Source organism: Pleionea mediterranea (assembly GCF_003148745.1).
Lineage (GTDB): Bacteria > Pseudomonadota > Gammaproteobacteria > Enterobacterales > Kangiellaceae > Pleionea > Pleionea mediterranea.
Genome location: NZ_QGGU01000017.1, coordinates 1 through 46,584, shown reverse-complemented (window position 1 = coordinate 46,584; position 46,584 = coordinate 1). Strand labels below are relative to the sequence as shown.

35 protein-coding genes are annotated in these 46,584 nt (G+C 41.1%); 29 read left to right on the top strand and 6 right to left on the bottom strand.

Annotation, left to right across the window (positions count from 1 at the left end; genetic code table 11):
- Positions 1-199: 199 nt before the first annotated feature.
- A complete protein-coding gene (locus C8D97_RS17470; RefSeq protein ID WP_170115293.1) occupies positions 200-511 on the top strand; it encodes a hypothetical protein in 312 nt (103 codons plus the stop codon).
- A 225-nt stretch (positions 512-736) separates the two neighbouring features.
- Here C8D97_RS17470 and C8D97_RS17465 read toward each other — a convergent pair whose 3' ends face one another.
- Positions 737-2,332: a protein adenylyltransferase SelO gene (locus C8D97_RS17465; RefSeq protein WP_109765101.1), complete on the bottom strand. Its 1,596-nt coding sequence runs from the start codon at positions 2,330-2,332 to the stop codon at positions 737-739.
- A 472-nt stretch (positions 2,333-2,804) separates the two neighbouring features.
- Here C8D97_RS17465 and C8D97_RS17455 point away from each other — a divergent pair, with 472 nt between their 5' ends.
- The 4 genes from C8D97_RS17455 to C8D97_RS17440 all read left to right on the top strand — a co-directional run bounded on the left by C8D97_RS17455 (position 2,805) and on the right by C8D97_RS17440 (position 8,476).
- On the top strand, positions 2,805-4,832 hold the full coding sequence (locus C8D97_RS17455; RefSeq protein WP_109765098.1) for an N-acetylmuramoyl-L-alanine amidase: 2,028 nt from the start codon (positions 2,805-2,807) through the stop codon (positions 4,830-4,832).
- A gap of 460 nt (positions 4,833-5,292) precedes the next feature.
- Complete coding sequence (locus C8D97_RS17450; protein ID WP_109765097.1) at positions 5,293-5,493, top strand: hypothetical protein; 201 nt, start codon at positions 5,293-5,295, stop codon at positions 5,491-5,493.
- A gap of 440 nt (positions 5,494-5,933) precedes the next feature.
- Complete coding sequence (locus C8D97_RS17445; protein ID WP_109765096.1) at positions 5,934-7,793, top strand: serine/threonine protein kinase; 1,860 nt, start codon at positions 5,934-5,936, stop codon at positions 7,791-7,793.
- Positions 7,794-7,825: 32 nt separating this feature from the next.
- The gene (locus tag C8D97_RS17440) at positions 7,826-8,476 is read left to right on the top strand and encodes a hypothetical protein (protein WP_109765095.1); all 651 of its coding nucleotides are present in this window, start codon (positions 7,826-7,828) and stop codon (positions 8,474-8,476) included.
- Between the two features lie 524 nt (positions 8,477-9,000).
- Here C8D97_RS17440 and rph read toward each other — a convergent pair.
- On the bottom strand, positions 9,001-9,717 hold the full coding sequence (gene rph / locus C8D97_RS17430) for a ribonuclease PH (RefSeq protein ID WP_109765093.1): 717 nt from the start codon (positions 9,715-9,717) through the stop codon (positions 9,001-9,003).
- A 264-nt stretch (positions 9,718-9,981) separates the two neighbouring features.
- Here rph and C8D97_RS17425 point away from each other — a divergent pair, with 264 nt between their 5' ends.
- The 3 genes from C8D97_RS17425 to C8D97_RS17415 all read left to right on the top strand — a co-directional run bounded on the left by C8D97_RS17425 (position 9,982) and on the right by C8D97_RS17415 (position 11,623).
- The gene (locus C8D97_RS17425; RefSeq protein ID WP_109765092.1) at positions 9,982-10,848 is read left to right on the top strand and encodes a YicC/YloC family endoribonuclease; all 867 of its coding nucleotides are present in this window, start codon (positions 9,982-9,984) and stop codon (positions 10,846-10,848) included.
- A gap of 176 nt (positions 10,849-11,024) precedes the next feature.
- On the top strand, positions 11,025-11,366 hold the full coding sequence (locus tag C8D97_RS17420; protein WP_109765091.1) for a helix-turn-helix transcriptional regulator: 342 nt from the start codon (positions 11,025-11,027) through the stop codon (positions 11,364-11,366).
- A 38-nt stretch (positions 11,367-11,404) separates the two neighbouring features.
- Positions 11,405-11,623, top strand: a complete 219-nt coding sequence (locus tag C8D97_RS17415; protein ID WP_109765090.1) for an amphi-Trp domain-containing protein — start codon at positions 11,405-11,407, stop codon at positions 11,621-11,623.
- Between the two features lie 90 nt (positions 11,624-11,713).
- On the opposite strand, the gene C8D97_RS17410 is transcribed toward C8D97_RS17415, so the two are convergent.
- On the bottom strand, positions 11,714-13,282 hold the full coding sequence (locus C8D97_RS17410; protein WP_109765089.1) for a Fic family protein: 1,569 nt from the start codon (positions 13,280-13,282) through the stop codon (positions 11,714-11,716).
- A 379-nt stretch (positions 13,283-13,661) separates the two neighbouring features.
- Between C8D97_RS17410 and C8D97_RS17405 the strand changes: the two genes are divergently transcribed.
- The 12 genes from C8D97_RS17405 (at position 13,662) to C8D97_RS17350 (ending at position 26,012) form a co-directional block, all read left to right on the top strand.
- Positions 13,662-14,801, top strand: coding sequence for an S-(hydroxymethyl)glutathione dehydrogenase/class III alcohol dehydrogenase (locus C8D97_RS17405; RefSeq protein ID WP_109765088.1), 1,140 nt, complete (start codon positions 13,662-13,664; stop codon positions 14,799-14,801).
- Positions 14,802-14,832: 31 nt separating this feature from the next.
- Complete coding sequence (gene fghA / locus C8D97_RS17400; RefSeq protein ID WP_109765087.1) at positions 14,833-15,672, top strand: S-formylglutathione hydrolase; 840 nt, start codon at positions 14,833-14,835, stop codon at positions 15,670-15,672.
- Positions 15,673-15,750: 78 nt separating this feature from the next.
- On the top strand, positions 15,751-16,368 hold the full coding sequence (gene gmk, locus C8D97_RS17395; protein ID WP_109765086.1) for a guanylate kinase: 618 nt from the start codon (positions 15,751-15,753) through the stop codon (positions 16,366-16,368).
- Between the two features lie 227 nt (positions 16,369-16,595).
- Positions 16,596-16,844, top strand: coding sequence for a DNA-directed RNA polymerase subunit omega (gene rpoZ, locus C8D97_RS17390; RefSeq protein ID WP_109765085.1), 249 nt, complete (start codon positions 16,596-16,598; stop codon positions 16,842-16,844).
- A gap of 238 nt (positions 16,845-17,082) precedes the next feature.
- Complete coding sequence (gene spoT / locus C8D97_RS17385; RefSeq protein WP_109765084.1) at positions 17,083-19,185, top strand: bifunctional GTP diphosphokinase/guanosine-3',5'-bis pyrophosphate 3'-pyrophosphohydrolase; 2,103 nt, start codon at positions 17,083-17,085, stop codon at positions 19,183-19,185.
- Between the two features lie 49 nt (positions 19,186-19,234).
- Positions 19,235-19,630, top strand: coding sequence for a RidA family protein (locus C8D97_RS17380; protein ID WP_109765083.1), 396 nt, complete (start codon positions 19,235-19,237; stop codon positions 19,628-19,630).
- Positions 19,631-19,767: 137 nt separating this feature from the next.
- Positions 19,768-20,454 (top strand): tRNA (guanosine(18)-2'-O)-methyltransferase TrmH, encoded by a 687-nt coding sequence (gene trmH / locus C8D97_RS17375; protein WP_109765082.1) that lies wholly within the window; start codon positions 19,768-19,770, stop codon positions 20,452-20,454.
- A 194-nt stretch (positions 20,455-20,648) separates the two neighbouring features.
- Positions 20,649-21,890: a DUF418 domain-containing protein gene (locus tag C8D97_RS17370; protein WP_109765081.1), complete on the top strand. Its 1,242-nt coding sequence runs from the start codon at positions 20,649-20,651 to the stop codon at positions 21,888-21,890.
- 2 nt (positions 21,891-21,892) lie between these two features.
- Positions 21,893-22,756, top strand: a complete 864-nt coding sequence (locus tag C8D97_RS17365; protein ID WP_170115292.1) for a methyltransferase domain-containing protein — start codon at positions 21,893-21,895, stop codon at positions 22,754-22,756.
- A gap of 17 nt (positions 22,757-22,773) precedes the next feature.
- Entirely contained in the window at positions 22,774-24,681 is a 1,908-nt protein-coding gene (locus tag C8D97_RS17360) for a serine hydrolase domain-containing protein (RefSeq protein WP_109765079.1), read from the top strand.
- A 49-nt stretch (positions 24,682-24,730) separates the two neighbouring features.
- The gene (locus C8D97_RS17355) at positions 24,731-25,444 is read left to right on the top strand and encodes an RluA family pseudouridine synthase (RefSeq protein ID WP_109765100.1); all 714 of its coding nucleotides are present in this window, start codon (positions 24,731-24,733) and stop codon (positions 25,442-25,444) included.
- Positions 25,445-25,487: 43 nt separating this feature from the next.
- Entirely contained in the window at positions 25,488-26,012 is a 525-nt protein-coding gene (locus C8D97_RS17350) for a DsrE family protein (RefSeq protein ID WP_109765078.1), read from the top strand.
- Between the two features lie 34 nt (positions 26,013-26,046).
- Here C8D97_RS17350 and C8D97_RS17345 read toward each other — a convergent pair whose 3' ends face one another.
- The gene (locus C8D97_RS17345; RefSeq protein WP_109765077.1) at positions 26,047-26,982 is read right to left on the bottom strand and encodes a DUF1835 domain-containing protein; all 936 of its coding nucleotides are present in this window, start codon (positions 26,980-26,982) and stop codon (positions 26,047-26,049) included.
- Positions 26,975-28,495 carry a LytR/AlgR family response regulator transcription factor gene (locus C8D97_RS17340; RefSeq protein WP_109765076.1) on the bottom strand — a complete coding sequence of 507 codons (1,521 nt, stop codon included), beginning with the start codon at positions 28,493-28,495 and terminating at the stop codon, positions 26,975-26,977. Before C8D97_RS17340 ends, C8D97_RS17345 begins: the two co-directional genes overlap by 8 nt.
- A 153-nt stretch (positions 28,496-28,648) precedes the next feature.
- On the opposite strand from C8D97_RS17340, the gene C8D97_RS17335 reads away from it, so the two are divergent.
- Positions 28,649-30,154: an alpha/beta hydrolase gene (locus C8D97_RS17335; protein ID WP_109765075.1), complete on the top strand. Its 1,506-nt coding sequence runs from the start codon at positions 28,649-28,651 to the stop codon at positions 30,152-30,154.
- Positions 30,155-30,203: 49 nt separating this feature from the next.
- On the opposite strand, the gene C8D97_RS17330 is transcribed toward C8D97_RS17335, so the two are convergent.
- The gene (locus C8D97_RS17330; RefSeq protein ID WP_109765074.1) at positions 30,204-31,514 is read right to left on the bottom strand and encodes a pepsin-like aspartic protease; all 1,311 of its coding nucleotides are present in this window, start codon (positions 31,512-31,514) and stop codon (positions 30,204-30,206) included.
- A 122-nt stretch (positions 31,515-31,636) separates the two neighbouring features.
- On the opposite strand from C8D97_RS17330, the gene C8D97_RS17325 reads away from it, so the two are divergent.
- From C8D97_RS17325 to C8D97_RS17290, 8 genes are all read left to right on the top strand, one after another.
- The gene (locus C8D97_RS17325; protein WP_109765073.1) at positions 31,637-32,158 is read left to right on the top strand and encodes a BsuPI-related putative proteinase inhibitor; all 522 of its coding nucleotides are present in this window, start codon (positions 31,637-31,639) and stop codon (positions 32,156-32,158) included.
- Positions 32,159-32,291: 133 nt separating this feature from the next.
- Entirely contained in the window at positions 32,292-32,774 is a 483-nt protein-coding gene (locus C8D97_RS17320; protein ID WP_109765072.1) for a DUF6265 family protein, read from the top strand.
- A 174-nt stretch (positions 32,775-32,948) separates the two neighbouring features.
- Positions 32,949-35,072 carry a type I secretion system permease/ATPase gene (locus C8D97_RS17315; protein ID WP_109765071.1) on the top strand — a complete coding sequence of 708 codons (2,124 nt, stop codon included), beginning with the start codon at positions 32,949-32,951 and terminating at the stop codon, positions 35,070-35,072.
- The gene (locus C8D97_RS17310; RefSeq protein ID WP_109765070.1) at positions 35,069-35,650 is read left to right on the top strand and encodes a beta-barrel domain-containing protein; all 582 of its coding nucleotides are present in this window, start codon (positions 35,069-35,071) and stop codon (positions 35,648-35,650) included. Before C8D97_RS17315 ends, C8D97_RS17310 begins: the two co-directional genes overlap by 4 nt.
- Before the next feature lie 169 nt (positions 35,651-35,819).
- The gene (locus tag C8D97_RS17305; RefSeq protein ID WP_109765069.1) at positions 35,820-36,524 is read left to right on the top strand and encodes a hypothetical protein; all 705 of its coding nucleotides are present in this window, start codon (positions 35,820-35,822) and stop codon (positions 36,522-36,524) included.
- A 12-nt stretch (positions 36,525-36,536) separates the two neighbouring features.
- Positions 36,537-44,612 (top strand): calcium-binding protein, encoded by an 8,076-nt coding sequence (locus C8D97_RS18475; RefSeq protein ID WP_109765068.1) that lies wholly within the window; start codon positions 36,537-36,539, stop codon positions 44,610-44,612.
- A gap of 237 nt (positions 44,613-44,849) precedes the next feature.
- On the top strand, positions 44,850-45,395 hold the full coding sequence (locus C8D97_RS17295; RefSeq protein ID WP_109765067.1) for a hypothetical protein: 546 nt from the start codon (positions 44,850-44,852) through the stop codon (positions 45,393-45,395).
- 214 nt (positions 45,396-45,609) lie between these two features.
- A complete protein-coding gene (locus tag C8D97_RS17290) occupies positions 45,610-46,314 on the top strand; it encodes a hypothetical protein (RefSeq protein ID WP_109765066.1) in 705 nt (234 codons plus the stop codon).
- Positions 46,315-46,584: the final 270 nt, after the last annotated feature.

Here is a 46,584-nt window from a genome sequence, read left to right as displayed (position 1 = left end):
TTGTTGTAAAAGTTCATTGAGCTTCTCCTTTGGGTTTAGTCGCCTTTAAGTTTAGCTAAATGCTAAAACTAGGGAGAAGGCTCAATGATTATCAAAGCCATCTTGCGGAACTCCGTGAGCTGTCACCTTTTGTGCAAAGACACGCACAAAAGCCGCCATCACACTCCGTCCGTAAATGGCGGCGTTAAATTCTTCTGTTATGAATGAAATTATCCTTAAAGATGCGAAAGATAACGACTTTCTCGAGCTCGCGGGTAAAGCTATCGGGAAAATATCAACTGATGGAAGTAACGCAGGCATAACTGATGCAGCCCTTGCAGTAGTTTCACAAATTGTTGGATTACAAGAATTGGATCTAGAGTGGGCTGACAGAATTACTGATACTGGATTAGGTTATTTGTCTGATGCGCGATCTCTTCGATATCTTGATATTTCCTTTTGTAAGGGATTAACGAGTGCAGGGATTGATAAGCTCAAATCAAAAAGACCGGATCTTGAAATTGAGAGCTAAATTTAACAAGCAAATGCATAGGACACCATCACAGCTGCGCGGCGGGCCTATGATTTGGGCGTTAGCTGTAGGGTTAGGATAAATTTATCTTTAAAAGAATATTTTCTTTAAACCATAAAGTCAGCGCTAAACGGTCATAACCTAACCTTATTACTTGGCACTCATAATTTACAAACACATTTATATTTATTAAAACGATGCGAGTTCGATGAAAGTTAAATTAAATCAAGAACTGCACGACAACATCGAACACCCGACTTTATGTTTTGCCCAGTCGGGTCTTTTGCTTAAATAGTCTGCATCGTCTTTACTTATATCATAGGGCGTTCTTAACAGTTCCATAAGCTTATCAACTTCTGAAAAGTCACCTTTTTCCGCTTTATCGATGGCTTGTTGCGATAAGTAATTACGCAGTATAAATTGCGGATTGGCTTGCTTCATGGTGCCTTGCCTTTGATCAGCGGGGAGGCCTTGTTGCTTGACCAGTTTTACATAACTTTTAAGCCAGTCTTTAAACTCTTGTTCGAAGTTTACTTTTAGAGACTCGTCGTAAAACACATCATCAAACTGGGTGGTGGAGAGGTTATTAACATCAATATCGAGTTCGGTCAGTCGTGTAAAGAATAAGGTATAGTCCATTTCGGATTGCTGCATGATGGGATAGATGGCGTTGATAACTTCAGCATTTTGTTCGGCGTTTTCAGCCAAATTATCCAGACCAAACTTATTGCACTGCATGGCCAGCATGCCGTCATTTAATTCGTTATCAAACAGGGCGATACCCATTTTAAAAATATCCAAATCATCGATTACGGTGGCCAGTGCATTGGCAAGGCAAATTAAATTCCACCGGCAGATGGCGGGCTGGTTACCAAACCGATAACGTTTGCCTTGGGCGTCGGTAGTATTGGGTGTCCAGTTACTGTCAAAATTGTCGAGCCAGCCGTAAGGGCCGTAATCAATGGTGAGTCCGAGTATCGACAGGTTGTCGGTGTTCATTACACCATGAACAAATCCTACACGCTGCCATTCAATCACCATTTTGGCTGTCGATTTGCAAACCTCACTGAACCAGAGTGCTATTTTTTGTTCGCGTGATTTATCGACCATTGATTCAATGTGGGGAAAGTCCCGTTTAATGCAAAAATCGATCAACTGATTTAAAACGTCTGATTCCTGACGCGCAGCAAAAATTTCGAAACTGCCAAAGCGTAAAAACGACGGTGCAACGCGGCAGACAACTGCGCCGGGTTCAGGTGCTGCGTGACCATCGTACATCACATCTCGAACCACTTGTTCGCCCGTGGTTACCAGACTCAATGCCCGGGTGGTGGGTATGCCTAAATGGTGCATGGCTTCGCTGCATAAAAACTCACGGATGGACGAGCGTAATACCGCCCGGCCATCGGCGGTACGGGAGTAGGGCGTTAATCCGGCGCCTTTAAGTTGCAAATCGAAGCGCTGGTTATTATTAACTATCTCGGCAATGGTAATGGCTCTTCCATCGCCCAGTTGCCCGGCCCAATGACCAAATTGATGACCACCGTAGCAGGCCGAATAAGGTGTAGCGCCTTGCAGGTTTTGGTTGCCGCCAAGCCATTGTGCCATTTCTGGTGTTTGCATATCGGCAGCGTCGATCCCGAGATCATCAGCCACTTCGGAAAAATAGGCGCGAATTTCCGGTGACGCGACCGCCGTAGGTGTGCAATGACTCCAGCAGACACCAGGCGTTTGCCGTGGCGAGTGGCTGTCTTCCGTAATACCCGGCAGCTGTTCGATAAATTGCTGCGACAATTGTTGGGAAAGCTTGTTTAACGTCATATGGGTCATAGGTTCAAGAGTAACTTTTAATAAGCGATGAGCTCAGGCTGCTGTTTGTAGAGTAACGCCTGCTCAGGAATAAACAGTGTAACGCGAATCAGGTTGTGACTAAACAAGGAGAGACTAAACAAGGAGAGACTAAACAAGGAGAGACTAAACAAGGAGAGACTAAACAAGTTGAGCCTGAACAGAGGTATGTGTATTAACACCAACTCGAATTATTAGCCTGATGAATAATAAAATTGATGACTATACAAGTGAGTGATTTTGTAAACTATTTACGTCTATGTTGTGTAATAGTTATCTTCCTTATCTCACCTTAGAATAAAATCTCTTACAATTCTGCGGATTGTTTGACTCACCACAGCGGCTTGTTTTTAATCGAAGGCATAATAATTATACAACCTTGTATTTGAAGGTCGCTGTAGGGGCGTTGCATCAGTCGTTTAAACTCAATAATGAGGAGCTTTAAATGCTGATTACAAAAAAACAAGTGAACGGCCGGGCAATCGCTTGCGCCGTGATTATGGGGTGTGTGTCGAATCTGGCTTTTGCCAAATCGACCTCTGCATCACAGCAACATACAAATGAATTGAAACAGGAGCAGAAGTTAGTCAATGCACCAGATGCTTATGTGTCGGAGCAAAAATTTCAGCAACAACTGAGTGAAAAGCTTAATCAAAAAACGCTTAAACGGCAGGCATACAAACAACATTTTTATGATGCATACGCTGCGTTTCCGCAATTACCTGCAGGCTTACTTGAAGCAATAGCCTTTAGTGCCAGTCGTTGGAGTCAGGATAATGCAAGTCTGGAGCCGTCTAAATCTGGTAAACGCGCTTCAGATATTTCTTATGGGCATACAGAGCGACCCGTTGCTCACGGCATCATGGGGCTTTATCACAAAAACCATGTGTTTCGTGATGTGGCTTCGGAGGCTGCCAAAGCCTATCGTGTTCCGGTTGAAGATGTGCTGTTTGATGCTCGCACTAATATTATTGCAACCGCGGCGTTATTGGATCAATGGCGTCAGGCCTCTGGACTTCATCAGCCCGATCTGGAACAGATGCGCCCGTTACTGGAAAAGTTGTCCGGTCTTGAAGAAACAGGCGCGGCGAAAAGCAGCGTCAAACAGTACGCCTTAGACAGTTATGTATTTGATGTATTGTCGGCGCTCGATCGTGGTGTGGATGATCAGGGCATCGACGTAAAACAGCACAGTATTCAGTGGCAAAAGGTGTTTGATCAACAGACCTTATTGAAACTTCGTGCACCCATGTTAAAAATGGACATGTCAAAAGATCAGATTGAAATTCCCGGGTACGACTATGATGTGCAAAGTGAAACCTATCAACCAAAACAGAAAGACGCATCGAAAAATCAATCGTCATTAAATGCCGGGCAAACAAAAGGTCAATTGCAGCCGCCATCGATATTAAGCACCGACTATGGCCCGGCGCGTTATGTGCAATCGCCTTATCATGGTTCTCGGGGCAGCAGTGGAACATCCGCTGTGACGGTTCATACCACTCAGGGCAGCTACGCAGGAACAATATCCTGGTTTCGAAACAATCCTTATTCGGTCAGTGCTCATTATGTGATCCGTAGTTCAGACGGACAAATTACTCAAATGGTTCGTGAGTATCGAAAAGCGCATCATGTTGGTGTACATAACCCTTACACTTTGGGTATTGAGCACGAAGGGTATGTAAATAATCCATCCTACTACACCAACGCCATGTACAACGCTTCGGCTAATCTGGTTAAGCACTTTTGTTCTCGTCACAGCATTAATTGCTCAACAGCTTATCGAGGCAGTCCTTCATCTGGCATCAAGGTGTTACCAAGCAGTGTAAAAATAAAAGGGCATCAGCATTTTAGCAATCAAACCCATACCGATCCGGGTATTTACTGGAACTGGTCCGGTTATTATCAGCGTATAAATGGTAGCGGTAGCCCTAATGATAAAATGCTCGACAACTTTGAAAACAGTGAAGGCCATTTTATCCATACGCCTGCGTATTCGGGATCCACAAAAGGGATTTCCAGCGCTTCCACCGCGAGTCGAACCAGTGCCTTATCCCGAAACGGACAATACTCTGAGCAAATTAAGCTGGTGGATAACAAGTATTCCAATGCTAACTGGTCGGTGCGATTTTTATCCGGTGGTGGCAGTCCTTCGAATAATCAACAGTTATCAAAAGCCGGTGGTCGGATCGGGTTCTGGGTCTATTCTGGTGGCAGTGGCTTATCGGCGGCAATGAGTGCCGATGATTCCGACGGTACAGAACGAACCATTGCTCGTTCAATTCCTGCCAATCGATGGACTTATCTTGAATGGAAACTGGATGACTCAAAACAGTGGCGCAGTTGGGTTGGGGGCAACGGTATTATTTCTGCCTCAAGTGTTACTCTTGACGCCATCTGGTTTTATCGAAATCAGACAAGTTATAACGTCTACCTGTACATTGATGATGTACAATATCGTTTTGAAGGCTGATTGAACTGATTGAAAAGTCGATACATCTTAAAGTGGCTAGAGCGTGTTTATCTTTCGTTCTTTGAGATGTTGAGAGTTAAAACTAAGCCAGTCGCGGCGTGAATTTTGAGGTTTAGTTATTCTAAATAAGAAATTCTCAACAAAGAATGGCTTAGTTTTAGCCTCAACCCTTCGGGCAGGGATTATTTTATGGCACAACTGCGTTATCGGTCATTCAAATACGACTACAGGACGTAGGGGGTAGAACAACTCAGGAGACAAAGTCGAGAATAACTATTCATCACTCCCTCTGTCTTGTTGTGCCATAAAATAAACGCCTGCATCTCAAAGAACGAAAGATAAACACGCTCTAGTCGGTGAGCCACTTTATATTTAACATGTGGTATAAGAAAATCAGTTTTGTTGAGGGGATCCACAAGCGTTAATTAGGCTTAATGATTAACTCAGGCATATTTCTGTTATGAATGATAACGTAGTTCCATTAACCAATGCGCGTCGGAAGAACAAACGCCAACAGCGGCAGAAGCATTCCACTATGTGTGGCAGTGGTTTTCATAAATGGAAGCCCTGTAAAGAGAAGCAGTTTGATGTGAAGCAAGGAAAGCTGGTGACCCTTTTGCGCTGTGAGCGTTGTGGCGAGACAAAAGTTAAAGCCACCTGATAACAGCTTTAATAGCTGATGAGCCCAAGCTCGGAGTATTCACACGAGTAAAGGACCTTTTAGATAAAACCATATACAGAAGATCACATAGAAAAATCCATATACAAATACCCGTCTAGAACAGAGCAATGCAGAAAGCCGATCCAAAGCAAAGTTCAACAAGACAGCCTTGTTTTTACTTTTCGGGCTGATCATTATTGCCAGAGCTCAGTATCTAAAGTTAATAGCAGACGCTAAAGCAGGAATTAATACCGGGAATAAGCGCTTGTCGGCCATAGACGGATCTGAGAGTATATTTGCCAGGTGTTCTCATATACTATCGTTAGAACGAAATTAGAACGAAAGATAAACACGCTCTAGTGGGGAGTATTCAGGCGCGTAGGCTCAAACGCTAATCGCGAAATCATTACTAAAACCGACTTATAACGATATCTGCTTTAATGACTAAAAATCATAATAATACAAATAAGGATTCTGGCGTCGAAAACGACCGCCCTGTTGATGATGCAACCGTTTTATCAAACGCAGCTGATCATGATGAATCCAATGTGCCTGATGAAGCCGGTTCAGATGGCGAGCAGAGTTCAAACGCTATAAAAGAATCGCAGCCACAGGCCCGCTTGACCCAAATTGGACGCCATCTTAAATCACAGGAGTCTCAGGCCGGGTTTGAGCAGGCGAAACGTGATGCCGATAACGCATTGGCCGAGAAAAAAATCATTCTGAATAACCGCTTTGTTCTGGAGTCCACCATTGGTGCCGGGGGAATGGGTGCGGTTTATCGGGCGCAAGACCTGCGCCGTGTTGAAGCCAGAGACACGGATCCCTACGTGGCCATCAAAGTATTAAAGGGTGATTTTAAACAACATCCAGATGCCTTTATTGCGCTCCAGCGGGAAGCCAGTCGCTCGTCAAAACTGGCTCATCCGAATATTGTTACCGTGCATGACTTTGACCGCGATGGTGAAACGGTTTTTATGACCATGCAACTGTTGCAAGGTGATGATCTGGATAATCTGATTAAAACGCACAGTAAAGGACTGCCAAAACAACAAGCCTTTAAAATTATTGATGATGTTTGCCGCGGTCTTGAATTTGCACACGAAAAAGGCATCATCCACTGTGATCTTAAGCCGGCCAATTTATTTTTGGCGGAAGATGGCGCTAAAGTTTTGGACTTTGGCATCGCACGGCTGGCATTACGCACTCAGGACCATTTTGACGCCGGAAAAATAGGCGCCTTTACACCGGGCTACGCCAGTCTTGAAATGTTTAATGGTGACGATCCGGATCAAAGCGATGATGTATTCGCCACCGCTATTATTGTTTATGAACTGCTGAGTGGTAAGCATCCTTATAATGGTCAGTCAGCGCCAGTGGCATTGGCGACGAATATGCAACCTGCGCCAATCGATGGATTATCTAAAAAAGAATGGCGTGCACTCAGTAATGCCTTGCAGATTGAAAAGTCGCGTCGCACAAAAACCATTAAAGAATTTCGTCAGGCATTTATGGGGCGCTCAAAACGGCCACTGGTTTATTCGGTTGTTGGATTATCGGTGGCGGTACTGGCCTCACTGGCGTATATCTTTTTATTTGGCAATCAACAACTCGAGCGCAAAATTGAAGAAAATATTGCATCCGCTGAAACGTGTTTAAAGGATCAAAATTTCAGCTGTGTGATCAATAACGCAAATGTTATTTTAAATATCGATCCACAACATCAACAGGCGAATGCATTATTAAAAAATGCCAGGCAATTGCAATTCGAAAAGAAATCCCGCGAGACGATTAATGAATTGATGAATCAAGCCAATCAATGTTTTGATAGCAGCAACTTTAATTGTGTAACCGAACATACAAAAGCCGTCCTGGCCATTGATGCAAATCATCAAGCCGCAAACGATTTGGCGCAGCTTGCTACACAACAGCAACAAACCATAAGCTTGAACTATACTAAAGCAATGCAACAGGCAACGACGTGTTTTGATCGCAATGATTTCAGTTGTGCCATAGAACAGGCCGAGCGCGCATTAGCGTTAAAGCAGGGTGACGAACAAGCCCTGTCACTTAAACAGTCGGCTAACTACTCCATTGCTCAACAAAAGAGTGCGTTGGAAAAAGCCAGTGGTATCGTTGAAGATGGTCGGTTTTGCCTTAAAAAGTTTGATTACAGTTGTGCCATTGCCAAGGCAGAATCGGCTCTGGAATTTGTTGCTGAATACCCACCCGCGGTTAAATTAAAAAATGAAGCTCAAAAGGCCATGGATAACGCTAAAAAATCGATATCCATCGAATAGCATGACCATCGAATAAATTACGGAGAGACACCATGATACTGAGATCACCAAGCGCAATTGCTTCACCGAAAACGACACCTTCAAAAGCAGTAACTTTATTGGTTCTTTGTGCTTTCTTGTTAAGCGCCACAGGTTGTAAAAAGAAACACCTTAAAACTATAGGTGCGCTTATTGTGGTTGGGGTTGCGGCCAAGTTAATTTATGACATGATCATTGAACATCGCAGCGAGCAAACCCAAAATGACAGGCAGGTGGTGAATAAATACAAAGATACTCATAACGAACTGCCCGATGAACCCGAGCTTTTAAATTATCAAACTCATGTTAAACCGGGTGGTGTGATCAATCCGGGGAATAAAATTTCGATTGTCTCGAATCTTGAAGTGGTTCGCAGCAAACACAAAGAAACGTTTCAGATAGAAGAGAAAATCACCATTTACGACAATGAAGATAACAGCAAACCGTTAAAGAGTCTGGTAAAAGTGGTGAATCAGGACACCAAAAAATGTGGCGCGTTTGAAAATGAATTTACCTTTACTTTGCCCAAAGGAATGCCACAAGGTGTTTACCCGATAAAAACATCGGTCATTGTTGATGGCAAAGAATATCAGGTGGTAGAAAATAAAATGCAACTGGTGTTTCAATCACAGCCGTCTTCAACTCGTCTGGTAATGGCAGACTGATTTGACGTATGTTTTTGGCAAGGTCTTAACTGTGAAGTGTCATTTGTCAATAAGAAAAGCCTCGCCTAAAAAGTCTTTATGAAGTATGGAGGGGTTAGTGATCTGGCTGTATTCTATTATCTTTTGGTTGATCTTTTTGTATTTGAGTTACATCTTGATAAAAAATGTGACATACATTGCTGCCAGAAAAAATAACGGTTTCAAAAAGTTTTCGGTTATTACTTTATACTGTTTGTTTTGGTTAGTTGGAAATGTGGTTTTATTTTATGTGTCTTTTATAGTTGCATATTGCGAGAATTGCCAATATGAATCGCCACTTTCTTTTCGAAATTTACTGCCTGCTTTATTAAGCTATTCTACGTCAGTTTTATTAATTAGCATTAGTTACTGGCACAAAAATAGACTTGATGATTAAGAGTGTTTTAAAATTACAGAAAACTTTTTGATTGTTACTCCTCGAATAAAAAAAGGCCACATTTAACAATGTGGCCTTTTTTGTTTCTTAAATGAGCTTGATGAATTAACTATTGATTTAACGCCTGTTTTTGCTCATCAATTAATTCCCGAATGCCATTTTTTCCATGCTCCAGCATGGCCTGTAAGTCATCATACGAGAAGGTATCGCCTTCAGCGGTGCCCTGAATTTCAACAAAGCCGCCATTTTCATCCATTATAATATTCATATCAGTTTCAGCTTTGCTGTCTTCCAGATAATCCAGATCCAGTACCGGTGTGCCTTTGTAAACACCAACCGATACGGCAGCAATCATATGCTTTAAAGGGTTCACCTTTACTTTTTTGTTTTTGACCATCCAGTTAATGGCGTCTACCAGCGCAATGCATGCGCCCGTAATGGATGCGCAGCGAGTACCGCCATCGGCCTGTAATACGTCACAATCGATATTAATGGTGTGTTCGCCAAGCAGTTTCATATCAACCGCTGCGCGTAATGAGCGACCAATCAAACGTTGAATTTCTTGTGTGCGGCCAGATTGCTTACCACGAGCCGCCTCACGATCACTTCGGGTATGGGTGGCGCGAGGCAACATGCCGTACTCGGCGGTTAACCAGCCCTGATCTTTACCTTTTAAAAATCGCGGAACGCCGTCCACTACCGAGGCATTACACAATACTCGGGTTTCTCCCATTTCAATGAGAACCGAACCTTCGGCATGGCGCGTGAAGTCACGAGTAATGGTTACCGGACGTAGTTGATTTGGGGTTCTACCGCTGGGACGCATTGCGATCTCCTGGTTGACTGTTGGTTTCTGACAGAGCAGAAAGCCGACTAAAGTGAGTGAAAAGTGTTGTTATGGGCGACATTATAAATCATTGGGCAGGCAGTTTGCAGAGTCGTGAGCAGAATTAGCCGATATTGCTTGAGATACATGAAGCGGAGCGGCTTGCTACAGGCAAAGAAGGATGAAGCCGGATGGTAAGTTGGTTACAATGCCTTTCATTCGTATCGATACCCATGCATTTGCGCATAAGCACAGGACAACACCATGATATACAGCATGACGGCGTTTGCACGCCAGCCGATAAAAGCCGATTGGGGCAACGCTCACTGGGAAATTCGCTCGGTCAATCAGCGTTATTTAGAAACCAACTTTCGCTTGCCAGAGGCGTTTCGAAAAATGGAATTTGCGCTGCGCGATAAACTGCGTAAAAAGCTACAACGTGGCAAGCTCGATATCAGCTTACGAATTGATTATTCACCCACCGAAGCGGATGCTATTTCCATTAATCAAAAACTGGCGCAGCAATTAATGCAGGCTCATAAAGAACTGCAATCGGCGGCAGACGTTGAGCAACCACTGCAAATTACCGATTTAATGCGCTGGCCGGGGCTTATCCAGACCACCGAGCTGGATACCTCCAAAGTTGAGAAAGAATTGCTGGCCGCGTTTGATGAAGCCGTCGATGCCTTAATCAATATGCGTCAACGAGAAGGTGCTTCTATGGTAGAGATGATCCAGTCACGCCTCGACGGCATTGCCGAGCAAGTGGTAAAGGTGAAAGCCTGTCTGCCTGACATCATCAAATGGCAACGCGAGCGTATCTTAAGCCGCTTTGAAGACGCCAAAGTGGAACTTGATCCTGAACGACTGGAACAGGAAATGGTGCTGCTGGCACAAAAGGTTGATGTGGATGAAGAGCTGGACCGGCTGGAAACCCACATTAAAGAAGTGAGTCGATTGGTGAAAAAAGGCGGAACCGTTGGTCGACGGCTCGACTTTTTAATGCAGGAGTTAAATCGCGAAGCCAATACTCTGGGATCAAAGTCCATCAGCAGTGAAACCACCGCCGCCTCCGTGGAGGTTAAAGTGTTGATTGAACAGATGCGCGAGCAGATCCAGAATATTGAGTGATAATTGAGTCGTGTAGGTCTTAGCATATTGTCGATCAGAGAACCGCTGATGGCGCATTAATACCACATGGCTGACGCACATTTGACGCAATAATGTCAGTTAATGTCACATAAATAACGTATTCAATCAGGGACTTTCTCCGAATAATGGTGTGAACTTATTTGGAGGAAGTCAGTATGGAAATGAAGTTAGACGTCGACACACTTAAACAACTCAGAGACTCCAGAGCATGGAGTCAGTCACATCTTGCTGAAGTCGCTGATATCAGTTTAAGAACCATTCAGCGAATCGAGAAGACCGGTGTGGCATCACAAGAATCGGTTAAGTCAATTTGTGCGGCTTACGATATAACGGTTGCCGATATTATTGATAATAGCGGTGAAAGCAGTAGCGGCATGAGTCAGCAATCGTCATCTCTTTTTAAAATGAATGGGTTTAAACTAAGTTCTGCAACCATAAAACTAACGTTGCTGTCATTCAGTGTGGCTTTTGTTATTGCATTTGCGTTAAATATGTAGTGTTTATTATAGGTACTAGACTGAGCAGGAGAAATTAAATGAAAAAAGAACGGGATATCGAAAAGGTTTATTCAACCAAAGAGTTTGTTGCAAAGCTTCGACGCCTCGCTGACTCATTAGAGTCTGGCGAAAAGTTTGAGATACAAATTGCCGGTGAGCGAATTTATGTGCCAGTAAGAGCCGAGTACAATATTGAGCATGAGCGCGAAGACGGTAACGAAGAAATTGAGTTTCAAATTAAATGGTCGTATGATTGAGGCGTTTAAACCTTAATATTTTAATAGCTCTACAATTGTGTAGAGCTATTAAAATAGATGTTGTGTTATAAATCAAATTTAAAGTATTTACTACGGCAGTTTTCTCATTAAAGACTTAATATCAATGTTAAATCTATCTTTAATCTCTTTCAGTAGCTGAGTCGATTTAGCTTCTACTTCAGGCAAACAATCATGCTCAATGTGTTTCTCAATAAAAGCACGCTTTTGTTTAGAAGCTTTGCCTCCAGCATTAATAATAATAGACGTTATTTTATCCAGTTTATTGTTTGGTATGTCTGCGATATCGTTGATATACCGCTTAATCCTATCAAATGCGATTAGTAAGCAGATTTCAGATATTAATTCATCTGATATTGCACTATTCATCATCTCATAGGTGAATTTTACATGCTCAGTATAGTCAGGATACCTATACATATAATCAATATCGTTATGTATGATAAGGCGATTGTTATTTTCTGTATCAAGCTCCCATTCAAGCATTGCCATTACAGGTTTTGAGATAGATTCTAAGACAGCGTCATATTTAGCTGTATTTTTAAGTATCGCTGCTGATATAGGGATTATAAATTTATGTTCAGGCTCTCGCTGCTTCATAACATCGTGAATTAAATACCGATGTATCCGACCATTTCCATCATCCATTGGATGAATATAGACTTCTCCAAAAGATATGATAGCCGCATGTATCAATGGTGGGACTCTCCCATCTAGCATTAAATTATCGTGTGTCGACAATAAGCCTTCCATCATCTCAGGGACGTACTTAGCTAATACGCCAACATAGTGCACATCCTCATCTATAAAGTTAAGCCGTTGGATTGTACTTCCTACATAAATTTCTGAAGTACGATAATCTGTTACTCTAGCTTTATCCTCGACAATTTGGTTTTGTAAATCAATTATTTTCTCTTTGGTTAGCTCGAAAAGCCCAGCATTTTTTATTGCGTTTAAAAATCGCTGCATCTTTTTTTTATCTGGCTTTTCGTGCTCAATTTCAGTTGAAGACTTTGTTTCTTTTGTATAGAGGTAATTGATAGATCTCCCTATTACATCTGAGGATAAAAAATCTCCAAGAGTTTGCATCTTTGCCCAAGCGGTATCGTATACGTCAATTTTAGCAAGATTTTTAACTTCTAAAGTCTTGCGTACAGTAGGGCAAAATGCTTGCGTACCTATCGCGTTATTAATCACTCGTGTTCTTTTGTTTTTATTGCCATTTTTTAATGTGTAATAATATTTTTCTTCAAAAAGTTGGATATAATTACCAGACTTAAGATCTGGGAGATCCAGCTTTGAATTAGTTAACCATTCATATAAAAACCAGAGGACCCGATTATATTTAGAATTAGGTTTTTTTGCTAAAAAAGCGCTAAAGTCAGCTTTCTTTAAAAGTGAATTATTAAATATTGCTGAAAAATAATGTAAACGAATACCTTGGTATTTGATCGCTGAAATCATTTGTTCATAAGGGCAGTCTATAAATTTTCGAGATCGTGGAAGGAGTTTTCTTTTAAAGCTACCGTAATTTCGTATGCATTCTGTATCTACCGTATTATCGATGTATACTTCTAAACCCAATTTTGGAAGGAGAAGTTTATAGTATCGATTTAAATAACTATATCCTATTGGCTGCATGTTACTCTTTACATTGTAGGTTTTGAATATATACTGCGCTTTTACTAGTATTACTTGAAGACTTTACTAGATAAACACAAAAACACTTACAAATCCACAAAAACACTTACAAATCCACAAAAACACTTACAAATCCACAAAAACACTTATAATCTGCCCAATAAGTAATATTAACTTATTATTAAAGCTTCCACTTGCTTGGTTATTAAATATTCTTAATATAAGCAAAGCTATAAGTTTATAGCTAACTTAACCGTGTGTATCATTTTAGAATTTCAGCTTGTATAGAATAAAGTGTACTAATTTTGCCCTATGTATTTATAAGTGCAGATAAAAATGCGCTACCACTGCTGTAAAGATCAAATTAGAGGATCGCCCCATGACCACCGCACAAACCATTAAAGCCAAAGCCGCTGTTGCCTGGGAAGCGGGCAAACCACTGACCATTGAACAGGTGGATGTAATGCCGCCTCAGGCCGGTGAAGTGAGAATAAAAATTATTGCCAGTGGGGTTTGCCATACCGATGCATTTACCTTATCGGGCGATGATCCGGAAGGTATTTTTCCTGCTATTTTAGGCCACGAGGGCGGCGGCATTGTTGAATCTGTGGGTGAGGGCGTAACCAGTGTTAGTGTTGGCGATCATGTGATCCCTTTGTACACCCCAGAGTGTGGCGAGTGTAAGTTTTGTTTGTCGGGTAAAACAAATTTATGTCAAAAAATTCGCGAGACTCAGGGTAAAGGGTTAATGCCCGATGGCACCACTCGATTTTCCATCGACGGTAAACCCATTTACCACTACATGGGCTGTTCAACCTTTTCGGAGTATACGGTTTTACCGGAAATTGCCTTGGCCAAAGTCAACAAACAAGCGCCACTGGAAGAAGTGTGCTTGCTTGGTTGCGGCGTGACCACCGGTATGGGCGCGGTAATGAATACGGCAAACGTTGAACAAGGCGCAACGGTCGCAATTTTTGGCCTGGGCGGCATCGGTTTGTCGGCCGTGATAGGCGCAACCATGGCGAAAGCCAGTCGTATCATTGCCATTGATATTAATGAGAGTAAATTTGAGTTGGCAAAAAAGCTGGGCGCTACCGACTGCATTAATCCGAAACAATACGATAAACCGATTCAGGACGTTATTGTCGAGTTGACCGATGGTGGTGTCGATTATTCCTTTGAGTGCATCGGTAATGTGGATGTAATGCGGTCGGCGCTGGAGTGCTGCCATAAAGGCTGGGGCGAATCGGTGATTATTGGTGTTGCCGGAGCCGGGCAGGAAATATCCACGCGACCATTTCAATTGGTCACTGGTCGGGTATGGCGGGGCACCGCTTTTGGTGGCGTAAAAGGTCGCTCGGAACTGCCGGATTATGTAAACCGGTATCTGGAAGGTGAATTTAAATTGTCCGACTTTATCACCCATACCATGGGATTGTCGGATATTAACGACGCCTTCGATTTAATGCATTCTGGTAAGAGTATTCGCTCGGTGGTTCATTTTGACGCAGAAAAGTAATGGCCATTCAGAATAATCGGGAGCCAATGTTATGACCTTTACGGTAAACGCTGAAAATAAAAGTTTTGGTGGCTGGCATAAGCAGCTGACGCACCAGTCAAGTAGCACCCAATGCCAGATGCAACTGGCCATTTATTTGCCGCCAGAAGCATCGGAGCAGAACAAGGTGCCTGTGCTTTACTGGTTATCGGGGCTTACCTGTACCGATGAAAACTTTATGCAAAAAGCGGGTGCTCAAAAATTGGCAGCTGAGTTGGGGATCGCCATTGTTTGCCCAGATACCAGCCCAAGAGGTGAGGATGTGGCCGATGATGATAATTACGATCTCGGTCAGGGCGCCGGATTTTATGTGAATGCCACCGAGCAGCCCTGGGCAAAGCATTATCAAATGTACGATTACCTCGTTGAAGAATTGCCGACGTTAATAGAGCAGTCTTTTCCAGTGACGGACCAGCGAGCGCTCGCTGGTCATTCTATGGGCGGGCATGGCGCCCTGGTCATTGGCTTGCGTAACCCGACTCGTTATACCTCCTTGTCGGCGTTTAGCCCCATTGCCAATCCAGTCGATTGTCCCTGGGGGCAAAAAGCGTTTTCCAGTTATCTTGGAGACGATACTTCCAAGTGGCGGCAGTACGATGCCAGTGAACTGATGACCGATTGTCAGCAGCCATTGCCAACCAGAGTGGATCAGGGGCTGGCCGATAATTTTTTAGTCGAGCAATTAAAGCCTGAGGCATTAGAGCGGGCTGCCAAGAAAAGTGATTACCCACTTCAGTTGCATCGGCACGAGGGTTATGACCACAGTTATTACTTTATTGCCAGCTTTATTGAACAGCACTTACGTTTTCATGCCGAGCATCTGAAACGCTAATATTGAATAAAAGCCCGATAACTGTAATGATTAACTTTCGCTAGTTTTCATCCCGTTGTAATCAATTTGAGTGGCAGTATGACCGATCAAGGAACACTTTATATTGTGTCCGCACCCAGCGGTGCCGGAAAAACCAGCTTGTTAAAAGCCATGTTAGCGGACACCGCCGATGTTCAAATCTCGGTGTCGCACACCACTCGAAAGCAGCGAGCGGGTGAACAAAACGGTCGCGATTATCATTTTGTCAGTGTTGACGATTTTCAGCGCATGATTGTACAAAATGCTTTTCTGGAGTACGCCGAAGTATTCGGCAATTACTATGGCACCTCCCGTGAATGGGTGCAGGCGCAGCTCGATGAGGGCACCGACATCATTTTGGAGATAGATTGGCAGGGTGCCCGGCAAATTCGGGAGTTAATGCCAGCCTGCCGTACGGTATTCATATTACCGCCTTCCAATGAGGCGCTGGAGCAACGACTGCATGGTCGCGGCCAGGACGATGAAGAGGTCATCGCCAAGCGTATGGCGGCCGCCAGACGAGAGATGTCGCACTACGACGAATACGATTACCTGGTGATTAATGATGATTTTGAGGTCGCCAAGCGCGAGTTGCAGGCGATTTTTGTTGCCGAGCGACAAACCACCAATAACCAGAAGCGGCGACATGCGCAATTAATCGACAATCTTTTGGCCTAAACGATTATTTTACGTTATTATATGCGGCCCTGTGAGCACAGTGAGTAAGTACTTTTGCTTCGGGGCTTACGCTGAATAAAGCGGTTAATGGCGTGTCATTTCAAACACGCGAACAAACGCATCAGTGAACCGAATTTTTAATATCGTAATTATTAATATCATAATTATTTTCATTATCGTAATTATAGATAGCAACTAAATAGCAATTAGTAGAGTGGAGAACCTGAATGGCTCGAGTTACCGTTCAAGATGCCGTTGATAAAATTGGCAACCGATTTGATTTAGTACTGGTTTCTGCAAAGCGTGCGCGCCAATTGGCGATCATGGGCAAAGAACCTATGGTTGAGTGGGACAACGATAAGCCTACCGTAGTTGCTCTGCGCGAAATCGAAAAAGACCTGGTAAACCGAGGCAATGTTGATCGTTTGGGTCATGTTGTTGAGGAAGAACAACAAGAGCAAGAATACACCGAGTAACTTTCTCGCTTTTGGATGCTGTATCGCCAAAGGCGATTGAGCATCAACGAATAGACATTAAAGCTACCGAAGTCTGCTCAGGCGGTTCGGTAGCTTTGTTTTATGTGATGTATTATTTTCATCTAGACCTCAAAAAGTAACTCGTTTAAATTAACCTAAGGTCAGTGGATAACGGCTCTGAATAGATAATTTAGACGTACCACTTTAAATACCCCGAGGAAGTATTGGAGATAGCAATTTGTATCTGTTTGCTGGTTTAAAAGAGCAACTGGAAACCTACCTTGAGCCGGATCAGGTCGAGCAGATCCAGCAGGCTTATGTGGTGGCACGCGATGCCCATTCTGGCCAATTGCGTTCATCTGGCGATCCCTATATTACCCACCCCGTGGCGGTGGCGCGCATTCTTTCCGAATACCATTTCGATCCGCAAACCATCATGGCGGCTTTGCTGCACGATGTGATTGAAGATTGTGATGTAACCAAAGAAGATTTGGCGCAACAATTTGGTGATCAGGTTGCCGAACTGGTGGAAGGGGTCAGCAAACTGACTCAAATCAAGTTTCGTACCCGGGCAGAGGCTCAGGCAGAAAACTTCCGTAAAATGATGATGGCGATGGTTCAGGATATTCGGGTGATTCTGATTAAACTGGCGGATCGTTTGCACAACATGCGAACACTTGGTTCATTAAAGCCGAAAAAACGACGCCGGGTGGCCAATGAAACCCTCGAAATTTACGCCCCCATCGCGCTGCGTCTTGGCATGTACGGTATACGCGGCGAACTGGAAGACCTGGGTTTTTCAGCGCAATACCCGATGCGTTATCGGGTATTGAAAGAGTCGGTCCGTAAAGCGCGGGGCAATCGCAAAGAAATTGTTAATACCATAATTGATTCGATCCAGCAGCGACTCGAAGCGGATGTTTTACACGCTCGTGTGGTGGGGCGGCAAAAAGATCTGTTCAGCATTTACCGGAAAATGAAAGAGAAGCGTGCCTCGCTCACCGATGTGATGGATGTGTACGGCTTTCGAGTTATTTGTGATAACGAAGACACCTGTTATCGAATTTTAGGTTTTCTGCACAGTTTGTACATTCCCATTCCCGGTCGTTTCAAAGACTACATTGCTATCCCAAAAGCCAACGGTTACCAAAGTTTGCATACTACGTTAAAAGGCCCACACGGCTTACACATTGAGGTGCAAATTCGAACCGAGTCGATGGAGCAAATGGCGGAAAATGGGGTTGCTGCCCATTGGTTGTATAAATCCAACAACGATTCTAACCCGGCTGAATTAAAAGCGCGGGAATGGATGAAAAGTTTGATGGAATTACAGAGTCGCGCCGGCGATTCCATGGAATTTATCGAAAACGTTAAAATCGATTTGTTTCCCGACGAAGTATTTGTATTCACCCCCAACGGCTCTATTGTTGTGTTGCCTCATGGTGCTACCCCTGTTGATTTTGCCTACGCCATTCATACCGATGTCGGCAACAGTTGCATCGCCTGTAAAATTAACCGGCAAATAATGCCGCTGAGTACACCCTTAAGTAACGGCAGTACGGTGGAAGTGATCACCGCACCAGGCGCAAAGCCAAACCCAAGCTGGTTAAGTTTTGTTATAACCGGAAAGGCACGAGCCAACATTCGCCATTTCTTAAAACACTTACGGCACGATGATGCGCTTAATCTGGGTGAGCGATTGCTGGTTCAGGCTCTGGGTGAACGATCACTCGATGAGTTTGACGATGAGCTGAAGCAAAAAGTGGCCACCAATACGCGACATAAAAACTTTGAAGAAGTGCTGGTTGAAATTGGTTTAGGTCGATTGGCCGCTATTGTGATTGCGCATCGATTATTACCGAAAGAAGAGTCGGCGGTAGAAAGTGAGTCAGCTGATCAAAAACCATTGGCGATCCGTGGCACCGAAGGATTGTTGGTGAGTTACGCAAAATGTTGTCACCCAATCCCTTACGAACCCATCGTTGCGTTTGTGAGCGCCGGACGCGGTATTATTATTCACCGCGCGGGGTGTAAAAACGTTGCCAAACACCAAACCGATGAACACAAATTTATGCCAGTGCAATGGGAAGAAGGCATACAGGGCGAGTTTGTTGTGGAGCTAAGAGTGGTGGTGTTTAACGACAGAGGCATTCTGGCAAAAGTGACCAGCGTAATCGCCGATGCAGAAGCGAACATTATCAACATAGATATTGATCAACAGGACGGCGTGACCAATGCGTTAAACTTTACCATGACGGTACGCGATCGATTGCATATGGCGAATATCATTCGCAAAGTGCGAAAGCATAAATTTGTCAGTCGAATCCATCGACATAAATAGTTCAGCACTGACATCAGCAGAATTAACGTTAATATAACAGGACTTAACAATGACAAAGTTAACCATCAACACAGATAAAGCGCCAGCGGCGATTGGCACTTATTCCCAGGCCACTCAGGTGGGCAGTACGGTTTATTTTTCTGGTCAAATTCCCCTTGATCCAGAATCAATGACTTTAATGAACGATTCCATCGAGACTCAAATCCATCAGGTATTTAAAAATTTGTCGGCGGTTGCCGAAGCCGCAGGTGGTTCATTAAACGATATTGTAAAATTGAATATCTTTTTGACCGACTTGTCCTGTTTTGCAACCGTCAATGAAATTATGGCGGAATACTTTGCCGAACCTTATCCAGCTCGAGCAGCCATTGGTGTAAAAGAATTGCCCAAAGGTGCCAATGTCGAAATGGATGGCATTATGGTTGTGAACTCTCAGGCCAACTAATTAATAAATATTTAAACAAAGCGTTGGCAACCTGTTTGCGAACGCTTTTTCGAGTCAACCGTTTTACTTTTTATTGACTATTGAAACGCAAACTTTGCAGCCAGTCAGTTGAATGTAAAAAGCACGATACACTTACTATGAAAGAAAATCGTCTGGCGCGTATAGAAGCGTTATTGAATGACCGGCAACCGGATTTAACCGTTCTGATGGATCAGGTTCATAAGCCCCATAACCTTGCGGCAATTGTTCGCACTGCCGATGCTGTGGGAATTGGCGAAGTGCATGCGGTACGAGCCGAAGGCAATATTCATCGCTGCAGCGGTACCGCCATGGGTAGTGATCGCTGGGTAAAAGCCAATCAATATGAAAAGCTGGATGATGCCTTATCCGTTGTTAAACAACAGGGCATGCAGGTATTGGCTGCGCATTTTTCGGATCGTGCGGTGGATTTTCGCAGTGTCGATTACACCAGGCCCACTTGTCTTTTACTGGGTGCTGAAAAAGAAGGCGTTAGCGATGCCGCAGCCGAAGCGGCGGATCACCATGTATTAATTCCTATGCTTGGCATGGTGCAATCCCTCAATGTGTCCGTTGCCTCTTCCATTATATTGTACGAAGCCCAGCGTCAGCGCAGTGAAGCAGGAATGTATGGCAGCCGTAAGATATCGGATGAGTTATTTGAACGGCTTAAATTTGAATGGCTTCACCCAAAGATTATGCGTTTTTGCCACAAACATAATCTGCCTTATCCTGTGATTAATGAGCAGGGCGATGTGGACGATGACTATTGGCAGTCGCTGCGGAAAAAAGTGTCTGGCCAATAGATTTCTTGTTCAGGTTTTGTCCTGTTAGCTTACCGGTGTGTAATATATACTCTCTTTGCCAGACTATGCGCTGTATATCAATATTTATTGAATTAATAGCCTAATGAATTAATAGCCCAATAAATCGACAGGCTATTGAACCAATAAGCTAATGACTCATTCGGTCAAAAAATTATAACAAGGATGATAGAGCTATGACTCAAACATTATCAACGCCTCTTAACCAGTCTGAGCGGCTGCATGTGCTGGATTTAATCCGGGGCATTGCGGTTCTCGGTATCTTAATGATGAATATACAGGCATTCGCAATGCCGTTCGTCACCTATATGAACCCAACCGTGTATGGCGATTTGACCGGTATTAACTATTGGTCATGGTATTTTTCGCATCTGATTTTTGATCAAAAGTTCATGAGTATTTTTTCCATGTTGTTTGGCATGGGCGTTTTAATTTTTGCCGAGCGAGCCGATGCCCGTGAAGGACACAGTGGTAAACGACATTACATTCGTATGATGTGGTTACTGGTGTTTGGTCTTATTCATGCTTACCTGATTTGGTGGGGCGATATACTGGTGGCGTATGCTATCAGCGGCTCATTGGCCTACCTGTTCCGGGACGCTAAAGTTAAAACATGGCTCTGGACAGCGCTTGGATTAATTGTGTTGATATCGTTAGTTCAATGGTCGCAGGGTTTTGCTTTTCCTCATATGACAGAAGAGCAAATTGCTAAAGATATATTGCCGATGTGGCAACCGGATCAATCGTTACTCGATGCCGAGTTAAAAGCCTATCTGGGCAGCTGGACAGAGGCGTTTAATTATCGAGTTGGGCAAACCGCAACCTTGCAACTTTACATGATCTTTTATGTGCCAAAAATTTTGGCGTTAAATTTAATCGGAATGGCGATGTTAAAGTCTGGGTTTGTAAAAGGTGCCTGGAGCAAGTCTCAATATTTGTTAATGGGGTTGGTATTAATTACTACCGGAATGATGTTAACCGCTATTGGTGCGGGCAATAATATGGCAGCGGGATTTCATTACACTTATTCCATGGCGTTCGGTATTCAATACAATTATTGGGGCAGCGCATTCACTGCGGTTGGTTACATCAGTTTATTGATGTTATTGGCGAATAATATTCAGACCAGTGTGATCAAGCGTTCGTTTGCCCGAGTCGGTCAAATGGCCTTTACCAATTATATTGCTCAGTCGTTGTTATGTACCTTTATTATTTACGGACACGGGTTTGGTTTGTACGGTCAGCTTGAGCGTTATCAACAGGTATTGTTTACCATTGCGGTCTGGCTGGTGCTAATTGTGTTTTCTAATGTATGGATGTCGCGTTTCCGGTTTGGGCCTCTTGAATGGTTATGGCGCAGTTTAACCTACGGAAAATTACAGTCCATTCAACAGAAACGGACCCAAAACGAGGCGTAAGTTTGACTGAGTTTAGATTACCCGACAGTCCCATTATTGATTGCCGCGATCGCGCTAGTTTTAAGCAGCGGCATTTGAAGGGTAGCGTCAATATTCCTGCGGCAGAATTATTTCAACGGATGCATGAGCTGCCGCAAAAGCAACAGGCATTAACCATTGTTTATGATCGGTCATCACGGCCGGATGCAGAAACATTTTTTACTGACCGACATTTTATTATTGAGCGCTGGATCGCAGACGAGGATTTTAATGCTATTGATCCCTCCCTGTTATCAAAAGGTCGATCGTCTATCTATCACTGGCAACCGGCGCCATTTGTTAAACAGTTTGAACAGGACTATTTAAAACCCAATTACACTAAAAAGAACAATAACAAGAACGATAACCTCAATAATGGCGTCATTTTAGATCTGGCTTGTGGTGCGGGCAGAGATGCTGTCTATCTTTCAATGCAAGGTTGGCAGGTGATAGGTGTGGATTATTCTGAAACGGCATTGCAACGTTGCCAATTGACAGCCAGCGAATATGATCAACACGTGGAACTTAAACAAGCGGATCTGGAAAAAGATTTTGATTTTGCATCGTTGCATATTAATCATCCCGTTATGGCGGTCGTGGTGTGTCGATATTTGCATCGTCCGCTAATGAGTAAAATTAAATCGCTGCTGGCTCCCGGAGGTATGATCGCTTATCACACCTTTATGCAGGGCTGCGAAAAAATTGGTTCGCCTCGTAATCCCAATTATCTTCTTAAGCCGAATGAACTGGCTGAAACATTTGACGAATTTATTGTTTTACAAAATGAAGTATCGCACTTAAGTGACGGTCGCCCTGTGGCAAATTTTGTCGCAAGAAAACCGTTATAACTTTTTAAGGAATAACAATGATTAAACAACTAATCGCTATAACCGTTTTAACGTTTAGTGTTTTGAGTGTCGCTAAAGAATACGATTCTCCGGCAAAAACTGTCGATGATATTAAGCAGCGGATAACAGAGCTGGTTGAATATCATGGCATACCGGGATTGTCTGTAGCCATTGTTGAAAATGATCATAATCGACTGGTTGCTGGTTTCGGAATGGCTGATCGGGAGCAGAAGAAACCTGCGTCAGCAGAAACACTGTTTCGCATAGGTTCTATTTCAAAAATGTTTGTGTCGTTAGCGGCATTAAAGTTACAGGAACAGGGCAAACTGGATCTTAATACACCACTAAAGGAATTAGCTCCAGACATTGAATTTGATAACCCCTGGTCAGAAACAGACCCGGTAAGACTGGTGCATTTATTGGAGCACAGCGCTGGCTGGGACGATATTCACTTAACGGAATACGCCAGCAATGATCCTGCTCCTTTAACTTTAAAGCAGGCGCTTGATTATCATCCCGATTCACGAGTATCGCGTTGGCGCCCTGGTGTTCGTATGTCTTACGCCAACTCTGGACCAGCCGTAGCGGCTTACGTAATTGAAAAAGTCACCGGCATGGACTTTGAAAGCTATATTAATCAACAGTTTTTTCAGCCACTTGAAATGACCACGGCGACCTATCGTTATCCTGAGCAGGATCATTTATTGGCAAAACTGTATCAGTCTGGTGAAGAAGCGCCTTATTGGCATATTTCGATGCGACCTTCCGGTTCGATTAATGCGTCAGCCCGTGATATGGCCAATCTTGTTCGGTTTTATCTTAATCGAGGAGTTGCCAACGGCGATCGAATTCTCTCTGCTGAATCCATTCGACGAATGGAAACCCCTGAGACTTCGTTGGCTGCAAAAGCGGGTATGAAAACCGGCTTTGGAACCGGAAACTTTACCACGACCTATAAGAACTTTGTTTTTTATGGTCATAATGGCGGTGTCAATGGTGGTGTATCGCAATTAGCCTATTTACCAAATCAGGGAGTGGGTTATGCAATTGCGATGAATTCCGATAACAGTCAGGCGTTTAAAGCGATTTATCAGGAAGTGCAACGTTATATTACCTTTGGTTTATCCGGACCAAAGCTTCCAGAAGTCACATCCTTACCAGAAAACACAGCAGAGCAATACAGCGGTTTCTATCGACTGGTAAATCCAAGACAAGCCTTGTTTGGATTTGGCTCGGAATTATTTGGTAGTCGATACTTAAGAGTTGAAAAAAACATAGCTGCCTGGGGTGAAATTAGCAAAGCAACCAATAAAGAAAATGATGAAAAGAGTGATTCTAAATCCGCGGAAAAAGATAAACATTTCTATCCTATATCGGATCAATTATTAAGGCGCCATGATGCCAGTGTCGCCAGTATGGCTTTGCTAAAAGACGAGAGTTGTTTGGCTGTTCAAATTGGAACGCAGTATTGGCAGAAAATATCATCCTTTAATCACTATGCTACGAAAATAGCAGCATGGACGTTTATTACCATCACTGGATTACAAATTCTTTGGTTTTTTGTCTGGGGAATTCGAAGACTTAATAAACAAATTAGCAAAGGTCCAGCGATGCAAATTCGAATTTGGCCAGCCTTAGCTGCCTTTTCAATATTAGGGACTTCAATATTGTTAATCGTAGGTGAGTTAGTGGATGTTTTTGTTATGTTGGGGCAGCCATCGTTTATTTCAGTATCGATTCTTATTTTAACTTGGCTTTATCCTGTTGCAGCCATTGTTGGTTTGATTCAAAGTGTTCGTTATCGCTCGGAATCGATTAATTCAGTTGCCAAAGTTTTTTGTTTGATAAGCAGTGCGGTGTTTGTTTTATCCATTTTATACTTATTGCCGGCTGGATTAATTGGCTTATCAACCTTTAGTTATTAGAAGCAATCTTAAAAGTACTGTACTTGATGATACTGCGATAAATAAAACCATGTTTGATATTGACCATCTTTCGGCCATTACTGTTGCAGAATGCAGCGACTGGATAGTGATTAATAAACCGGCGGGGTTGTCACTGCATTCAGAAGGTAATGAGCCGGGTTTGGTTGAGCAGATTAAACAAAGATTATCACTTAATTATTTGGCGCCAGTGCATCGTCTTGATAAGGTCACTAGTGGTTGTTTATTATTAGCCAAGCATCCTGAGTCGGCCTCATGGTTATCGAAACAATTTCAGAATAGGCAGGTGGAAAAATATTATCTGGCACTTACAGCCGGTAAGCCTAAAAAGAAGCAGGGCTCTATCATCGGTGATATGGTTCCTGCCAGAAATGGCAACTATAAATTAACCCAGTCAAAAAATAATTCCGCAATAACACAGTTTTTCAGTTACGGTTTGAGTGAAGGCATTCGGTTGGTTATAGTTAGGTTGTTAACCGGAAAAACGCATCAAATTAGAGTCGCGCTAAAGAGTATAAGCTCGCCCATTTTAGGCGATGAACGTTATGGCAGTTCCCAGTCGAACATCAGTATTGATCGTTGTTATCTGCACGCTTACCAGCTAACCTTTGATGATTTGGCTGGTAATCGAAAAACCGTTAGCTGCTTACCTTTAACGGGCGAACGGTTTACACAGTCAATTTTTAAACAAGCGATAAAAGATGTTTCCGTTGATCAACTGGCCTGGCCCAAAACTAGAAACTAGAAACTAGAAACTAAGATAAATAAACCCGATAAAGTGAGTAGTTATGAAATTTTTAATTATTATGATCGCATGTATTAATATCTGCTTTGCGAGTGAAGCTTTTACAACAGGGCCTGTAATAAAAAACTACGGTAAAAAAGCAGAAGTCATACAAACGAATTCGGTTGATAGCACTAGTGTGTTTAAAGTCGCTTTTGATGTTGCTGATCAAAGTAAAGAGAAACAACATAACCGTCATTTTGAAAGCCTGGCGCGGTTTATGAATATGCATGTGGCTGCTGGGGTAAAACAAGACAACATTAAGTTGGCATTGGTTGTACACGGTAAAGCAGGCTATGATCTTTTAACGGATGAGCAGCATGAAAAACAATTCGGCTATAACAATTCCAGTAAAGCATTGCTGACGGAATTAATGACTAATAATGTTCGAGTGATTATTTGTGGGCAATCTGCGGCTTATTTGGGTATTAAAAACGAACATCTGTTGGACGGTGTTGAAATTGCATTATCGGCTATGACCGCTCATGCCCTGCTGCAACAACAGGGATATACGGTAAATCCATTTTAGCGAGTTAATTTTTTTGGATCTTGTCAACCATTTTTCACATCGATTTTTTTGAAAGGCTATTGCTCTTATTGCTCCAGAAATAACGAGTACCTGAATTGAAATTATAGCCGCCAAGCCAGTGTGGTTTTGAATACTGACGTTGCCATTTATGATGGTCATTTAATACAGATTCTCCTTCTGAAGTTAATGCAAGTTTATCCTCTGTTTGTTGGATAAGTGCTGGCTTATCAGTCTGTAACAAATCGATTACCTGGAAAAAACCAAGATCACCCCAAAATAAGTCTGGTTCTATTGTGCAGTATTGTTTGAATATTTCCGGTTTGGATAAAGGATGTTTTGCAAGTACGGATAAAATCATCTGTTCGGTTTGTGTGATGCCAGTGCTGGCGTCAGGAAGTTCTTTCAGTGTGCGTATTACCGTTGACTGCAAAAAAGGCAGTGCAGATATTTTTTTATCACGTAATTGATACCATGTTTCAGGAGTTGGGTTTCGAAAGGCCTGCCACGCTACTTTAGCTAATGCCAATTGTTCGTCGGTTATCGGTTTTGCAATATCTCTTAAGGCTGAAAACTCATCGATAGTATGATAACCAAGATAATTGGATGTTTGTATGATTGATAGATTTTGATGGCAGTCTGGCTGTTGTTCTAACTCGGCTAGAATTTGCAATAATTGAAGTTGGTCATAAAGATCATGCTCAAACCACAGCGTGATGGATTGAAACTCTTTGAGTTGGTGGAAGATACTATCTCTTTGTTTAAAACTGGCTCGTATGTCTTTGTATTCACCCCAGTTAAGCGACGACAAAAACCTTGCCCGTACATCGGATAGTCTGGTTAATGGTAAATCAGCTGGAACAGGCCCTATATGTAACACATCTCTCCAGGGAAGATGAGTGCCTTTAATGCCCGCCTCAATCATTTGCTGAACAGCGCCGTCGCCATTGGTAATGTGTAAATGACTATTCATTTTTAGAACCTTCAGAGATTGTTTCTCTAACACGCGGCATCATTCGCCGGCTGACGGGTATTGTGTTGTCATTTGTTAAAATCAACTGACCATTTCCAGAGTCACTTTTCAGTGCGCGAATGCAATCGAGATTCACCAGATAAGAGCGGTGCACTTTTATAAAATTGGCTGGCATCAATTCAGCTAATTTTTTAAGACTGCCACTGAATAAAAGTTGACGACTGGAATTTAAATGCAGTTCAACATAGTCGCCAGATGCCTGGCAGTAGAAAATGTCATTAATGGCGACTCGTTCCATTTTACCTGAGCTGTTAATTTGAATATGCTCGGCAGTTTGTTGTTGACGACTTTGTTCGAGCTTGTATTCCAACTTGGCTATTTGCTGTTGTTCTTTTTGTCGCTTTGTTTGAGCTAAATTAAATTCTTTAGCTTGTTGTACCATCAGGTAGCAAAGCAATGCTGCAATGAGTAAGTAGTAAACAAGTTCGTGGAAGTAACTAAAAGTGACTATAATCGTGGCGGTAAACGTTAAAAAAATTAAAAAATAGCCCAGATTATGCCAGCTAAATGTTTGTTTTAAGCGAAGCCCTATCAGCAAGGTCGATAAAAAACTCGGAACCAAGGTGGCCAGTGCTGTTTTAGCATCAAAGCTTTCTATGAACAGCAACCCGATCAAGGTTATCAACAGACCGCTATAAATCCAATGCACACTACGTGATGAAAATTGTCGACTGATCAAAACCAGCAAACAAAAACCAAAGCCCCAGGAAAAAAATGTAATCAATACCAGTCGAACATCGTGCATGGGATAATCGTATTGAAACAAAGCTCTGGATATTTCTGATAATAATTGCAACGACGCTGTAATGGATAATGTCATTAGCAGTAATGATTTCTCACGCCTTGCTGCGTTAAAACTGAGTGCACCAAAATACAAAGCACTGACTAAAAATACTCCGAATAATCCTAGTCCAAGAGCACTATATGGCTGTGAAAATCGATTGGCACTGCCGTACTCACCAATGGCTATATAGTGCATCGGATGCCCCAGATTTACGTAACTGTTATGGGTTGATAGTTGCAGGTGCAAGGTATTCGTTTGTTGGTTTAGATATTCACCGGGTAAATAAAATACGGCATCCAGTTTACCGGGCGATTCCATTTTCGCTTGAGTGGCCGGTATGCCATTTTGGCCCAGTGGCTGACCATTTAAAAAAACACGGCTGGATGCTTTGGCCATCAAATACAAGCCGAGTGGTGGTTCTATCTTGAGTAACTGTGGGGATGTGTCAAAAGTCAGCTCAACCCAAATAGATTTTCCCTGAGGATCCAGGTTATAAAAAGTATCACTTTCGCAGCCTGGTTGAGAAAAATCAGGAGCGGTGTTAAATACGGTTGGCTGTTGGCATACTGTCAGCTTTTGTCCGGTTAATGAGAATAACGAATCGGCATTCACTGTAGCTGTTAACCCCAGCAGAATAATTACCCTTAAATAAACACCTAACTGTTTCAAAAAATGAATTCCCGAGTAATAACCGTTTACCGAATATGACCTACCGCTTAACGGTTAAGTCGCTAATTTACAGGCCTCTGGCCGAATAACGCTGATCATCTGCCTGATTAGTCTGGTTAAATTTAAACTCAGTTGAACAGCGAGGACCATTCTATGAGATGCATTAAGTTTTTAACAGGGCTGGCAATCGCCAGTTTTGCAACTGCCTGTCTGGCACAGGTCGACAATAAACATAACACCAAACAAAACACCATACATAACACCATACATAACACCATACATAACACCAAAACCGGTGAACAGGTGATTACCTTTACCTCGAAAAGTGGTCAAACAACTCAGGCGTTTCAAGGCCGTTTTAATGTGCCTGAGAATCGACTGGATGATCAATCGCGTCAAATTGCCATCAGTTACGTACGATTTCCAGCAACCGGCAGTAAAAAAGGTCCGCCAATAATTTATCTGGCAGGCGGTCCGGGAGGCTCTGGAATTGCTACGGCAAAAGGCGGACGATTTCCGTTATTTATGGCGTTACGCCAGTTTGGTGATGTGATTGCGCTGGATCAACGGGGTACTGGGCAATCTGAGTCTGCTCCGGCCTGCCAATCTTTGCAACAGCTTAGTCTGACTAAGGCGTATTCAAGCAATGACATTGCAGATCATTATCGCAAGGCTGCACTTGAATGCGTAACACAGTGGCAACAACAGGGATTCGATGTTAATGGTTACACCACGGTACAAAACGCATGGGATATTGACGACTTAAGACAACATCTGGGAGCCGATAAAGTGACCTTGTGGGGAATTTCTTATGGCAGTCATCTGGCATTGGCGGCAATGGAGCTGTTTGAAGAGCGAATTGAAAAGGTAATTATTGCCAGTGCCGAAGGGCTCAATCAAACCGTTAAGTTACCGTCGCGCACGGATCGCTACTTTGAGCGTTTGCAGCAAACGATTGATGCAAAGGCAGAATTAAAACAGCGCTATCCGGATATCAAAGCATTAATGGCCCGAGTGCACCGGTCGCTGGAGCAACAACCCTTGCTGGTGGATATTCCTGCAAAAGACGGCAGTGTGAGTTCCATGTTATTTCAAAAATCCCATATGCAAATGTTGGCTTCGATGATGATTGCCGATCCATCTTCGTACCTGGGCATGTTATTGCAACTGTATGCGAGATTAGACAGCGGCAGCAAAGACATGCTGGTACAGGTGCTGCAATATGGCATGTTTGATGATAAAGCCATCAGTTTCCGGTTGATGCCAATGGCGATGGATATTGCTTCGGGTATTAGTGAGTCTCGACTTAAAACTGTTAATAAACAGGCGGAAACTTCGTTGTTGGGTTTATGGTTAAATTTTCCAATGCCCCAGTTAAATGGAATTGTCCCGGGGTTGGATCTGGGCGATGCATTTCGACAGCCAAAGTCGCGTCAAGTACCAACACTGTTACTATCCGGCACACTGGATGGAAGAACTTATCCTCAGGGGCAAGTTGAAGCAACTCGACATCTAAAAAATCTAACACAGGTAACGGTGATTAATGCGGGACATAATCTATTTACCGTATCGCCGGAAGTACTTAAGGTGATGGAGCAATTTTTAGCGAATAAGTCAGTTGATAAAGCCAGTATTATCCTGGAGCCACCAAGCTTTTAGTTTAATACTTAAGTAATCATTGAATAAGCCGCTGTGAGTGGCGGCTTATTTATTTTTTCTCAGCAAAAAACACACCGCCAAACTCACATTCACGTCGATCAAAAATGGTGTAATAGCGGGTCATAATGGGTAAACCGAGAATGCATTGATTTGGCCAGTTTTCTAAAAATACAAATTGAAAAGAGGCCTGGTTCGGTTCTGGTGCATGCATTTGCCAGTAGCATTCAGGTGTTAAAACCAGTTCTACCGACTCGTCATCGAAACCTTCCAGAGTAATGGTGATATCGGGCCACTGTGCCAGATCAAGTAATGAAGCATCGACACCTTCCTCAACGCCTTCAAAGGTTTTATAGGGTTCAAGAATGGTGTCAAACTGAGGATTTATCGATTTAAAATCCTCTAGCATCTGATCAAACAGTGATTTGGGTAATACAATGGCAGATGCCCCGGTATCCATAATGCCATTGGAGCGGTATCGTCGGTTAATTTGTTTTAACAGTGGCGCTTTTCTGGCAGCACACTGCCCAACCTGAAGTGATTCAACATGAACGTTGTAGTATTTGTCATCGAGCACTTTAACTTTTTTAAAGTCGCCCTGATAAAGCTGTTTATGTTGTCTGGGCATACCCAGAACAAAAAGCCCCTGATTGAGCGGGTGCTGCTCTAAGGTTTCCAATGGGCGCTTACTGTCGGTTTGGTAAACACTGGAGCGATGGACATAAAAAGCAAACTGATTGGCAACCACGCCCTGAGTTTCAAGTTGAGTAAAATAAGGGGTGAGGTATTCTCGAGGGTAATCTTTTAGAAATTTTTTAAATTCTTTTACTGAATCATCTTGTTGTTCATCGGCTAAAAACCAGGGGTATGTAAAGGCTGGTTTTATATTATTTTCGTTTAGATATTCGGAAAGATCGTAAGCCTTGTTTAATTCATAATAGGCGAGGCCCAGTATGCCATCTGCCCCCATAAAATTTCCCGGCTGCTCTTTATGGGCAACGGCAACATTCACATCATCCAGTTCGACACTGTTTGATTCACTGCCCATGGATACTTTTGTTTTGACAACCGGACCAAACCAGCCTCCCATGCCATAGGTGATACTTTGGGCATAAACTGTAGCGGTTAAACATTCATCATCGGCAGGATTGTAATCTTCGCTTTGCACCACCAGTGTACTGCTTCCGGTATCCAATACCAGGTTGGCAGGTTCTTTACGATGGCCAATAAAAACCTGAGCGCAGTAATCGCCCTTGGCATAAACATTAACGATGGGTATTTCTATTGAATTTTGACTCGAGTTTTTAAATTCAACTGAGGTGTTGTTTTCAGGAGAGTCGTTTTGTTCTGTGGTGTTTGACATAGTATGCTTTAATCTTGTTGTTTTAATCTTATGCGCTGATAACAGAGTCAGTAACCTGTCAACCTAGCTGAAAGAACTGCGTTTATACAGTTACATTTTGCCTTAATCAGGAGAAAACACCAATGAAAATAACGCAGTACTTGATCGTCTCATTGTTTGCACTTGTATTGCTGTCCGGCTGTAAGCTGCAAAGTGACGACGATATTATTTTAACCACATCTGACGACTTCACCAGTAATGCATTTGAAGTAGAGGTTGAGATATTGGATTCTTTTGGTCAACCGGTATCACTGGTGTCGAGTAATGAAGCTGTGTCATTACGACTGTCGGTCACTAATTTACAAGATGAAGTAAAAACTATTACCTTTCATAACTCACAAAGAGTAAAAGCGGTATTTACCCAAAATGATGAGTTGGTGTATGACTTCGACAGCCGCTTCAGTTACTTGGCGGTAATAGGTGAAGAAGAGTTTATACCCAATGATACCAAAACCTTTAATGTGGCACTTAACAGCAGCGATTTCCCATCCGGCGACATTCAAATAACCGCGTCCATTGCATTAGCGGATCTTTCCAATGAAACATTACTGGATGAAACATTAACGCAGTTTGAAGCACAAACGACTATCGAAGTATTACCTTAAGTTATTGCAGACTCATGACGGAGAATATGCTATTTAAGAACTCTACTTAAGAATGCAATTGCAGTAATTAGTGAGTTAACTCGAGTGGCAATATTGTTAGATAAGAAAGTGGCTGAACAAAAAGAGGTTGTTAATGATGATTAAAAGTAAAACGACCTCCAGTATGATTATTATGATGCTATTCAGCCCTGTCGCACTTGCAGTAGACTGCAAATCAATGGCATCGCTTTTGCCGATTGTTGGTCACTGGCAATCAAAGGACGATGCTAAACCTTCGGATAACAGTCAGGTTACTGAAGAAATATGGCAACAAGTCAGTGACAATACTTTAGAAGGCAAAGGGCGTGTCGTCGTTAATGGACAGGCATCAACCACGGAGTGGTTGCGTTTGGTCAAAATGGATAATGCCATTTTTTATATTGCGAAACCGAAACAAAATGAACGGCCAGTGGCATTTAAACTGACCGAGTGTTCAGAAAAACGTTGGGTTTTTACCAATAAACATCACGATTTTCCTAAACAAATTGAGTATCAGTTAAAGTCTTCTAAAAAATTACTTGTGAATGTTACGGGTGATGGCAATGGGTTTTCGATTCATTTTGATTCTAAAAATTAAAGAATTAAGGTGCATTACTGTGCTAATGGCTTTCTTTGATTGATTTTTATCCGCACGAGGTGTTCGCAAATTTAGCTAAATTATAAAGAATAGAGATGATTGTGATTATTTACTTCAATAATCCTTTTGTTATCTGTACCATGCCCGCCTTTAAAATTAGTGATTATATTTGTAATGGATGCACCAACCGATAATGGGCTATCACCTGCCTATAGTTTAGCGGTAGTTCTAAAGTATTTTGATATAGATACCTCAATTGAAACTTTGGTTCAAGATAATGGATTAAAGATTAATCAGTTGGACAATACCTCATATTTAAGATTAGCAAAGAGAGCTGGGCTAAAAGCATCCATAAAAAAAATGACGGTTAGAAATATGAGCAGTCATTTGATGCCATGTGTAGTGATACTAAGTTCCGGTGAGTTTTGCGTTTTAGTAAGAGTTACCGAAAAAGATGTCATGTTACAAAAGTATGGGCAGTCATCGGTTCTTTCACTTTCTATAGAAGAGTTTGAAAAGAGCTATTCAGGTAATTGCATTTTATTTAAGAAAAAGCTGGGGCTAGACAACTTAACAAGTAAGTTTGATATTACTTGGTTTATTCCATCGTTATTAAAATACAAACATTTGCTTGGACAAGTTTTAGTCGCTTCTTTTGTTATTCAATTGCTAGCATTAGCTACCCCATTGTTTTTTCAGGTGGTGATAGACAAGGTATTAGTACATCAAGGTCTAACTACACTCGATGTGTTGTGCATAGGCTTATTAGTAGTATCGATATTTGAAGTAGTATTAACTGGCTTACGAACCTATGTGTTTTCTCATACAACCAATCGAGTTGATGTGGAGTTGGGTTCTAAACTGTTCAGTCACTTAGTCAAGTTGCCGGTTAGTTTTTTTGAATCGCGTCAAGTGGGTAATATTGTTGCTCGTGTTAAAGAGCTGGATAGTATAAGAAACTTTATTACTGGTACGTCGCTTACACTTGTTATTGATCTGTTCTTTAGCTTTGTTTTTTTTGCCATTATGTATTATTACAGCACAACATTGTTCACAATTGTGGCGCTAATAATGCCTCTTTATGTGATTTTGTCTGCGATTATTACACCGGTGCTTAAAAAACGACTGGACGATCAATTTAAGTATGGTGCGGCGAATCAAGCCTTTTTAACCGAGAGCGTACATGGTATTGAAACCATTAAAGCTTTGGCGCTTGAGCCTAAAGTTAACCGGCGCTGGGAAGAACAGCTTGCGCACTATGTCACCTCAACATTTAAAACAACCAATTTAAGCAATATTGCTAATCAGGTCGCTGGATTTATCAATAAGTTAACCACCGTGCTTATTATTTGGATAGGCGCGCGCTTGGTGATTGAACAAGAAATCAGTATGGGTCAGTTAATAGCCTTTAATATGTTTGCTGGTCGAGTCTCTGCACCTATATTGCGTCTGGTTCAGGTTTGGCAAGATTTTCAGCAAGCCCGAGTATCAGTGGATCGCTTAGGTGATATATTAAATGCCCCAGCGGAGCCTACGTTAAGCAGTGCGCAATCTAATGGCGTCAATTTAAAGGGCGACATAGCGTTTAAGAACATTAGTTTTAAATACGCGGCCGATATGCCTCGCGTGTTGGAGAATATTAATTTTACGGTTTCTGCCGGAACGGTTGTAGGAGTGGTTGGTCGCTCTGGCTCTGGCAAAAGCACACTCACCAAGCTTATACAAAAGCTTTACTTGCCAGAAAAAGGCAAGGTATACATTGATGATATTGATTTAGCGTTAGTTGACCCTTCATATTTACGACGGAAAATTGGTGTTGTTCTGCAAGAAAACTTTCTTTTTAATAAAACCATTAAAGAAAATATTGCGTTTGGCGACCCTACTGCGCCTATCGAACGAATAATTGATGCGGCCAAAACAGCCGGTGCTCATGAGTTTATTGTGGGTATGGCGAATGGATATGACGCCATAGTCGGTGAAAATGGACGAAACTTGTCTGGCGGACAACGACAACGGCTAGCCATTGCCAGAGCGTTACTAACCAATCCTGATATTCTAATTTTTGATGAAGCAACCAGTGCGCTCGATTACGAATCGGAAAGGATCATTCAAGACAACCTTAAGGAAATATGCAAAGGTCGCACAGTGATTATGATTGCCCATCGGTTATCGACCATTCGAAATGCCGATAAAATATACGTCTTAGAAAAAGGACAGTTAATAGAACAAGGTGATCACGATGAACTGCTTAGTTCAAACGGATATTACGCAAAACTGCATGGGTTTCAATCACAATGAGTGCTTTAAATTTAAAACAAAACTCAGGCATAACGGATAAGCAACTCTATGACTTTTTGCCTGCAGTATTGGAAGTTACAGAGCGACCGCCTAATAAAGGTGCGCAATGGATCACTTGGATTATTATTGCATTATTCATCGCAGCTATCGTTTGGGCGTGTCTTGGTAAGGTTGATGTTGTGGTTACCGGTAGAGGTGTTTTGCATGAAATGGTTGATAATAAAGGCAATGTGAGCTTACAAGCCACTGTACACTTTCAAAATAAAGATGTGGGTTTTTTAAAGGCAGGGCTACCAGTCGCGTTAAAAGTAGACGCTTATCGCTTCACTAAGTATGGTTTAATTGACGGCGAATTAGAGTCTATAGAGTATAGTGCGTCAAACAAAGCTAATCAGCAACATCGGTTTAAAGGGAAAGTGGCTGTAGTTGAAAATAATATAAAAATAAATAATGAGCGAGTAAAACTGATGTCAGGATTGACAGTGATTTCAGAAGTTAAAATTGGCAAACGTCGTATAATCGATTTTATACTTTCTCCAATTGATAAAGCAATTAATGAAAGTGCTAGGGAAAAGTGATGGGTGCTCGAGTGATGCCATGAGGTTTTAAAATACAACTACTGTTTAGTTGTAAGTAAGAGCACAGTTAATAACGATATAAATATTATTTTATTATTTACAAATACTTTTAATTTACTGGGTAAATCGAAGTTGTTTTAGCGCTAGTGTGAAAAAATTGGAGAAAATTATGATAGGGCTTTTTTTTATTGGTGTATATGTATTATTTATTCTCGTTGCAGTGTTTCTGCCTTTCTTGATTTTTCGCAAAAGAGTAAAGAATTATAAAAAGAAGCGGACTATTCTTTCTTTGATCATAATTAGCATTCCTTTTTTTGTATACGCATTTGAGCGAACTTTGTATGAATGGGAGTGCAGTAAAAATGTATATTTTTATCCTGATGAAAAACCAGATAAACCAGAGGCAATAGCTTATTCTGGTAATTTTTTTAGTGGTGATGGTGCATATAAAGAGAGAGATGGAGAGAATAGATTAAATTTATTTTACGATTATTCTTTCGAGTTTATAGTCAAAATCGATGATATTGATGACTTTGTCGGTATTGATGAAAAAAAATTCTATGATCTTTTAAGAAGTGGAGATGTTGTTCCATATCAAAAAAAAATAATACCCGATGAAAAAAAGAGGTTGATTATTGATGGTGTTAGGTATGTTATTTATGATAAGGCTAGATATAAATTTAACATGATATCTATTACAACATATATTTACGATCAAAAAGAAGAAAAGATTTTGTCGTCTGTATCAAGTGTTAATCATTCGAAAGGGCAGAGTCTTGTTAATGTATTGTATCCTTACGAGTTTGATAGGTGCTCGAAAAGTAAAGCAGGTTATTTTTCTGTTAGTGATCTTTTGAAAAAAACATTTAAATAAAGGAATGTATTTGTGAATATTGAGAAAGAATTTTATAACTCACTTATTAGTTTAAGTTCATATGTTGATTTTCAGGAAGGGGAAGAGCACACAGAGCAAAGCTCAAAGCTATCGTTGAATGAAGATGAATACTGGAAATCATCAGATAGTATGATAGATCTTTTTTTAGAAAAATTTGAGGTTTTATCGCATAAGAGAAATGCAAGCTCAGGTTTTTCTGCGACAGTATTTAAAAATATTAAGAGTAATGAGGTTGTTTTTGCGAATCGTGGCACTTCAATTTCTGATCTAAGTGATATTCATGCCGATGTTGATATTGTATTGAATGGTGTTCCTAGGATCCAAGCTATTAGTTTATTTAATTATGTTTCTTATCTTAAAGCGCCTTTTGGAGAAAATTTTCTTGAAGCTAAATTAACATCAAATGGTTTGGTTTTTAATAATACCGGGGTTGGAGCAGGCAAAGAAAACTGGTTTTCAGTTCCTGTTGATGTTACTGGTCATAGTCTTGGAGGAAACTTATCTGGTGCGTTGGGCAGACTTTTTCCTAATATGGTTAAAGATTTATATGTCTATAATAGTGCAGGCACAGCAGGAATGTTAGCGCAAGATTATTCGCTATCCTACCCTTATATTAGTTGGAATCCAACAGAGTCAGAGTTTTATAATTATTTTGATCAATTCGGGTCAGTCGATTCATATGAAAACTTTCAAAATGTCTTTAATGTCTATGGAGAAGATGGTTACGAATTTGTTACTAATGACATTATATTCAATCAAGTTGGAGGGAAGAGTAATAGAGTCGGAGTAAATACAGAAGGGGGGACGCATAGTTCTATTGCGCTTGCTGAAAGTTTATCTGTTGCCTGGATATTCAATAAGCTAGATCCGAGTTTTACATTAGCGGATCACTCTTCGATGTTAGATGCTGCAAAAAGTTCTGAGCCAGGTTCGTTATTGAGACTAACAAGTGAATTAAGTCAAATTATAAATAGCAAACCTGTTGCAGACTTATGGGACGGTGTATATGACATTAGTAAACTGGAGAATTCTACAAATGTAACTGTTTTATCATCCAAGTCACATGAGGAACTTATAAGACTTTATTCAGAAAGTGAAAATAAAAAAGCGCTAATTTATTCTGCTAAAAAAGGACTGCCATTTTCTATTGATGGTTCATATACCGCTTATGAATCAATCGATGAAAGTCAGTATAGTGTTGATGCCGCTGCTGACTTAATGGGGAAGTTGGCTGTGGAACTAAATATACATGCAAGGGATAGTTCTGTAGGGAATGAACTAAGTGTCGGCAATGCAAATTTTTCGTTTGACAGTAGCCAAATTATAAAAAATGAAGTAAGCATGTCTTTATTATCTCCTAAGAATATTAAGTTTGGCGGTTATGAAAGTGATAGCTTAACAGGTACGAGTGAAGAAAACCGACTTTATGGCTTGGGTGGTGCTGATACATTAACAGGAAGTAATCAGTATGACATTTTAGATGGAGGTAACGACAACGACATATTGAATGGAAATGAAGGCGAAGACATTCTTATTGGTGGAAAAGGCGATGATACAATAGAAGGTGGAAAAGGAAAAGATACTCTATGGGGTGGAGAAGGTGACGATACTTATCTTTTCAATAGCGAATCTGGTCACGATACTATAGAAAATATTTATTCTTTATCGGGTGGTGATGAAGATGGAAAGATTGAATTTGATGGATTGACCATTGACGGTTCCAGCGCAAAAAAGAAAAGCGAAGGGGCAAATGTATTTTACGATGAAGATAATAAAATAACCTATTCGTTAATCGAAAAAGATTTAACCATTGAATTTGAGCAAGAGAATGAAGTTGTTTCGTCGGTCACGGTACGTGGTTTTGAAAATGGATTTTTAGGAATTAATCTACCTGGTGAAAATGATGAGGCTGAAGAGCCTGAAGATAATACTTCGGTTAGTTTTACCGTTACTGAGCATTGGAATGAACATAATGATACAAGCATGGATGAAGCTATCAGTGATCCAAATAAAGACCGTATAACCATAGGTTATTTTGTGGATGAAAATGGTTATACCTTTGAATCTGATGGTGATGGTAATAAAACTTACATTACCGAGAGTCAAACGATTGTAAACGACACCGTTTATAAAACATATCTACAGGGCGGTAGTGGCCATGATCGGCTAACTGGAGGAGTTAAGGGCGATACATTACTAGGTGGTAGAGGTGATGATTATTTAATTGGTAAGGAAGATATAGATTTACTGCTAGGTAGACATGGCAGCGATCATTTAGATGGCGGTGAAGGTGATGACAGACTAATTGGTGGTGTACAACAATACATTAAAAATGCTGACTGGGATACATGGCCCAAAAGAACACCTTATTACTCCGTTGAAGAATATAATAGCATGGAAGACTTTAAAGAAGATGATGACACTTTAATAGGGGGAGCTGGTAACGATGAAATTAAGGCTGGACGCGGCAAAGACTATGTTAATGGTGGCGATGGCGAAGATTTGATTTACGGTGGTGCCCATAATGATCGTATCGAAGGAGGGAGTGGTAACGATGTTATCTTAAGTGATGGTATGTACGCCACAGAGTATGTAACTGAGTGGTCTGGTGACGATGAAGTGATCATTGATAGCGAGTGGGGATGGAATCTTATACCTTATATTGAAAACGCAAAAAAGCAAGCCGGAGACGATACTGTATATGGAGGAACAGGTGATGATTATATTGCTGCGGGTGCAGGAAATGATGTTATTTATGGCGGAGATGGTAATGATAAAGTTTTTGCTGATGGAAATTATAATCGAAAAGAAAAAAAGGTAGAACCAGAAACCGAAAGTCAGTTTAATGGAAATGATGTTATTTATGCTGGCAAAGGTGAGGACATTGTTATTGGTTATGGTGGTGATGACACTATTGATGGAGGGGATGATAATGATGAGCTATTCGGTGATAGTGACGAGTTAGCGGATGAGATGCATGGGAAAGATCTCATTAAAGGAGGTGCTGGTGATGATCGAATTCGAGGTTATGGAAAGGATGACAGGCTTTATGGGAATGAAGGAAAAGATGTTATTGGTGGTGATAAAGGAAATGATTATATAGAAGGAAATGAAGGTGAGGATGAACTCCAAGGAGGTGAGGGTGATGATCGACTCTTCGGTAATACTGATAACGATCTTCTATTTGGTCAAGATGGCAATGACCACTTAGATGGTGGATCAGGAGTTGATAAGTTACAAGGTGGTAAAGGCAATGATATTTTAATCGGTGGTTTAGATGTTGATTATCTTTGGGGTGAAGACGGAGATGATAGTCTAAGTGGTGGCTCTGGAGATGATGAGTTAAATGGCGGTTCTGGTAACGATGTATTAGCTGGAAATTCTGGTCGTGATCGAATTGATGGCGGTGCTGGTAACGACACGATCATTGCAAATATTGGTGATGGTGAATCATTTATTGTGGATCAATCTGGAAGTAATATCATTCAATTTGGTGCCGGCGTTAGTATTGCTACAGTCTCGGTTGAACAGATGATTAATGGAGTCTTAATAAACTATGGTGCTAGTGATATCGTCTTTATTGAAAATTCTAGCATAGGCTACATCAGTCAAGTTAACTTTGCTGATGGTCGTTCCGTTAGTATGTCTCGTTTATTAAGTGATCTTGTACCGGAACCAACTGCGTCAACCAGCGGAACTGGTCATACATCGGCCACTATTAATGCAAGTTCATCAGATGTTAGTTATAGCCGTGATAATAACAATTTGGTATTACGTTATACTGGCGATAACTCCGACTGGATCAACATAGAGTATCTACAAAATCAAGGCTATGTTTTTGCTGTAGAAACGGTAGAGGAAAATGGGCAGACTTTTCAACAACTTCGTTTTATAAATTGGTACAATGCAAATCCTAGACTTTATTTAAACTCATTAAATTTTGACAATGAATCCGTAGATTTAACTACCATTGAATTATCATCATCAAACATCGAAGGGTCAGAATACACCGATAATCTTACTGGAGATTTGAGTAATAATATAATATCCAGTGGTGCTGGCAATGATATTATAGATGCCTCTTCGGGTGATGATTCGATTACTGGTGGTTTGGGTGATGATCTACTTTCTGGTGGTGAAGGTAATGATACCTATTTTTATAATATAGGTGATGGAAAAGATATTATAAGTGAATCGTCTGGCAACGATACAATACTATTTGGCTCAGATATTACGCCCGATATGTTAACTGTAACTGAACGCAAAAATGGTTTGCACATTCAAATTGGAGAGTCGGGTAGTGATGTTATATTTATTAAAAACTGGTCTTTGAGTGCAGATAATAAAGTCGAGAACTTTAACTTTAAGGATGGCACACAGCTAGGTATTTCTGATATTGAAGATTTAATTATAGGAAACCGATCCCCTGTTATTAATATTGATATTTCAGATCAAAATGTACAAATGGGTGAGCCACTTGAACTTGATTTATCAGATAGTTATTTTTCTGATCCTGATGGAGATGAGTTGAGTTTTCGTATTATGGGATTGGATGGTGCTTCATTGCCAGATTGGATAAAATTTGACGTAGTAAAAGGAGTGATATCTGGAAAACCTGGCTTTAATGATACAGATGATTTTGAAATTGTTGTAACAGCGAATGATCCTTCTGGATATTATGTAAGAACACAATTTAATTTAAATGTTAATGAAGAAGATGGATATATTGGAACGGATGGAGACGATGTTATTGTCGGTACTCAAGATAATGATTATATTTTTGGTATGGGTGGTAATGATAAAATATCTGGATTAAAAGGCAGTGATCGGATTGTAGGTGGTAAAGGTGATGATGAACTGCTCCCTAGTTATGGTAATGATATTTTAGAGTTTTCTCTGGGCGATGGAAAAGATCGAATTAATATTCCTGCGAATGATATTCAACAGTTTTTAGACACAGATACAATTTTATTCGGAAAAGGTATCTCGCCAGACTCGGTTCGTTTATTAAGGGGGAAAGACGAATATAATACTCTTGTTATCGATTATGGCTACTTAGGGGATGAGGTTATTGTTGATAACTTCTTTGACCGTGGCAAGGTAAGAAATTCAATAGATCGTATTGGTTTTTATGATGGAACAGTATGGAACCTAGATGACATAATTAATAACGTCGAGCATATTATAGATTCAGAAGATAATCATTTTTATCAGCTGAAACCTTTACCTGTTATTTTGGATGGATTAGCGGGTAATGATCGGTTAGATGGTAATTTTGGCGATGATCATTTAATAGGAAATATTGGTGATGATTATTTATACGGTGACGGGGGAAATGATATTATTGAAGGTGGTGTTGGCAATGATATTATTCGAGGCGGTCAAGGCGACGATACCTTAATTGGAGGTCAAGGCGATGATGGTATGTCTGTTAATCATGGAAATAACATAGTTCGTTTTTCAAAAGGTCATGGATTGGATGTTATATATAATAGAAGTGAAGAAGGACAAGATATAATTCACTTTGATGCGACTATTAATCCTTCTGACATAAGCTATTATCGATTTGGTGATCACATGGTGATTGGTTCTGGAGAAGAAAATTATGTGATCATAAGTAACATGTATGGACATTATATTCATTCAGATGAAATAAGAAGTAACATATCAATAAAAATTGATGATGGATCTGTTACTCCACTATCTAGTGTAGAAGTATCTGGAGGATGGTTTGATTTAGTTCGTTGGTCTAATTTGAATACAGATGTCTTTGGATTATATGATTACCCGCATGGTTACATGGGAGATTCAGATTTAGAAAACTTTGATAATAGAGTTGATACTCAAGATGGTGAAAGCGTTGTTTATGGTTCTCCAAAGCGAGATATTATTACTACAGGAAAAGGTAATAGTCTTGTGCGTGCGTTTGCAGGCAATGACAAAATATCGGGTAATCAAGGTATCAATCAGTTTTATCCTGGCAAGGGTGACGACCAAGTCGATGCGGCTGGTGTTACGCATTTATACTTAGAATATGACGCAGGTGCCGACTCCGTACGGCGTTACTGGACTGGACTAGATAAACTTAATATACACTTACCTGATAATGTCTCCATTGGATCGTTTAATTACTCACTGACAGATAACAATAATGATTTAGTGATTAATTACGGAGCAAGCAATGATTCAATCACATTGGATAATATGATGGAAATTTCAGAATCTCATTTATCATTTAAATATGATGTTTCTGTGATTGATAGCGAATCGAACCATGACAATAATGCATTTAAAGAACATATTTTATTAAACTATAACTTTGCACCTGTCGGAACAAATGACACTGGTTATTCCGTGACTACGGGTGAAACTCTTACTATAAATGCGTCTGAAATATTGGCAAATGATCACGATATTAACGAAGATGAACTGACTATATCGGGTACACCAAGCAGTGATAGTGGTACAGTCAACTATGATTCAGAAACAGGAATTATTCAGTTTACACCTGAAGAGGGTTTTATTGGTAATACGATGATTGAATACGTGCCTTTTGATGGTGATAAATACGCTGATCTTTCGACTCAAATATCAGTCACTGTTACCGCTCCTGATAATTCTGGCGGAGGAGATCACGCTCCTCCTGGTGGAGACAACCCCGATGATTATGATAACCATGTGACAGGATCCGATAACGCTGAGCAGTTATACAGAGGACACAACGCAGATTACATCGAAGGACTTGGCGGTGATGATCAGCTATATGGGCTTGGTGGAAATGATTATCTTAGTGGTGGTGACGGCAATGATTACCTTGATGGCGGCGAAGGCGATGATATTCAAAGCGGAGGCGCTGGCAACGATCAACTCGGCGGAGATACTGGTAATGATATTCTCATTGGCGGAAGCGGTGATGATATTTATGTTTTTCGCCCCGGTTCTGGCCAAGATACTATTAAAAATGGAATTGGTGAAGACGGTACAGACTGGTTGATCTTTACTGGCGATATAACCAGTGATCGACTGGTATTTGTTAGAGACGGTGATAATTTGGTTATACAAATTACCGACTCAACTGATCAGGTGACTATAGAAAATTGGTTTTTGGGAAGTGAGTATCAGGTGGATTATATTCAGCCCTCAGGTGCAAGTGGCATGTCGACAACGCAAGTTGAAAATATGTTGAGTGATGGCTCTGAAGACGATAGTAATTCTGGAGGTACCGGATCGGATGATAATTCTTCCGATGAGGGAGATAACACATCAAGCTTTCAAATTCCCGATCCATCGACTTATACCTATCATGAAGTTGGGACTGCTAACGCAGAGCAGTTATATCGAAGCAATGATGCTGATTTCTTAGAAGCCTTAGCCGGGGATGATCAATTATTTGGTCTCGCAGGTAATGACTTTCTTCATGCTGGAGAAGGAAATGATTACTTAGACGGTGGTGACGGTAATGATATTGAATTTGGAGCAGCAGGGGATGACCAATTAGGGGGTGATGCCGGAAACGATCTACTTGTTGGGGGCTCTGGAAATGATCGTTATGTATTTAGACCAAATTCTGGGCAAGATACCATCGATAATTCAGTTGGTGATAACGGAACGGATTGGTTATTGTTTACAGATAATATTACAGAAGATCGTCTTAACTTTTCACGAGACGGTGACAACCTGATAATTTCAATTGCGGACTCATCCGACTCCGTTACAGTTCAAGGTTGGTATTTGAGTGATAAACATCGCATAGATTATATACAACCTGCTGGAGGTTCAGGAATACCAGCAAATACAATTGAGAGCATGGTGTCATCAAATAAATTAAGTGAGTCACTCTTAAAAGTTGAAAGCTCTGTTATAAATATTGATGCAGTAAACGATATTGTGCGTCACGATTTAGCAAATGCGACGAGTATTGAAGCTCTAGATAACAGTAACATTGAACGTGCTATTCTAAATATTGTGCACGAAAAATCAGTCTCTAGAGAAGTGACATCACTCGATTCAATACGTAGTAATGAGCAGCTAGCTTCAAATGAACTTGAGTGGCTGTCAGCAATGTAGTCGGTTTACGAGTAGCAGGGCAGCATGTCTGCCCTGCTTGAAGTAAGCGAGCTGTGCCAAATCGTACAAGTAAAGACTAATTCGGGATCTGGTTTTAAATTGATTTTCGGACTATGTTTTAAAGTATTAAAAATTTGAGTATGTAGGTTTTTAATACATTTGCATTTAATTGTCTATTTTAAACGTATAAGATAAGACTCCACCTATTATTAGTCATTGGACTTTGGTTGTAGCATTATGCGTTTTTTGATTCCTCGTCGGTTTTTAGAAATCAGTTTGGTCATCGGGCTATGTATGCCTGTTGTGCACGCTGAAAATCCCTTTTCATGCGACCGTTCGACAGATCTTGGCTATAAAGTATCGTGGCAGGGTGCGCACAATGGCAGTGCTACAGGCGAGCGTGGTGGCCGTTATTGGGCATTTATTGGTGAGAGCTTTAGCTTTTACTTAAAAACGCCATTTCGTAAAAAGCTTGGTGAACTTCGAATTGCTCATAGGGGCACTCACATAGACTACAGCCCTGGCAATGAATATACCCTTCAGTTAACGGCGGAAACTCAATCGAGCGATCACGCTGTTTTGCAATTAAATAAACCCTGGTTTGAAGGGGATACCCCGGAGCAGGCAGGGGAAATTCGATTTACAACTCACGCGTTAGGCCCAATGAACCAGCCTTGCCTGCAAGGAGAAGGCGCAATCACTTTTAAGAACGAGCAAGACGAAGTGATTACAGTGAATTTGATATTTGCTGTGGATATCTCTGGTCGAAAATTTCGCAGCTAAGCTGGAGTGATGTGTGAAGCTTGAGAAAAAGTGACAAGTGCATCTAACTTCTAGTAAACCCATGAATTTGAGTAATAAAAATACTATTGAGTTGTATGTAAGATAGCAGTCAATAAAGATGTATAAAGCATTTATTTGATTATTTACGAATGGTTTTAAGTTGCTGACTGAAACGATGTTATTTTAGTGATAGTTTGAAAAACTGGAGAAATGTGTGATAGGGATTTTTTTTATTGGTGTATATGCATTGTTTATTCTCGTTGCAGTGTTTCTGCCTTTCTTGATTTTTCGCAAAAGAGCAAAGAATTATAAAAAGAAGCGAACAATTCTTTCTTTAATAATAATTAGTATTCCCTTTTTTGTATACGCATTTGAGCGAACTTTGTATGAATGGGAGTGTAGTAATAATATTCTTTTTTATCCTGAAAATAAACTAGATAGACCTCTGTCAATTGCCTATTCTGGACATATTTCTAAGGGAAGTAGGGCGTATAGAAAAAGCAATGGTAAGAATCTTCTCAATGTTTTCCATGACTTTTCCTTTGAGTACATTGTTAGTATTGATGGTGAAGAAAACTTTAAGTTAATTAATAAAGAGAAAATTATCGAGCCATTGATGAATAGTGAGGTGTTTCCTTATGAGCTAAGAGATATCACGAATCACGAAAGGGAAAATGTATTAAATAGCACTAAATATATTGTTTATGACTCTGTTGAATATAAGTTTAATATGATTTTGATAACAATTTATATTTATGATTTTAAGAATGATAAAGTTATCTCTGCAGTCTCTAGAGTTAGTCATTCTAAAGGTCAGGACATTATTAATATTTTATATCACTATGAGTTTGGTCGGTGCTCAAAAATTGAAGCTAAATACGGGCCTGTCGAAGAGCTTTTGAGTAAAACATTTAAATAAGGAAGTCTACATGAATATTGAAAATAAATATTTTGATTAAATCTTGCCAGTTGCTTCGTATGTCGACTTTGATGAAGGGAAAATTAATAATGAAGGACTTGCTGATAGTAGTTTAAAAGATAGTGATGAGTAGCAGTCAGAAAGTTTGAGGGACTTGTTTTTAGATAATGCCGAAGTTTTATCACATAGGAAAAATAATGGCTCAGGTTTTTCTGCAACAGTATTTAAAAATATTAAAAATGATGAGGTTGTTTTTGCAAATCGTGGCAC

Bases quoted from the DNA above. Each gene is read 5' to 3' on its own strand.
- C8D97_RS17355 (WP_109765100.1), top strand. From the start codon at position 24,731: ATGTTTGATATTGACCATCTTTCGGCCATTACTGTTGCAGAATGCAGC.
- C8D97_RS17465 (WP_109765101.1), bottom strand. From the start codon at position 2,332: ATGACGTTAAACAAGCTTTCCCAACAATTGTCGCAGCAATTTATCGAA.
- C8D97_RS17410 (WP_109765089.1), bottom strand. From the start codon at position 13,282: ATGCAGCCAATAGGATATAGTTATTTAAATCGATACTATAAACTTCTC.
- trmH (WP_109765082.1), top strand. From the start codon at position 19,768: ATGAAAGAAAATCGTCTGGCGCGTATAGAAGCGTTATTGAATGACCGG.
- C8D97_RS17380 (WP_109765083.1), top strand. From the start codon at position 19,235: ATGACAAAGTTAACCATCAACACAGATAAAGCGCCAGCGGCGATTGGC.
- C8D97_RS17295 (WP_109765067.1), top strand. From the start codon at position 44,850: ATGCGTTTTTTGATTCCTCGTCGGTTTTTAGAAATCAGTTTGGTCATC.
- C8D97_RS17415 (WP_109765090.1), top strand. From the start codon at position 11,405: ATGAAAAAAGAACGGGATATCGAAAAGGTTTATTCAACCAAAGAGTTT.
- C8D97_RS17420 (WP_109765091.1), top strand. From the start codon at position 11,025: ATGGAAATGAAGTTAGACGTCGACACACTTAAACAACTCAGAGACTCC.
- C8D97_RS17445 (WP_109765096.1), top strand. From the start codon at position 5,934: ATGACTAAAAATCATAATAATACAAATAAGGATTCTGGCGTCGAAAAC.
- C8D97_RS17455 (WP_109765098.1), top strand. From the start codon at position 2,805: ATGCTGATTACAAAAAAACAAGTGAACGGCCGGGCAATCGCTTGCGCC.
- C8D97_RS17360 (WP_109765079.1), top strand. From the start codon at position 22,774: ATGATTAAACAACTAATCGCTATAACCGTTTTAACGTTTAGTGTTTTG.
- C8D97_RS17315 (WP_109765071.1), top strand. From the start codon at position 32,949: ATGGATGCACCAACCGATAATGGGCTATCACCTGCCTATAGTTTAGCG.
- C8D97_RS17370 (WP_109765081.1), top strand. From the start codon at position 20,649: ATGACTCAAACATTATCAACGCCTCTTAACCAGTCTGAGCGGCTGCAT.
- C8D97_RS17425 (WP_109765092.1), top strand. From the start codon at position 9,982: ATGATATACAGCATGACGGCGTTTGCACGCCAGCCGATAAAAGCCGAT.
- C8D97_RS17335 (WP_109765075.1), top strand. From the start codon at position 28,649: ATGAGATGCATTAAGTTTTTAACAGGGCTGGCAATCGCCAGTTTTGCA.
- C8D97_RS17325 (WP_109765073.1), top strand. From the start codon at position 31,637: ATGAAAATAACGCAGTACTTGATCGTCTCATTGTTTGCACTTGTATTG.
- C8D97_RS17470 (WP_170115293.1), top strand. From the start codon at position 200: ATGAATGAAATTATCCTTAAAGATGCGAAAGATAACGACTTTCTCGAG.
- C8D97_RS17330 (WP_109765074.1), bottom strand. From the start codon at position 31,514: ATGTCAAACACCACAGAACAAAACGACTCTCCTGAAAACAACACCTCA.
- gmk (WP_109765086.1), top strand. From the start codon at position 15,751: ATGACCGATCAAGGAACACTTTATATTGTGTCCGCACCCAGCGGTGCC.
- C8D97_RS17405 (WP_109765088.1), top strand. From the start codon at position 13,662: ATGACCACCGCACAAACCATTAAAGCCAAAGCCGCTGTTGCCTGGGAA.
- C8D97_RS17440 (WP_109765095.1), top strand. From the start codon at position 7,826: ATGATACTGAGATCACCAAGCGCAATTGCTTCACCGAAAACGACACCT.
- fghA (WP_109765087.1), top strand. From the start codon at position 14,833: ATGACCTTTACGGTAAACGCTGAAAATAAAAGTTTTGGTGGCTGGCAT.
- C8D97_RS17450 (WP_109765097.1), top strand. From the start codon at position 5,293: ATGAATGATAACGTAGTTCCATTAACCAATGCGCGTCGGAAGAACAAA.
- C8D97_RS17305 (WP_109765069.1), top strand. From the start codon at position 35,820: ATGATAGGGCTTTTTTTTATTGGTGTATATGTATTATTTATTCTCGTT.
- rpoZ (WP_109765085.1), top strand. From the start codon at position 16,596: ATGGCTCGAGTTACCGTTCAAGATGCCGTTGATAAAATTGGCAACCGA.
- C8D97_RS17310 (WP_109765070.1), top strand. From the start codon at position 35,069: ATGAGTGCTTTAAATTTAAAACAAAACTCAGGCATAACGGATAAGCAA.
- C8D97_RS17350 (WP_109765078.1), top strand. From the start codon at position 25,488: ATGAAATTTTTAATTATTATGATCGCATGTATTAATATCTGCTTTGCG.
- C8D97_RS17320 (WP_109765072.1), top strand. From the start codon at position 32,292: ATGATGATTAAAAGTAAAACGACCTCCAGTATGATTATTATGATGCTA.
- C8D97_RS17345 (WP_109765077.1), bottom strand. From the start codon at position 26,982: ATGAATAGTCATTTACACATTACCAATGGCGACGGCGCTGTTCAGCAA.
- rph (WP_109765093.1), bottom strand. From the start codon at position 9,717: ATGCGTCCCAGCGGTAGAACCCCAAATCAACTACGTCCGGTAACCATT.